General features: G+C 41.3%; 47 protein-coding genes and 1 tRNA gene (1 of these 48 running past the window's edge). 27 read left to right on the plus strand and 21 right to left on the minus strand.

Annotated elements, in window-relative coordinates:
- Positions 1-112 precede the first annotated feature (112 nt).
- On the minus strand, positions 113-493 hold the full coding sequence (locus UYI_RS0105625) for a hypothetical protein (protein ID WP_026085764.1): 381 nt from the start codon (positions 491-493) through the stop codon (positions 113-115).
- 318 nt (positions 494-811) lie between these two features.
- Between UYI_RS0105625 and UYI_RS0105630 the strand changes: the two genes are divergently transcribed.
- The 10 genes from UYI_RS0105630 to tilS all read left to right on the plus strand — a co-directional run bounded on the left by UYI_RS0105630 (position 812) and on the right by tilS (position 10,042).
- Positions 812-1,117, plus strand: coding sequence for a small RNA NsiR4-regulated ssr1528 family protein (locus UYI_RS0105630; protein ID WP_016865696.1), 306 nt, complete (start codon positions 812-814; stop codon positions 1,115-1,117).
- 72 nt (positions 1,118-1,189) lie between these two features.
- Positions 1,190-1,262: transfer RNA gene (locus UYI_RS0105635), tRNA-Arg, on the plus strand.
- 42 nt (positions 1,263-1,304) lie between these two features.
- Positions 1,305-1,982 carry a group I intron-associated PD-(D/E)XK endonuclease gene (locus UYI_RS0105640; RefSeq protein ID WP_016865697.1) on the plus strand — a complete coding sequence of 226 codons (678 nt, stop codon included), beginning with the start codon at positions 1,305-1,307 and terminating at the stop codon, positions 1,980-1,982.
- A gap of 100 nt (positions 1,983-2,082) precedes the next feature.
- Positions 2,083-2,949: a hypothetical protein gene (locus tag UYI_RS0105645; protein WP_016865698.1), complete on the plus strand. Its 867-nt coding sequence runs from the start codon at positions 2,083-2,085 to the stop codon at positions 2,947-2,949.
- A 262-nt stretch (positions 2,950-3,211) separates the two neighbouring features.
- Positions 3,212-3,919, plus strand: coding sequence for a chorismate lyase (locus UYI_RS0105650; RefSeq protein WP_016865699.1), 708 nt, complete (start codon positions 3,212-3,214; stop codon positions 3,917-3,919).
- The gene (locus UYI_RS0105655) at positions 3,909-4,604 is read left to right on the plus strand and encodes a class I SAM-dependent methyltransferase (protein WP_016865700.1); all 696 of its coding nucleotides are present in this window, start codon (positions 3,909-3,911) and stop codon (positions 4,602-4,604) included. Before UYI_RS0105650 ends, UYI_RS0105655 begins: the two co-directional genes overlap by 11 nt.
- 689 nt (positions 4,605-5,293) lie before the next feature.
- Positions 5,294-7,012 carry a DUF3352 domain-containing protein gene (locus tag UYI_RS0105665; RefSeq protein ID WP_016865702.1) on the plus strand — a complete coding sequence of 573 codons (1,719 nt, stop codon included), beginning with the start codon at positions 5,294-5,296 and terminating at the stop codon, positions 7,010-7,012.
- Between the two features lie 235 nt (positions 7,013-7,247).
- On the plus strand, positions 7,248-8,315 hold the full coding sequence (ccsB, locus tag UYI_RS0105670) for a c-type cytochrome biogenesis protein CcsB (protein WP_016865703.1): 1,068 nt from the start codon (positions 7,248-7,250) through the stop codon (positions 8,313-8,315).
- A 197-nt stretch (positions 8,316-8,512) separates the two neighbouring features.
- On the plus strand, positions 8,513-8,851 hold the full coding sequence (locus UYI_RS0105675) for a KGK domain-containing protein (RefSeq protein ID WP_016865704.1): 339 nt from the start codon (positions 8,513-8,515) through the stop codon (positions 8,849-8,851).
- Positions 8,852-9,031: 180 nt separating this feature from the next.
- A complete protein-coding gene (gene tilS, locus UYI_RS0105680) occupies positions 9,032-10,042 on the plus strand; it encodes a tRNA lysidine(34) synthetase TilS (protein ID WP_016865705.1) in 1,011 nt (336 codons plus the stop codon).
- Between the two features lie 221 nt (positions 10,043-10,263).
- Here the strand turns inward: tilS and hmpF are convergent, their stop codons facing one another.
- A complete protein-coding gene (gene hmpF / locus UYI_RS0105685) occupies positions 10,264-12,018 on the minus strand; it encodes a pilus motility taxis protein HmpF (protein WP_016865706.1) in 1,755 nt (584 codons plus the stop codon).
- A gap of 577 nt (positions 12,019-12,595) precedes the next feature.
- Here hmpF and UYI_RS0105690 point away from each other — a divergent pair.
- The 5 genes from UYI_RS0105690 (at position 12,596) to UYI_RS0105710 (ending at position 23,053) form a co-directional block, all read left to right on the plus strand.
- The gene (locus UYI_RS0105690) at positions 12,596-13,810 is read left to right on the plus strand and encodes a response regulator (RefSeq protein ID WP_016865707.1); all 1,215 of its coding nucleotides are present in this window, start codon (positions 12,596-12,598) and stop codon (positions 13,808-13,810) included.
- A 165-nt stretch (positions 13,811-13,975) separates the two neighbouring features.
- Positions 13,976-14,341 (plus strand): response regulator transcription factor, encoded by a 366-nt coding sequence (locus UYI_RS0105695; protein ID WP_016865708.1) that lies wholly within the window; start codon positions 13,976-13,978, stop codon positions 14,339-14,341.
- 13 nt (positions 14,342-14,354) lie between these two features.
- Entirely contained in the window at positions 14,355-14,885 is a 531-nt protein-coding gene (locus UYI_RS0105700; RefSeq protein WP_016865709.1) for a chemotaxis protein CheW, read from the plus strand.
- Positions 14,886-14,901: 16 nt separating this feature from the next.
- Positions 14,902-17,808, plus strand: coding sequence for a methyl-accepting chemotaxis protein (locus tag UYI_RS0105705; RefSeq protein WP_016865710.1), 2,907 nt, complete (start codon positions 14,902-14,904; stop codon positions 17,806-17,808).
- A gap of 115 nt (positions 17,809-17,923) precedes the next feature.
- Positions 17,924-23,053: a response regulator gene (locus UYI_RS0105710; RefSeq protein ID WP_016865711.1), complete on the plus strand. Its 5,130-nt coding sequence runs from the start codon at positions 17,924-17,926 to the stop codon at positions 23,051-23,053.
- A 129-nt stretch (positions 23,054-23,182) separates the two neighbouring features.
- Here the strand turns inward: UYI_RS0105710 and UYI_RS38710 are convergent, their stop codons facing one another.
- From UYI_RS38710 to UYI_RS0105730, 3 genes are all read right to left on the minus strand, one after another.
- Positions 23,183-24,106, minus strand: a complete 924-nt coding sequence (locus tag UYI_RS38710; RefSeq protein WP_016865712.1) for a hypothetical protein — start codon at positions 24,104-24,106, stop codon at positions 23,183-23,185.
- 30 nt (positions 24,107-24,136) lie between these two features.
- A complete protein-coding gene (locus UYI_RS0105725; RefSeq protein WP_016865713.1) occupies positions 24,137-24,712 on the minus strand; it encodes a Uma2 family endonuclease in 576 nt (191 codons plus the stop codon).
- A 162-nt stretch (positions 24,713-24,874) separates the two neighbouring features.
- On the minus strand, positions 24,875-25,858 hold the full coding sequence (locus UYI_RS0105730; RefSeq protein ID WP_016865714.1) for a Rieske 2Fe-2S domain-containing protein: 984 nt from the start codon (positions 25,856-25,858) through the stop codon (positions 24,875-24,877).
- A 157-nt stretch (positions 25,859-26,015) separates the two neighbouring features.
- On the opposite strand from UYI_RS0105730, the gene UYI_RS0105735 reads away from it, so the two are divergent.
- Together UYI_RS0105735 and proB are read left to right on the plus strand one after the other, a co-directional pair.
- Complete coding sequence (locus UYI_RS0105735) at positions 26,016-26,693, plus strand: TetR/AcrR family transcriptional regulator (RefSeq protein WP_026085766.1); 678 nt, start codon at positions 26,016-26,018, stop codon at positions 26,691-26,693.
- Positions 26,694-26,732: 39 nt separating this feature from the next.
- Complete coding sequence (gene proB, locus UYI_RS0105740) at positions 26,733-27,842, plus strand: glutamate 5-kinase (protein WP_016865716.1); 1,110 nt, start codon at positions 26,733-26,735, stop codon at positions 27,840-27,842.
- 210 nt (positions 27,843-28,052) lie between these two features.
- Here proB and UYI_RS0105745 read toward each other — a convergent pair whose 3' ends face one another.
- The 3 genes from UYI_RS0105745 to glyA all read right to left on the minus strand — a co-directional run bounded on the left by UYI_RS0105745 (position 28,053) and on the right by glyA (position 31,088).
- Entirely contained in the window at positions 28,053-28,238 is a 186-nt protein-coding gene (locus tag UYI_RS0105745; protein WP_016865717.1) for a DUF4278 domain-containing protein, read from the minus strand.
- A 176-nt stretch (positions 28,239-28,414) separates the two neighbouring features.
- Complete coding sequence (locus UYI_RS0105750) at positions 28,415-29,665, minus strand: competence/damage-inducible protein A (RefSeq protein WP_016865718.1); 1,251 nt, start codon at positions 29,663-29,665, stop codon at positions 28,415-28,417.
- A 139-nt stretch (positions 29,666-29,804) separates the two neighbouring features.
- Positions 29,805-31,088 carry a serine hydroxymethyltransferase gene (gene glyA, locus UYI_RS0105760; RefSeq protein WP_016865720.1) on the minus strand — a complete coding sequence of 428 codons (1,284 nt, stop codon included), beginning with the start codon at positions 31,086-31,088 and terminating at the stop codon, positions 29,805-29,807.
- 475 nt (positions 31,089-31,563) lie between these two features.
- Between glyA and UYI_RS0105765 the strand changes: the two genes are divergently transcribed.
- A complete protein-coding gene (locus UYI_RS0105765; protein WP_016865721.1) occupies positions 31,564-31,761 on the plus strand; it encodes a hypothetical protein in 198 nt (65 codons plus the stop codon).
- Positions 31,762-31,848: 87 nt separating this feature from the next.
- Complete coding sequence (locus UYI_RS0105770) at positions 31,849-32,328, plus strand: Tic20 family protein (protein ID WP_016865722.1); 480 nt, start codon at positions 31,849-31,851, stop codon at positions 32,326-32,328.
- A gap of 3 nt (positions 32,329-32,331) precedes the next feature.
- On the opposite strand, the gene UYI_RS0105775 is transcribed toward UYI_RS0105770, so the two are convergent.
- Positions 32,332-33,105, minus strand: coding sequence for a fumarylacetoacetate hydrolase family protein (locus tag UYI_RS0105775; RefSeq protein ID WP_016865723.1), 774 nt, complete (start codon positions 33,103-33,105; stop codon positions 32,332-32,334).
- A gap of 537 nt (positions 33,106-33,642) precedes the next feature.
- On the opposite strand from UYI_RS0105775, the gene rpsF reads away from it, so the two are divergent.
- Positions 33,643-33,963, plus strand: a complete 321-nt coding sequence (gene rpsF, locus UYI_RS0105780; protein WP_016865724.1) for a 30S ribosomal protein S6 — start codon at positions 33,643-33,645, stop codon at positions 33,961-33,963.
- A 264-nt stretch (positions 33,964-34,227) separates the two neighbouring features.
- Entirely contained in the window at positions 34,228-34,788 is a 561-nt protein-coding gene (locus UYI_RS0105785) for an Npun_F5560 family protein (protein ID WP_016865725.1), read from the plus strand.
- Positions 34,789-35,039: 251 nt separating this feature from the next.
- Here UYI_RS0105785 and UYI_RS0105795 read toward each other — a convergent pair whose 3' ends face one another.
- The gene (locus UYI_RS0105795) at positions 35,040-35,393 is read right to left on the minus strand and encodes an STAS domain-containing protein (RefSeq protein WP_016865727.1); all 354 of its coding nucleotides are present in this window, start codon (positions 35,391-35,393) and stop codon (positions 35,040-35,042) included.
- Between the two features lie 638 nt (positions 35,394-36,031).
- Between UYI_RS0105795 and UYI_RS0105800 the strand changes: the two genes are divergently transcribed.
- Positions 36,032-36,661 carry a DedA family protein gene (locus UYI_RS0105800; protein ID WP_016865728.1) on the plus strand — a complete coding sequence of 210 codons (630 nt, stop codon included), beginning with the start codon at positions 36,032-36,034 and terminating at the stop codon, positions 36,659-36,661.
- A gap of 449 nt (positions 36,662-37,110) precedes the next feature.
- Here UYI_RS0105800 and UYI_RS0105810 read toward each other — a convergent pair whose 3' ends face one another.
- Complete coding sequence (locus UYI_RS0105810; RefSeq protein WP_016865730.1) at positions 37,111-38,313, minus strand: phosphoglycerate kinase; 1,203 nt, start codon at positions 38,311-38,313, stop codon at positions 37,111-37,113.
- Between the two features lie 218 nt (positions 38,314-38,531).
- Here UYI_RS0105810 and UYI_RS0105815 point away from each other — a divergent pair, with 218 nt between their 5' ends.
- Positions 38,532-38,942: a universal stress protein gene (locus UYI_RS0105815; RefSeq protein ID WP_016865731.1), complete on the plus strand. Its 411-nt coding sequence runs from the start codon at positions 38,532-38,534 to the stop codon at positions 38,940-38,942.
- Positions 38,943-39,084: 142 nt separating this feature from the next.
- On the opposite strand, the gene UYI_RS0105820 is transcribed toward UYI_RS0105815, so the two are convergent.
- The 4 genes from UYI_RS0105820 to UYI_RS0105835 all read right to left on the minus strand — a co-directional run bounded on the left by UYI_RS0105820 (position 39,085) and on the right by UYI_RS0105835 (position 48,066).
- Positions 39,085-41,019, minus strand: coding sequence for an SdrD B-like domain-containing protein (locus UYI_RS0105820; RefSeq protein WP_016865732.1), 1,935 nt, complete (start codon positions 41,017-41,019; stop codon positions 39,085-39,087).
- A gap of 222 nt (positions 41,020-41,241) precedes the next feature.
- Positions 41,242-43,437, minus strand: a complete 2,196-nt coding sequence (locus UYI_RS0105825; protein WP_016865733.1) for an OmpA family protein — start codon at positions 43,435-43,437, stop codon at positions 41,242-41,244.
- A gap of 64 nt (positions 43,438-43,501) precedes the next feature.
- Positions 43,502-47,137: a hypothetical protein gene (locus UYI_RS0105830; protein ID WP_016865734.1), complete on the minus strand. Its 3,636-nt coding sequence runs from the start codon at positions 47,135-47,137 to the stop codon at positions 43,502-43,504.
- Positions 47,134-48,066, minus strand: coding sequence for a DUF11 domain-containing protein (locus UYI_RS0105835; protein ID WP_016865735.1), 933 nt, complete (start codon positions 48,064-48,066; stop codon positions 47,134-47,136). The genes UYI_RS0105830 and UYI_RS0105835 overlap by 4 nt, the downstream gene beginning before the upstream one ends.
- A gap of 179 nt (positions 48,067-48,245) precedes the next feature.
- Here UYI_RS0105835 and UYI_RS0105840 point away from each other — a divergent pair, with 179 nt between their 5' ends.
- Positions 48,246-48,461 carry a hypothetical protein gene (locus UYI_RS0105840; RefSeq protein ID WP_016865736.1) on the plus strand — a complete coding sequence of 72 codons (216 nt, stop codon included), beginning with the start codon at positions 48,246-48,248 and terminating at the stop codon, positions 48,459-48,461.
- A 1,244-nt stretch (positions 48,462-49,705) separates the two neighbouring features.
- Here the strand turns inward: UYI_RS0105840 and UYI_RS0105845 are convergent.
- From UYI_RS0105845 to ndhL, 4 genes are all read right to left on the minus strand, one after another.
- Positions 49,706-50,347, minus strand: coding sequence for a hypothetical protein (locus tag UYI_RS0105845; RefSeq protein ID WP_016865737.1), 642 nt, complete (start codon positions 50,345-50,347; stop codon positions 49,706-49,708).
- 369 nt (positions 50,348-50,716) lie between these two features.
- The gene (gene trpA / locus UYI_RS0105850; protein WP_016865738.1) at positions 50,717-51,517 is read right to left on the minus strand and encodes a tryptophan synthase subunit alpha; all 801 of its coding nucleotides are present in this window, start codon (positions 51,515-51,517) and stop codon (positions 50,717-50,719) included.
- A 106-nt stretch (positions 51,518-51,623) separates the two neighbouring features.
- A complete protein-coding gene (locus UYI_RS0105855) occupies positions 51,624-51,935 on the minus strand; it encodes a DUF3007 family protein (RefSeq protein WP_016865739.1) in 312 nt (103 codons plus the stop codon).
- A gap of 24 nt (positions 51,936-51,959) precedes the next feature.
- Positions 51,960-52,172 carry an NAD(P)H-quinone oxidoreductase subunit L gene (gene ndhL / locus UYI_RS0105860; RefSeq protein ID WP_026085767.1) on the minus strand — a complete coding sequence of 71 codons (213 nt, stop codon included), beginning with the start codon at positions 52,170-52,172 and terminating at the stop codon, positions 51,960-51,962.
- 1,363 nt (positions 52,173-53,535) lie between these two features.
- Between ndhL and UYI_RS0105865 the strand changes: the two genes are divergently transcribed.
- A complete protein-coding gene (locus UYI_RS0105865; protein WP_016865741.1) occupies positions 53,536-54,843 on the plus strand; it encodes a hypothetical protein in 1,308 nt (435 codons plus the stop codon).
- 111 nt (positions 54,844-54,954) lie between these two features.
- Here UYI_RS0105865 and UYI_RS0105870 read toward each other — a convergent pair whose 3' ends face one another.
- Entirely contained in the window at positions 54,955-55,872 is a 918-nt protein-coding gene (locus UYI_RS0105870; RefSeq protein WP_016865742.1) for a lysylphosphatidylglycerol synthase domain-containing protein, read from the minus strand.
- Between the two features lie 366 nt (positions 55,873-56,238).
- On the opposite strand from UYI_RS0105870, the gene UYI_RS0105875 reads away from it, so the two are divergent.
- A complete protein-coding gene (locus UYI_RS0105875; RefSeq protein WP_016865743.1) occupies positions 56,239-56,775 on the plus strand; it encodes a DUF6658 family protein in 537 nt (178 codons plus the stop codon).
- Between the two features lie 75 nt (positions 56,776-56,850).
- A complete protein-coding gene (locus UYI_RS0105880) occupies positions 56,851-57,423 on the plus strand; it encodes a DUF6658 family protein (RefSeq protein ID WP_016865744.1) in 573 nt (190 codons plus the stop codon).
- 174 nt (positions 57,424-57,597) lie between these two features.
- Here the strand turns inward: UYI_RS0105880 and larC are convergent, their stop codons facing one another.
- On the minus strand, positions 57,598-57,671 hold the final stretch of the coding sequence (gene larC / locus UYI_RS0105885; protein WP_035138175.1) for a nickel pincer cofactor biosynthesis protein LarC. Its footprint extends 1,249 nt past the window's final position; the window shows 74 of its 1,323 coding nt (coding positions 1,250-1,323); its start codon lies off the right edge, out of view — the gene reads right to left on this strand; its stop codon occupies positions 57,598-57,600.

Here is a 57,671-nt window from a genome sequence, read left to right on the forward strand (position 1 = left end):
AGACAAGGGAGAAATTAACTATTTCCTATCCCCTATTCCCTGTTCCCTCTTAACAAATGACTTTTGACCAATGACAACTAACAACCAACAACCAACAACCAACGACTAACCACTAACTACTATGTCTCCTACTTTTTGCCTTCTGTAAGTCAGTCCAAGCATTGATGCTGGTATCAAAGCAGCGCCATGTTTCCCCTTTGTCTTCTTGGTAGCAAAACAAGCTGCGATCGCTAGCATTGAAATCATCTGTTAGATAATATACCATCCCTCGAAAAGGGTAGGTTTTCCGACTCAAGCGCTTGGCTACGGCTTGATTAGGACATTCCACCATAAACACAGGTTGTCCATCGAAGTGAGCCAAGGAGAAGATGCACATCCGCAAAATCGCTCTTAGCCAGCTTTCTGAGTTTTCAAAATAATCATCAATAATTTTGTTGGTCAGAGCTTTTTCCAGGGTACGGTCTTTGCTTTGAGGAGTATGAGGGTCAGACATTGCACCACCTATGACCAAAACAATTGTGAACCCGGAATTCGGAATTTGCAAATAATTTCAGCAATTCCGAATAGCCAATTTTAAATTAAATTGACTATACCGTTGGTTAGAGATTAAACCAAAAATTTTATATATACAAGCGTATACGAAAATATACGGCATTTATTTAGATATAATCCTTTAGTAATTGTTTATTCTGCTGCGTCAAATCAGCTTGAGAAAAGGCTTTGGCAGAAATCAGGAGTATGGGAAAAGTATTTACTACTGAGTGTCGTTATACTTGGTAAAATTCAAATGTAAGGATGAAGTGATATTGCCATGACTACTGAAACCAACGAAGCCCAGTCAACTACAAAGGGTGCTGATGCTGTTGATGAAGCGATCGCCCAGGGAATTGATTTTGACGGTACTCCCATTCCCAGCGCCAAGCTGGAACTTTATCATCAAGTCATGGCACTAGAGGCAAATAGACAGCGTAGTGGCGTGAGTAATACTATGCGATCGCGTATAGTCCGGATTGGCGCCAAACACATTCCCCAAGATGAACTGAACCAAAAGCTTATCGATGCTGGTTTTGCACCTCTCAAAGAAAAAGAAATTGCCTTTTTCTACGGTGGCAAATAAATTTAGCTTGCATTATGATCACAAGACATATATAATAGATAAGCTGGCTTTAACTAAAGCCTTTTTTGACATGGGCGCGTAGCTCAGTGGATAGAGCAATTGCCTTCTAAGCAATCGGCCGCAGGTTCGAGTCCTGCCGCGCTCGTTTTAACTAAATATGAACCCTTAAGCACTGTGAAGTGATATAATGATTCCCTTAATTGAGGGTTCGTTCTTGTTACATCACACTAAGAACAAGGGTGATGTTGCTGCTACAAAAGCAATAGCAGACTTAACCTTGAAAGGATACTTGATTCTCACACCTGTTGTTTGTGAGCATTTGCCTTTTGATTTTGTCGCATACAAAGACAATAAATTTTATAGAATACAAGCTAAATATGCAGGAGATAACAGAGTAGTAAACAGAACTATTTGGGTAGACAAAAAAGGTATTCACCAGAAAAAGTACCAAGTAGGTGACTTTGATTTTTATGCTGTTTACTTACCTGATATAGACAAAGTAGTTTATCCTTCAGTTAATTTTAGTGGTTGCTACATAACTACCAAAGTACCTAATTCTGCAACACCTTTTTACTGGTGGGAAGACTTTATAGATTTTACAGAAGATGCATCAAAGCCAACTTACAAAGAATTTGGAGTTGATTTAACAACTAGAAAAGTTAACCTAGACTCAAGAATTCACACCAGAAAAGTAGAAAGACCATCAAAAGCAGAACTGCAAAAATTGGTGTGGGAAAAACCAACAACACAAATAGCCAAAGACTTTGGTGTGTCTGATAAGGCGGTAGAAAAATGGTGTAAGGTTTATGGAGTAGAAAAACCACCTAGAGGTTACTGGGTTAAGAAAATTAACGAAAAAATATAAAAAATGATTAAATAATTTCCTAACTAGTCAACTCCAAGTTAGGGTAGCGAAATTGACTATCAAACATACTTATATTTCCTACCTAACAGGAGTTTAAAATATGCCAATGACCCTGATTAAGGGCAACTATAGAGTTGTGAAAGCTGCTCCTGACGGTGATTCTATCAGGTTTTATCCTGATAACCCCGAAAACTGGAAACAATTACCTACACGAATCCACACTAATCATTCTGGCGGCGCACAGCTACGTCTGGACAGTATCGATGCCCTGGAAACACATTATCATGCCAGAGTTGGTAGTTTGGGTACGCAACACCAACCACTGCAATATGCTCATGCTGCGGCTAGTGAGTTGTTAAAATTTTTGGGATTTAAAAATATTACCCGTAATTCCAATGAAGTGGTTACTAAAGCAGAACCAGAACAAGTGCCTGGTTTTATTCTCACCCGTTTTGCAGATACTTACGGCACAAGTGTAGCTTTTGCCTTTAAAGGAGAATCAGAAGCTGAAGACGGCAGTAGTGTTTTCTTTGATAAATCTTTAGTGAAAAAAAGTGCGAATTATCATCTGATATCGAAAGGGCTAGTTTACCCAACTTTCTATTCTAAGTTGTATCCAGATATCCGCAAACAATTAACTCTTGCCGCAGAAAAATCTCGCCTAGATCAAAAAGGTTTGTGGCAGGTAGATCAAACAAATGCAGGTTTTGTTTTAGAGACACTAGAAACGATTACTGACAAGGTTGTTATGCTACCTAAGCTGTTTCGCCGACTACTTAGTTATCTGGCTATCAACGATGGAAGTGTTTCTCTAGAAGGGTTTTCAGATTACCTAAAATCTATGGATGACAGATTAATTATTCTTACGGAAGGCCATGTCACAGGATTTGATTTTGTGGTTGAAGTAGATGGTCAAAACCTCAAGTTAAATTATCAGCCTGAAGATTTGGTATTTATCGAAAAATAAGTAGAAGGCTGCTATGCTGAAGGCATAAGCAAACTGATTTTTTTTCATGCTGAGAATTGTATTCAGTTGGTCACCACTGAAATAACCATTAAATAAGCACTGTACGGGTGAAGCATTTGTACGAAAATACTTCATTTTGAATTGAGGATACCCATACAAATGCTTCGCCCCTACTAAACTAATCCTTAATTTCCCTATCTTTGTCTTGGGTAGGGAGATTTTTTATGCTTACATATAAATAGGTGAAGTTTTGTAAAGAACATTGACTGCTACTTTTACACCGACAAACAACTTAACATTGCCGACGGGGTGGCATCGTCTCACTCCGATATGGCAAGGTGGGGAGGAAGTGATTCAACAAGGTTTGCCACATGCCCAACTAGCACCGGCTTGGCAATTGTTACTTTTAGGCGACGGCTCCCCAACTAGACACTTACAATTGCTCACAGGTGAACCAACAGAAGTAGATGTCATTGACATGTCATTAGTTGGTATGGATTTAGATGGCGCTCCTGACTTAATCAAGGCTGTACCTGGGCCAAGATTGCGACGGCAGGTATGGCTACGTACTGCTTCTGGACAAAGGTTAGCATATGCCACTTCATGGTGGGAAGCCTCTCACGTAGATGAGTATTTACAAAATCGTTCATTACCCATTTGGGCGAGTTTAGCTCGTCTCCGCACAGAGTTGTATCGAGATGTGCAGGGGATTTACTACGGTTACTCAGATGCACTAAAGTCTGGCTTTGATGAGGAAGGGCCTTTTTGGGGGCGTCATTACTTGTTTTGGCATCACGGACAGCCTTTAACCCTAATTTATGAAGTTTTCTCGCCTTATCTAACAAAATACTTGGGGCCGATGCAGCTATTGCAAGAAGGTGGAGAACAGGAGGGAGAAGGAGAAGCTGATTGTTTAGAACCGCAACAAGCAAGTAAAAATCAAGAGGTCTTTAATTTTAATGAACTCTGATATTCTGAGAGAACAAGTCGAGTACTACCGTCAACGTGCTTCAGAATACGACGAGTGGTTCTTTCGTCAAGGACGCTACTATCGTGGTGAAGAACATCGGCAGCAGTGGTTTTTTGAAGTTGCTGAAGTAGAAACAGCCCTTCGTAGTGCTGCACCATCAGGTGATATTTTAGAGCTAGCTTGTGGCACTGGATTATGGACGCGACACTTGCTACCCTTTGCAACTTACCTAACTGCGGTGGATGCTTCTCCAGAAGCGATCGCGTTGAATCAGCAACGTCTTGGTTGTGCATCTGTAGAGTACATTATTGCCGACTTGTTTGAATGGTGTCCTCCACAACAGTTTGATTTTATATTCTTCAGGTTCTGGCTATCACATGTGCCGATGGAGAAGTTTGTGGCTTTTTGGCAGATGGTTAAGCAGGCGCTAAAGCCTGATGGCCGTGTCTTTTTTGTAGATAGCTTGCTAAATCAACAATCAACAGCACTAAATCACGCAGCTTTACATCAACAAGGATATTCACAGAGAAAGTTGAATGATGGGCGAACTTACCGTGTCGTGAAAATATTTCATGAACCAACTCAATTAGAGAAGTCTTTGCAAAATTTGGGTTGGTCTAGTAGCATTTACCGCACTGCGAACTACTTTGTTTACGGTTTAGTTTATCCAGCGATCGCAGTTTAGTCAAATTGTCACACTGTATAAAAAATCAAATATTCTTTTATTCTCAGTATCACAATAAATCTGCAAGAGGGGCTATTTTTGATGCAACTGCCTTTGTAACCGCCCCATAATTTTTAAATAAAATAATCAAAAAAATTAATATTTTATAAGTACACAAGTTTTGATATTTAAGCAATTACAGTTGCGGTAGTTAGTGACCAGGTTGTCAATTTTGCTACTTATTAATAGAAGATTAATTCAATTTAAAATTAATAAATTAAAAAAAATCATAAATTATTCATGAGAGACAACATCCCCGGCTTCTTAAACAGTAGGACTTATGCATACTCTACGAATCCTTGGCGTTCTACCGTTCCGGAAGCCGCTTGCGCGTCTATGGCGTCTTGGTGGTTGAGAGATTAAGCTTTTTGGCGATTTTTGCGTAATTCTTTAAGAAGTCAGGACTCTGGATATTGCGATTCTCACAAATCAGATTGCTATACAATGCACAAACAAAACTATCTGCAAAATAATAGTTTATGCAATAATGGCAATTTTGGAAAAAAATGGTAACTTATTACCGAAGTATATTTCAAACTCTAGATCCAAAAAATAAATGCTATTTACATCTTCAATGCTGAGGAAACCTTTTGGTTTACTTTGCCAACAAAGCAAGTAAAGAGTTCCCTAATAATGAGGTATTTGTTTCAATGGCGCTGCCTGTTGTGTCTGTTTCGATGAAAAAAAAGAAACCATCTCTGGTACTAACACTCTCGTCTGCTGGGATATTAATTGCTGGTGGTATGACGGCATACTGGCTGTTAACCCAAGGACAATTATTGTCCCGAGATTTACCAGTAGGTGCAAATATAATTCCCCAAGATGCACTGTTTGCAGTTTCTCTGACTACAGATCGCGCTCAATGGCAGAAATTACGAGAATTTGGGACAAAAGAAACTCAAATCGAACTAGATAAGAATTTAGTGCAGTTGCGCGATCGCTTCCTCACCAATAACGGTTACGATTTTCAAAAAGATATTAGTCCTTGGGTTGGTGAACAAGTAACAATTGCAATTCTATCCCCAGAAGCAATTAAACCTGCATCTAAGCCTGTAGCAACCGATGGTAATACTCCTGTCAATCAAAGGTCTACAGTGGTAGTACTACCTATTAAAAATCCCGAGCAAGCAAAAAATATTTTAGCGCAACCTAAAACTCCAAAAGCAGGTAAATGGATTGAGCGTACCTACGAAGGCATCCCCATCAAAGAAATTAACTCAGCATCGGGAGAAAATTTATCAGCAGCAATCATAGATCAGCATTTATTGGTAATTACCGATAACCCTAAAACCACAGAACGTACGATTCAAGCATATAAAAATAAAACATCACTAGCAACAACTGCGGGTTTTACTGATAATTTTCCTAAAATTGCTACTTCTCAAGCCTTTGCTCAGTTCTATGTAAATATACCTGCCTCTGCTAAAATTGCTGCTGCATCTGGTAATCGTCATTTGCCTGCTCAAGTTCTAGCACAATTGCAAAATAACCAAGGTTTAGCTGGAAGCATTTCCTTAGAGTCACAAGGAATACGTGTGAAAGGTATTTCCTGGCTAAATCCCAACAGTCAACGCACACTCAGGGTAGAAAACAAAGCCGGAAAGATGCCAAACCTTGTCCCACCAGAAACTTTGATGATGCTTTCTGGCGGTAATTTAAGGCAATTGTGGTCAGACTATGTTTCTACATCCCAGGGAAACCCACTCTCACCTATTCCACCAGAACAGCTAAAAGCAGGTTTCAAATCTTTCACTAATCTTGATTTCGAGCAAGATTTATTGAGTTGGATGGGTAATGAATTTTCAGTCTCAGTCATTCCCAGTAGTCCCCGGGACACTTTATCAGATAATTTCCGTGCCTCTTTAGTATTCATGGTACAGGCAAGCGATCGCACCCGTGCGGAAACATCTCTCAAAAAACTTGATGAAGTGATGAAAACTCAATACCAATTCCAGATTCAACAGACATCAGTAGCAGGTAAACCTGTTGTCAATTGGTTTGGGCCTTTGGGAACTTTAACCGCTACCCACGGTTGGTTAGACGGAGATGTTGCCTTCTTTGCACTTGGCGCTCCTGTTAGCGATAAGATAATTCCTAAACTCAACAATACCCTAGCAAATACTCCACTATTTCAACAAACAGTCCCTTCAGAACCCAATCCTACCAATGGTCAGTTTTTCTTAGATGTAGAACGTACAGCTAAAAACTTTCCTCTACCGACTTTACTACCCAACCAACAAACATTCTTAGCTGCCACACGCTCAATCGGCATCACATCTGCTGTTAATGATAGCCGTAGTAATCGCTATGACATTTTTCTAGCACTCAAAAAAATTGGAGATATGGCCAGTCAGGAGAGTGGGAGATAGGGAGGTGGGGAACTCACCGGCCCCTGGTGGGGTGTGATAAGTAGGGGGAGATGGTTGATAGCAATTAACCACTAACTACCAACCATCAACCACCAACCACTAACTACTAACCACTAACTACCAACCATCAACCATCAACAATCAACAACCAACTAACTACTAACTACCCCGAAACAGATAGGATCAATACTGTGAGAATCCACACCTCTAAAAAATTCACAGGGGAAAACGCTTTATGAATTTGCTTCAACTCCAAAATTGGCTAGACAATACTTCCTTTGCCGTCCTTTTTACCACAATGCTGATTTATTGGAGTGGGGCGGCTTTTCCCAAGTTGCCCTACTTGCCAGCATTAGGAACCGCAGGAATGGCGATCGCAAATTTGTGCATTGCCACAATGTTAGGGGCGCGATGGCTAGAGGCTGGTTATTTCCCTCTCAGCAATTTGTATGAATCTCTGTTTTTCCTCGCTTGGGGGATCACTACTATCCATCTGATTGCAGAAAACAACAGCCGCAGTCGTTTGGTGGGAGTTGTTACAGCCCCTGTTGCCATGAGTATTACTGCTTTTGCTACTCTCACACTACCATCCCAAATGCAAGTAGCAGAACCTTTAGTACCTGCATTGAAATCAAATTGGCTAATGATGCACGTTAGCGTCATGATGCTAAGTTACGCTGCTTTGATGGTAGGTTCATTGTTGGCGATCGCTTTTTTAGTTGTCACTCGTGGGCAGGAGATTCGACTCCAGGGTAGTTCTGTCGGGACTGGTGGCTATCGCAGCAACGGCTACCGCTTGCAAAAAGCAGGTGAATTAATTTCTCAATCATCAGCAATGATTGCAGACAATAATGGTAATGGTGTTGCCCGTTATGAATCCACCAACAATGGTAAAACCGCCGTTTTGGATACCGTATTAGCGCCTACAATCCAAAGTCCAAAATCCGACACCCAAGATTCTCAACCTCTTTCTCCCCAACGTCTTAGCCTGGCTGAAACCCTAGATAACATAAGCTATCGGATCATTGGACTCGGATTTCCTCTGCTGACAATTGGTATTATTGCTGGTGCAGTTTGGGCTAACGAAGCTTGGGGTTCTTACTGGAGTTGGGACCCCAAGGAAACCTGGGCGCTAATTACCTGGTTAGTATTTGCAGCATACCTCCACGCCCGTATTACTCGTGGTTGGCAAGGACGTCGCCCAGCTATTTTAGCTGCTAGTGGTTTTGTCGTTGTCTGGGTTTGCTATTTGGGTGTGAATTTATTGGGTAAGGGTTTACACTCTTACGGCTGGTTCTTTTAGAAATCTCGCTCTATTTATTTAGCAAAGGGGCTAGCTATAGCAATTCTATTAAGGTTGACGTTAAATTTTTTCACTAACTGCAAAAGACGCACAGGTAGAAAATTAAAGAGTTCATAAATCATCTTTGATCAGGATAGTAAATTTGAAATTAACTGCAATCTCCTGGGAACTATAAATTTAGTTCTAGGAGATTGATTATGAATGATAAGTGGGAAGCGTTAAATCCTGAGGATGATGTTGTGTATTTTCGTCAACCTTTGTTTGAAGATTCAAATCACACCCAATTGTTATTTGAACTAATAAATAAAATTAAGGCTGCTTCTTGTGAAGGTGTTTCATTAAGAGCATTTTTTGAAGAGGGATTAGATTGTCACGTTCTAATCCCTGGTAAAAAGTGGCGAGAAGGTAAAATTAGATTACGTGTAGAATTTTGTTCTGATGATTCGGAGGAATCAGATAATAGTCAGCAAGAATCAGAAATAGACTACTATCGTCAATTTAAAGACTTTACGAATTACAAAGAGTTTAATAACTAATGTTTTATATTTTTGATTAAACGCAGAGGGGCGCAGAGTTAGTAAGAGAGGGACACAGAGTTTTTTAAGGATAATTCGTACTGCAAAATTCAAAATATGATAAATTTTTTTATGGTACAAGCTCTGAAATAAATCTTGTAGAACTAATCCAAAATCCAAAATTTTAAATCATATTAGCGGATGACATGGACTCCCCTACATGCAAAAATCCATCGCACTATCCGATCGCGTCACCTGTTTGAACTTAACCAGCACTTACTAGTTGCAGTTTCCGGTGGACAAGATTCTCTTTGTTTAATCAAATTATTGTTAGATTTACAACCAAAATGGGGATGGAAGTTAGGTATTGCCCACTGTGATCATCGCTGGCGGACTGACTCACAGGCTAATGCCCAACACATAGAAAATTTGGCTAAAAATTGGGGTATATCTTTTTACTTAGAAACTGTAGAAACGCAAGAACTACAGTTAGTACAAAGTGAGGCTGCTGCACGGGAATGGCGGTATCAAGTTTTGAGTGCGATCGCCCAAGAGCATAATTATAAATGTGTAGTTACAGGTCACACAGCAAGCGATCGGGCAGAAACACTACTTTATAACTTAATTCGTGGTACTGGTGCTGATGGTCTGCAAGCTTTGACTTGGCAACGCTCACTTGTTGATGGCATTATGCTGGTGCGTCCACTTTTAGAAATTACCCGCACAGAAACTGGGCAATTTTGCCAAGATTTGCAACTGCCGATCTGGGAAGATTCTACAAATCAGGATTTAAAATACGCCCGTAACCGCATTCGCCAAGAACTGATACCATATTTGTCAGAAAATTTCAACCCAAAAGTAGAAGCAGCTTTAGCTCAAACAGCAGAACTACTGCAAGCGGAAGTGGAGTATTTAGAAAAAGCTGCTCAGGCGTTGCGAGAAGAGGCGATGGGAGGAGGAACAATTATCCCATCAGATACTCCCAACCACCCTCTCAAACTCAATCGTCGCGTGTTACAGAAAGTCCCACTCGCTTTGCAAAGACGTGTAATGCGGCAAGTGTTACAACAAATACTTCCTGTAGCTCCCACATTTGAGCAAATAGAAAAACTTACAGCTTTAATTACAGCACCAAATAAATCGCAAACTGATCCATTTCCCGGTGGTGCGACAGCGATAGTAGAAGGTGATTGGATCTGGATTAAATCTTAAATCAATTGTGAATTTATAAAAGTCGGTAATGCATAACGGTGCGAGTGTTAAGTTATCAGTTGCAAACAGCTAACTGTTAACTGTAAACGGATTACCAATTACGGCCGCTAACGGATAATCTATCTGTGTCTATCTGTGTGCATCTGTGTGTATCGGTGGTCGATTTCCAAAAAATGATTTTGGTCAAGGCTTAACTCACATTAGCCATAATTCATAATTTTTCATATTGCTGACAATTCTGGTTGAGAAATTAAACTCAGGATAACCTGACGCATCTGGGTAATAGCCTGGAGTTGAGAATCACCAATTTGTTGAACTTCCGCTAAAGAATCAGAAACGCCTTGTAGTTTTTGTCGCAACCCATCCAAGGAATCTTGAATTGGTTGTAAAGCTTGTTGATATAAATTTAGCTGACCTTGGGATTGGGCAGTTGTTGTTCGCAAAGACAGCAAATTTTGCTCCATTGTTTGCAGTTCCTCACGTTTCATTGCCTGTGCTTGAGTTTGCTGCTCAATATCTGCTTGTATCTGATTAATGCTAGCTTGTACCTGCTCAATCTCTGTTTCTAGATTTTGTAGGGTTTCTGACAGTTGTTGTCGTTGTTTTTGGATTTGTTCGAGTACTGGACTTAAATCCAATTTTTCATCTTCATCCGCGACGGTTTGTCCTTGTCGCCGCAGTAGTACTATTTTGTGCTGCTTGAGCAGTGCTTGACGCTCAAGTAAATGGCGACGTTGTCCTACCAAAGTTTCATTTAGCATCTGGTAGTGGTCTTTTTCATCAGCTAGTTCCGTTTCTAATTGACTCCGTTCACTTGCCGATGCTTGATTTATTTTTTGTTGGATTTCTTCTATAGCTTCTTGTTTATATTTCAGTTCTTGTTCTTGATCGTTGACAAAGCTAGAGTCTATGTTTAGTTTGTCCTGCAAGTCTTGTACTATTTTTTGCAGTTCTTCTAGAGGCATTTTTTCCAAAGTTTCAATATCAAACTCTGGAGAGGGAACAACATCACTAGAATTTGCAGCTAAAGAGTAAATTTGTCGGTATAACTGTTCCTGATATTGCAGTTGCTCTTTCAGTATCCGAACATACTCTTGTTTGCTATGGAGAGTAGTTGTGTTCGCCTGCAACTGAGCTGTTTGTTGTTCTAGAGAATTTTGAGTTTGCTGCCATTCATTTTGGCGTTCCGAGAAAAGTTGCGACAAACGTTCAATTTCAGCCTGTTGTTCCTCAGTTAATATTCTTTGTTGTTCTAGTTGTTGCCAGTGGGGATTGAGCAAAGTTTGCTGTTTTTCAACCATTTCAAATGCTAGATGCAGATTTTCCCGCACTATTTCTGTCGGAGCAACACTACTAGAAAGCTGATGTAGCAACTCTTGTAATACTCGACTTTGTTCTTCATCCATCACAGTTCCTGGCTGCAACTGTGCTTGATGTTCTTCTAGGCGACGCTGCTCACCTCGTAAATGCTCCCAAGCTCCTTCCAGTTCTTGGCGGTTACGCTCAATTTCTTGTTGCAACCTTTCGATATCAGCACGGGAAGTTTCAACTTCTTGTTTTTCTGCATCTAAGCGTTGAAACTCATCCTCCATTTGTTGCAGTTGTTCTAAGCGCGTTTCCATTTCTATTTCGCGGCGGTTAAGTTCCTGCGCTTGAAATGTCAATGACTCTTTCCACTGGTCAATTTCTTCTTCCTTCAGTTTAAATTTTTCTAGTTGGCGAGAAAAATTCTGCAAAATGTTCACTAGCGGTCGTCCCGCTTCTTGAATTCGCTGTACTTGACGCTGAGGATTCAATTCTACGAGTACGAGCGCCCCATCATTTAATTTACTGGCTTCGTCAACTGCAATAACTTCTTCTGATCCAGTACTCCAACTCTGATCAGTCCGTTGACAAGCCAGAAGTTTCAGTTCCGTTTTGCCACCACCACCAAGTAAACCGCCTTTTTGTTTTTGTACTTCTGCTAAATACAGCACACCTTTAATCCTTTTGATGCACTTAATAAATTTGTTTTTGGTTATACATTAGATAATTAGGTTAACCTGCCTTGTTTAACCCCAATCAGAGGTAAACAAGACAGGCAAAATTTATGTATAGACAGGAAATATCACGTCTGGATATTCATACAACCAAATTGTTGTTTCTCCAATATTTTGTACTGTTGTGAGTTATGATGACTACCGTGTTATCACTCAGTTAATCTAGGTATATTAAAAAATATTAAATTTTATTGATTGGTTGGTGGTTGGTGGTTGTTGGTGAGACCAGCCCCCAAAAAGGCGGTCTCCGTCACGTAGACGCGTAGACGCGAAGCGGCTTCCGCAGGTAGCGGCTTAAGGTAAGGGTAGGGGGACTGGCGAACCCGTAGACACGAAGTGGCTTAAGGTAAGGGTAGGGTTGTTAGTGGTTGTAGAGACGTGCCATGGCACGTCTGTACATTAGTTAGTGGTTAGTAGTTATTTTTCTTCCTTGTCCCCCTTGTCTTCCTTTTCTCCCATGTCTCCCTTGTCTCCCCCTTCCCAGTTCCCCAAAAAAGGAGTGCCTTTTCACTAAATGCAGGGAAATTTATATGAAATAGATATCCGCAGTATCCTGCAATTAATAGAGTTGGGGCAGCGTACTGGACAACTGTTTGTAGAAGCCCATAGCTTTCACAAAAGTCCCCAACTTGGGAGAAATCACAATGGCAAGAATTTATCTTGGTTCGTATTTTTTCTGAACGGTGAGATTGTTTATGCAACCGATAGTGATAATAGTTTGTTGCGCTTGAGTGATTATTTACGTCATTATCAAATCAAGGTACAGCTGGATGAAGAACAACGAGCCTGCTTAGAAGCGTTGAATGCACCGGAATACGCCTATTTATGGACACTATTAGAGCAGAACATCATTGATCCAATCCAAGCTCGCAGTATTATTCATAACTTAGTGCATGAGACTCTCTTTGACCTGCTGAATTTACAGCAGGGTAGCTTCGTTTTTGCAGTGGGTTCTGCACTGACACCACAATTAACGACTCTAGAGATTACACCTTTACTGAGCAAAATCGTGAAGCAGGTGCAACAGTGGAAGCAACTGTACCCTTACATTCTGTCTCCAGAACAATTTCCTATACTCACTGATATAGTAAATCTACGCTCTTCACTACCAGCAGTGACAGTTAATAAACTACAGCATTGGGCTGGTGGTCAAACATCCCTACGCCAATTAGCTCGTTATCTCAACCGTAATATTGTAACTGTCGCTAAGGCCATGTACCCGTATGTTCAACAGGGCTGGGTGCATTTAGTAGACTCAGACACAACTGAATTATTAACAAATCAACAAGACAAAACACTTACCTTACAAGAAAAACACAAGCAACGCATATTGTGTATTGATGATACACTCAGCATCTGTACGCACATAGAGACGATTTTGCAAACCCAAGGTTATGAAGCGATCGCCATAACTAATCCCCTAGAAGCACTCAGTGTGGTTTTTCAATTCCAACCAGATTTAATTTTTTGTGATATTGCCATGCCAGAGTTGACTGGATACGAGATTTGTGCAATGCTGCGACACTCCCAAGCGTTTCGGAATCTACCTATTATTATGCTTACCGCCAAAGAAGGATTTTTTGATCGAGTCAAAGCCACAATGGTGGGAGCTACCGATTATTTAACCAAGCCATTTGGGCATACTGAATTAGTAATCCTGGTGGAGAAATATTTAAACTACAGTGGATGTGAAGTAACAAAAAAAACACAGCACTTGTTGATCCGGTAAAAGATAGAGTAAAAAATAATATCTACAGAACCAGCCAGCCTAAGAAAAACCTCATTACCTAGTAAAAGTGAAAAATAGATTTATTTTATACAGTAAATGCTTACGGGGAAATCAGGGCATGTTCCCAGTAGGGACGTCTATATCAGGAGGTAGATAGGGGCATTTATGAGTACAGTTCTGATCGTGGAAGACAGTATCGCCCAAAGGGAGATGATTACAGACCTCCTGAAAGCGAGTGGCTTAACAGTAACCCATGCCAGTGATGGAGTAGAAGCGTTGGAAGCAATTCAAACAGCTCCTCCTGATTTAGTGGTATTAGATATTGTCATGCCCCGAATGAATGGCTACGAAGTTTGCCGCCGTTTAAAGTCCGACCCCAAAACCCAAAATGTCCCCGTAGTTATGTGTTCTTCCAAAGGAGAAGAATTTGATCGTTATTGGGGGATGAAACAAGGTGCAGACGCCTACATAGCCAAACCATTCCAACCGACTGAGTTGGTGGGAACAGTCAAACAACTACTGCGAGGATAAGGATGAGCAGAACATGGTCAACAAACCGGACTTTTTAGGAGGCAGTGGACAAGATCACTTTCGTCCGGAATTACAAGTAGAAAGTCCTGAAGGTGAGTTACATTTGCGGTTTTTTATTCCTTCGCGTCAGGAGTTTGCACTACCAGCAACTGGTATTCGCGAAGTCATCGAACTGAGTCCTGATCGAATCACCCCCATCCCTAATGCTTCTCCTTTACTTTTGGGTACTCTAAATTTACGAGGTCGAGTCATCTGGGTGGCTGATTTGGGTCAATTTCTGGGAGAAGCAACAGCATTAAACACAGACCGCGCCGAAATTTCGGTGATCGCCATAGAAGAACAAGACACAATTGTGGGCTTAGCAGTAGAAGAAATTGGCGGTATGCATTGGCTAGACGCACAGCATCTTATGGCACCAACAAATGTAGCGGATACTATGGCTCCTTTTTTGCGGGGAGAGTGGTTACTAGATGCTCAAAACAAACAGTATTTGCGACTACTAGATCAAACAGCAATTTTACGTAGTGCGCGTTGGGCAGGATGAAATAGGGAGGCAATACATGGCAGCGAGTATAGACGATTACGTGCAGACATACCAACAGGCTTTAACAGCCTACGCGCAACAAGACTACCAAGGAGCAGCCACTCTGATTGACGAGGTGGTGCAAAATCTACCAAATGACCCAAACACTCATTTGTTGCGGGGTCATGTCTACTATGTTTTACAGCAGTATGATGTGGCGAAAGTAGAATATCAAAAAGTATTGGAATTAACTCAAGACCCAGAAATTACTGTTTTTGCTGAAAGTGGTCTGGATAATATCAATCAATATCAACAGGAATTAAATGCTTTTATTGATGAGGATGATAACTCTCAGCAATCTTCACAAGAGTCTTCTATTTTTGCGGCAGCACAACCAGCAGAACAAGAATTAGAAAAGTTAGAAATTTTAGAAGACTTAGATAGTAATAGCTTTGACTTCAATGCGATCGCAACTCACGAAGAATCACCAGAAGATATAGACAATCCATTTGGACTATCTACAGATAGTAGTGAGTTTGATCCAGGTGTAGACTCCTGTGAAACTTTCAACGATAATCCTTTTGCCTCATCTCAAACAGAAGCAGAACCAACTTCACAAGCCAATATCTGGGAAGGAGCAGAATTAGAATTACCTGCTTTTTTACAGGATGATCTTTCATCTTCTACGGAAAAAACAGAAATAAATAGCAATTTAGCAAGAAGTGATACAAGTACTACTCACCAGAATTTAGGGAAAAATCAGCCAAATATTCGTGATCCAGATTTTGCCAAAATTACTTTAACACCTAGTCATAGCTTTAATAGTCAGGAAAATGATTCTGCTGAGCTAATCTCACAAAAACATGGTGATGATAGTTTGCACAACATCAACACAAGGAATTTTGACCAAGAAACTTTACTGGTAGAAGAAACAGGAACAGATGTTGAAATCACAGAAATTAATAGTGTGGAATACAGCAGTAAAGAAAAATTTTCCTCAACAGCTTCTTTCAACAGCACTTTTACTATAGAAGACAAACAACTAAACTCCAATTTCCCAACAGAGCAAAACCAGAACTTTGATGATGACAGTTTTGATCTAGAGGCATTTGAATCAGCTTTTGGTTCCCAGTCATTCTCGGAAAACGAACATGAAGGTATTAACAGTAAATTAAATGGCCAGGTTCCTCAAGGTAGCAACATTGAGTTTTTAGATGACTTTGATGAATTTGACGATCTGGGAAATATTCAAGCAGAATTTGATTTTGTGACTAATTCTGGTTTCGGTGACTCGCAACTAAATTCTGGATCACTGACATCGAACAGCAGGAGTTTTAGTCAAGCCTTTGAAAATTCTGGGATTGCTGAAAAAAGGAAGGAAACTGCGGATAACTCCACACAAAGCGATCGCGATGATGAATTGTTTAGCATCACTGGTTCCCAAGAAGCAGTCCCAGTCTTTACCCAAACAGACGTTACTAACATCGAACCCCAAGTCAGCGTTGAACAAGGGATTCTCGCACCCCTAGAAAATGCCCCACTAGCCAAAAAGCAATGGATCGTTGCTGGCTGTGTGGGTGTAGTTTCCGCTGTGGTTGTAGCTGTAGTTAGTTTCACTGCGACGACAGTTTCTCCACCCCAGCAACGGGAGTCTGTACGCAATACTGGCTGGGCGATGGCATTAGCAGCAGGGCTTGTCAGTTTTGCAACTACGGGTATCATGGGCAATCTCACTCTCAAGCAAATCCGTCGCACAACCAAAGATTTGCAAAACCAATTTGATGCTGTACGCAAAGGTAATCTCAGCGTCCAAGCTACTGTCTACTCAGAAGATGAGTTAGGACAGTTAGCTGCCGGCTTCAATGAAATGACACGGGTTATTTTTACAACCACAAACGAAGCCACACGTAAAGCCCAGGAACAGGAAGAAGCCAAAGAGAATTTGCAACGGCAGGTGATTCGTCTCTTAGACGACGTGGAAGGAGCCGCCAGGGGAGATTTGACTGTCCAAGCTGAGGTGACAGCCGACGTCTTAGGAGCAGTTGCTGATGCTTTTAACTTAACAATTCAAAATCTGCGGGATATCGTCCAACAGGTAAAAGTCGCAGCGCGGGAAGTTACCAAAGGTGCAACTAACTCAGAAACCTTTGCCAGAGCATTATCCAGCGATGCTTTACGCCAAGCCGAAGAGTTAGCAGTCACCCTCAATTCGGTACAAGTAATGACCGATTCTATCCAAAGGGTAGCAGAAGCAGCACGAGAAGCAGAAACAGTTGCCCGAGAAGCCAGCGCGATCGCTCTCAAAGGAGGGGAAGCGGTAGAAAATACCGTAGCGGGGATTTTGGAAATTCGGGAAACCGTCGCTGAAACCACTCGCAAAGTGAAGCGACTAGCAGAATCATCCCAAGAAATTTCTAAAATTGTGGCGTTGATTTCGCAAATTGCTTCTAGAACCAACTTGCTAGCTCTCAACGCCAGTATTGAAGCAGCCAGAGCCGGAGAAGCGGGACGGGGTTTTGCGATCGTTGCGGATGAGGTACGCCAGCTAGCTGATAAATCTGCCAAGTCTCTGAAAGAAATTGAACAAATAGTTATGCAAATTCAGAGCGAAACAGGCTCAGTGATGACAGCGATGGAAGAAGGTACCCAGCAGGTAATTCAAGGTACAAAACTGGCAGAAGAAGCCAAGCGATCGCTAGAAAATATTATTCAAGTAGCAAATCGCATTGATATTCTCGTACGTTCCATCACTTCCGATACCGTCGAACAAACAGAAACTTCTCGCGCTGTCGCTCAAGTTATGCAATCTGTAGAACTCACAGCCCAAGAAACATCCCAGGAAGCACAACGGGTTTCCGGCGCACTGCAAAACTTGGTAGGCGTTTCCCGTGATTTAATCGCCTCCGTAGAAAGATTCCGAGTAGAAACAACTGAAACTAGATAAAAAGGATGAAGTATGAAGTATGAAGTATGAAGTATGAAGTGTTAATCATCCTTCATCATCCATCCTTAATATTCTATGTTTTTCATTCTTTATCCTTTATCCTTCATCCTTGACTATGCTGCCAGAACAACAACAGCGCATTCTCGGTTACTTTATTGAAGAAGCAAAAGAACATCTGACCACAATCGAGCAGGGGTTGCTGAATCTGCAAAGTACGATTAAAGACCCAGAAATGCTCAATGAAGTCTTCCGGGCGGCTCACTCCATTAAAGGAGGAGCGGCGATGCTTGGTCTGAGTAGCATTCAGCGTACTGCCCACCGCTTAGAAGACTGTTTTAAAGTCTTAAAAGAGTGTCCGGTGCAGGTTGATCAAAAGCTAGAGTCTTTGTTTCTAGGTGTATCTGATACCCTGAAAGCGCTGTTAGAAAATTTAACCGGGCCATTTGGTCTGACAGAGGAGACTGCCAGTCATATCATGTCAGAAGCAGAACCCGTGTTTGGGTGGCTAAACGAACATCTGGAATTGCTGGTCAAACAAGGAACTACAGGAGTAGCAGCCGCAGATAGTGATCGCTGGCAACAGTGCCAAAACCTCGTATTGCAAAAACTCCGGGAAATGTTGCAGCTATTTAAGCAACCAGCAACACCTGAAACGCGGCAGAGTTTGCAAGACTGCTGTAGGCAATTAGTCGAACTTGGTGAACAATTAAATTGTGCGTCTTGGTGTAATTTGTGCCAAGCCACAGGTCAAGCGATCGCTAATCAAGAAAATAGCTATTTGACATTAGCAAAAATCGTTATTACAGATATCAAGCAAGCTCTAGAATTAGTCCTGACAGGTAGAGAAGCTGAAATTATTATTAGTCAGCAACTAGAAGCATTAATTCCACCTCAAATAGAACTATTAGATATCACAACTGATTTGCAGCAAGAGGCTGACATAGAAGCAGTTCCATCAACAGTAGCAGAGGAAACTGTATTCGCCACACCTGTTGAAAATGCCAATGCTGAAGACAGTGCCGCATCAACTACAGATAATTTTACTGAGTTAACAAATTCATCAGACGCAATAGAAGTTAAACAAGAAGATAGCATCAAAAGTCTATCAGAAGTTTCTGAACAATTGGGTATTAATATAGATAATTTAGTTGAATCTACAGCACAATCAGAATCCTTAGAATTTGCCCAAGATAGTATCAGTAATCTATCATATTTATCTGAGCAAATTCAGGAAAACACAGATGATTTTGATGAATTTATTATCCAATCTTCAGCACAAGATTTAGAATTAGAAAATACCATTACTAGTCTATCTGAATTATCGAATCCTTTTGAGATAGAGGATGAAGAAAACGAAAATTTAGATATTGAAAGTTTAGAAATTAACGGGCCAGAAGTAGGAATAGCAGAGTTGAATACTCTTGCCCAGTTATTTGAAAGCGAAACTCCTGACTTTAATGAAACTTGGGATATTGAAGAAGAAGTTATCGAACCAGATGCCACAAATGATGAAATTGCAGCCCAGAGCAATGATAGCCAAACCAAAGATACTAGCAACGACTTTGCAGAATTATTATCTTTAGAAGGTAACACAAATATTTATGAAAACCAAACAATTAATGTCAAAGAAGAATTAACTCTTGTACAACTATTTGGTGATGACTTTTTAGAAGAAGAAAATTTAGAATCAAATCTGGATGATTCAGTCACGCCTATCAATGAAAAACACTATCAACAAATACAATCTAGAAATCAAGCAAATGAGATAGAAATATCTCAGACTTTAGACAATAAACCTGAAGATTTATTGGCAGAATCTGAAAATCAGAATGCACTTGAAGAAGTTAGTTTAGAAAGTACCCAACCAACAGAAGAAAAGTGGAATTTAGATAGTCTATTTACTGAGACACAAGAAGAGCATAGCCCGACTATTAGCATCGAGGCACCAGGATTTGATGATTTATTTGATCACCTCAGCACTACAAAAGCAGAGTTTTCTCCTGCCACAGAGGATGTAGGTTTATGGACACAGACAGAAGAAGCAGGGCTAGGTTTAGAATTTTCTGGGGAACAAGACGCAGCCAAAGCTTTAGAAGAAATTTTGTTTGCTGCCGCAGCTGCTGATGATATTTTTAGCGATCGCCAACAGCCAACACCAGAGTCTGTGACAGATTTTGAACTGCAAGATTTAGATTTAGGTTTACCACAGGAATTAATTCTCTCAACAGATGCTAGCGATGATGATTTCTTTGCAGAATTAATAGCAAATGAATCTCACAATTCATATCCTGTCGATGAGAAATTATCTCCTCAGGAAATTCGCAATCTCTCGCAATTGCCAGAAGCTCTAGAATTCAGTCCAGAATTTACTAATTTTCCTACAGAAATCCAAGATTTCGATTTACCTCAACTAAATACTGATCAAGAAATTAACTGGTTCGATGCAATCAAAATAGAAGAGGATAGCAACGAAAATCTGGAATTTTTATTTAATGATTTGTCAACACCAGATACTCATGAATTGCAAGTTGATAGTATAGATAATTCTTTTGCTTTCCCACAGCCAAATATAGCTGATGATACATCCTCTACAACAGATTCAGAAGTGAATTTGCTGGATGACAATCAAGCTGACTTTTCACAGGATCTGGAAAACCTCTCTCCAAACCTCTCCCCTACAAGGAGAGAGGCTTTAAAAATTCCCCCTTCCATACCAGGAAAGGAGGCTAGTGGTTTAGGTCAAGCGATGATTGTTCCATATGAGGTGAAAACTCAGGAAAATCAAGAGACTATAACAGAATCTAGTGAATCACTATTAAATTTCCACCCAGAAGAAATCAACCAGGAAGATGACCAAAATCATTCGCAACTGGAAATTACAGATTCTGAATTACCAGTACAACAGTCAAGCTTTGATCATGAGGAAATAATTGCCGACTCTGGATACACAGAGCAACCTCAAGAGGCATTTTCTGCTGCAAATTCAATTGAGGAAACAGAATTAGAAGTTGATGCTTTTGCAGAAGATGCATTTGCTGATTTGGATGATTTACTTAAACAAGAAATATCATCAGAGGCTCATACTTCCAAAATTCCAGATATCGAATTTGCTGCCTTAGAAGAAATGCTAGCTTGGGGGGAGCAAGATGAAGAGGTGGTAGTAGCTGAACAATCTACTCCAATTTATTCTACAAAAGATAGCAGAAACCAAACTTTATCCCCAGAGATTGAGAATGAATTTAAAGAATTAGAAGGGATGGTAGGGGGAGCAGTCACACCCAGTACAGTCAATTTATCGGGTGGACGCAACTCTGGTTGGAATGCTTCCAGATTTGAGCAGTTAATGAAAGTACCTGTCAAACATCTGGATGATCTGAGTAATTTGGTTGGGGAGTTGGTAGTTAACCGCAATACCCTAGAGCAGGATCACGAACGTTTGCGCCAGTCATTAGATAATCTACTGCATCAGGTACAACAACTCTCGGATGTGGGAGCAAGAATGCAGGAATTGTATGAGCGATCGCTACTAGAAGCATCTTTGTTAGCTAGTCGCAAAAACAGCAATTTTGGTCATTCAGATACAGATAGGGGTTTTAGTGAACTGGAAATGGATCGCTTCACACCTTTCCACACCCTGTCTCAAGAAATGATTGAACTGATCGTGCGGGTGCGGGAGTCTGCGAGTGATATTGATTTTGTCACCGAAGAAACCGAACGTGTCGCGCGACAATTTCGACAGGTAACAGGACAACTGCAAGAGGGGCTGACAAGAGCGCGAATGGAGCCTTTTTCCCAGGCTACCGATTTATTACCGCGAGGTGTGCGCGACAACTCAATCAAGTATGGTAAGCAAGTAGAGTTAATCATTCAAGGTCGAGACACCTTGATTGACAAGATGATTTTAGAACACCTCAAAACACCCTTAACGCATTTACTGAACAATGCGATCGCTCACGGGATTGAAACGCCTGAGGAACGCCAAGCTAAAGGTAAATCCCCTGTGGGAACCATTACTGTTTGTGCTTTTCATCAAGGGAATCAAACCGTCATTTCCGTTAGTGATGACGGTGCTGGGATTAATTCAGATGGGGTGAAAGCAAAGGCAATCAGAGTCGGGTTCATCACTCCCATCGAAGCCCAAACAATGTCCCGCGCTGATGTTTATGACCTACTGTTCCAACCAGGTTTTAGCACCAAAGATCAGGCAGATGACTTAGCTGGTCGTGGTGTCGGTTTAGACGTAGTCAGGACAAAAATCAATGAAATCCGAGGGGTGATTTCTGTTGATTCTGCGATTGACAAAGGTACTACCTTCACTATTCGTCTACCATTAACCCTCAGTATTTGCAAGGCTCTGTGCTGTGTTTCTGATAAAGCCAGAATCGCCTTCCCAATGGATGGCGTAGAAGATACCCTAGATATACCTGTAAAAAATATTCAAGAGGGTGACGCAGGTGAAAAACTCATTCCTTGGCGCGATCGGATGCTGCCATTCAAACCTCTAAAAGAACTTTTAACCTTCAATCGCCAACTCAGCCGGGGTAACGTTTATGGCGGTAATCGAGACGATGATATGATTTCCGTAGTTGTAGTGCGATCAACAAATACGCTAGTCGCCTTACAAGTTGACCAAGTGCTGAGCGAACAAGAAATTGTGATTAAACAATTTGAAGGCCCCGCCCCCAAACCAATTGGTGTAGCTGGTGCTACCGTCTTGGGTGATGGTCGAATTATGCCAATTGCTGATGTCCTAGAAATTATCGATATCTTCCAAGGAAGAACCTCTAAACAAAATACAGTCAGTATCTTAAATCAAAAAGCAGCTCCAACTCAGCCAGATACAACTGCAACTACGATTGATCCAACAGTCCTAATTGTCGATGACTCAATTACAGTTAGAGAGTTGCTTTCTTTAACCTTTAATAAAGCGGGTTATCGGGTAGAACAGGCACGTGATGGACAAGAAGCTTGGGATAAACTTCGTTCTGGTTTACCCTGTGACCTCGTATTCTGTGACATTGAAATGCCTCGTTGCGATGGTCTAGAATTACTTTCTCGCATTCAAAAAGACCCAAGCCTCAATCATTTACCTATTGCTATGCTCACCTCCCGAGGTGCAGACAAGCATCGACAAATGGCTATCAGCTTGGGAGCAAGTGGTTACTTCACCAAACCCTATCTGGAAGAAGCGCTATTAGAAGCAGCATCGCGGATGCTTAAAGGTGAGAAACTAGTGGCTAGTTAGTTTGAAAAATGCACAAAAAAGAGCCAGATCCATCTGTGTGCATCGGTGTGCATCTGTGTTCGATTTTTCATCCCCAAATTTATTTGAGGGCGAAATGTTGAACTAATGAAATTTATCAAATTCATTCCTTTAACTTGCTAATTTTCGTTGCCTTCTCGGAGCAATTACACGCAGTACCATTGCTAAAACTAACAAAATTACTAGTGGCAAATATATGAGTACAGAGTGGAAAATTTTCATACTAAATTCAACTGTAAAAGCCAGCCAGAAATAATACATTCCCGCAGTGTGCAAAACCTTCCAACCACGTTGACTTAACACAGCAGCAGGACGCTGGAATGAGGTTACAGTCATGGCAAAGATGAAAAGATAACCTAAAATTCCTAAAGGATCAAATTTGGGGTAAGCACCAGAACTGACGTACCATAAACCAGTCCAAGCGATCGCATATTCTGTTAAAGTTAAATTCTGGTCTAAATGGTCATGAATATAACTGACTACTTCCCTTAGCTTATACTTAGGCAATCCACCTGTATAACTTTTTATATCCTGTTGGCGTGAAGAGTATCGTCTCAGTAAATGTGCGGAAAGTGCTGTTGTCATTGACTCTACATACAGCCGACTGTCTGCACCTCCTGTTTCGAGTTCTGCTTTTAGCGCCAAGCCTAGATGCTGAATTAACGGATCACGTAAATGCCACTGTGGTAAAAGCTCAAACTGTTCTACATCAATGGATTCATCTACTACACGCGCTAACTTTGCAGGTTCCAAAAACAACTCTAGTAATGGCACTTCGCGATCGACTTTTGCTTGGGGAAAGAGTTGAGTTGCTGGGATAATAGCAATCTCACCTTGAGTGTAATCAATATGCTGCCAACGTCCATTCAGCATATAGCTAGCACGAAAATCATCCAGAGCAATAATAATAAAATGCTGACCCAGGTAAACTTCAGGCATGGGATCGTTAGCGGGTTCTATTTCATAGAGAAGGTGTAAACCATCCCATCCCCCTTCAAACAAATGTAAATGCTGGGGAGGCTCGTTATCAGACACGGTTTTAAATTACTCTACAGGCTTCAATTCTTAGCTTAGAATACCTTTTAGATCCAACACAAATCCAGGTAACACATCCTCTCCTGACAAACTGAGAGGAGATTCTAAAACTTCCACCTTTTGCCCTATTCGGTAAATTTCTACTTGTTGATTTTGGGGGTCAATCAACCAACCCAGACGCACACCACAATCGATATATTCCTGCATTTTTTGTTGTAGAGTCTCTAAGCTGTCAGTTGCAGAACGTAATTCCACTACAAAATCAGGAGCCATAGGTAAAAACTTAGCAGGATCTGGGTTTAAAGCTTCTATACGTTCTTTTCTTACCCAAGATGCATCAGGAGAACGATTTGCACCATTGGGAAGTTTAAAACCTGTGGATGAATCAAAAGCTAAGCCTGTACCATCCGCTTCTGTCCAAAGTTCCAAGCGTGCTGTCAACTTTGCATTCCGGTTTCCGCTTTCCCACCCCGTCGGCGGCATAATAATTAATTCTCCCTTAGCCGTACGCTCAAGGCGTAAATCTCGATTATTCTGACAGAGTTGGAAAAATTGTTCATCTGTTAGCTCAATCGCAGGGCGTAAATTGAGGATAAGAGCAGTCATTTTTGCTTCTCATTCTTGTTAATCTTAGCCTAGCAGTAGTTACTAATTTTTGACTTTATAATCCTTGGTGTCTTTGTGCCTTGGTGGTTCAAGATATTTAACCACAAACTCACCAAGACAAAAAGCTTTGTCGGACTTGAGTGTATATTCATTTTATAAAAATTACTTAGAAAAATTAGGTTCTTTAATTTCAGGCCAACTCTCAAAATTTCGTCTTACCCAATCCATGCCAACTTCGTTATTAAGCTTGATTTTTTGAGGAGTATTTGGATAAATTTTCTGCAAAATATCTGTGTCTTGTTTCACAACAACTTTGGCAAAGTTAAGAATGTTTTTACTAAATATTTTAAATACTGGATGTTTAGGTTTCCCAAACATTAATATATATGTGCGCGTTTGTATTTCTGATTCTGGGATAAACAAATGGCATTGGGCGACTTTACCAATCGCTGTTTCCCCGTGAAAAATGACTAAAGATGGAAAGTGATTTTCTAAATGCGCTTTCAGTTCTTTTGGTATCAACAGTAAATCTGGCTTTTTAATTTTTGCACCTAAGGTTGTCGGTGCTGTTGGCATGTTATAAAAGGCGTGAGATTCATGCCCGTTATCGATAAATTTATTAAAGTTTACTTCTGTGATCCGAAAAAGAGGGCGATGAGTACCATTTTGATGGTTATAGTCATGCATATTTAGCAGCATAGACAGTAAATCCGTCTTCACGCTAGTGTCTGCTGTGTAACCGATAAAGTCATACTCAGCAGCAATTTTATTCAAAATATTAGGAATTTGTGCTTTTGGTTCTTGTCCACCGTAAGACCAAATAAAATCCCCTTGAATAATTAACTCTAATGGTTGCAGTTGTGGTAGGGTTTTCTTTTTTGAACCTGGTAAAATGGTGCAACCTTCACTGTCAAATTCTAAGGCGTGAAACGGGCACACAACTACACTACTTTTATCGTTTTTTTGCTCACACCAACCTTCTGATAACATTGCTCCCATATGGGGACAGGCGTTTGGTAAGGCATTAATTTTACCTGTTGCATCTTTCCACAGCACATAATCTGAGCCGTAGAGGGAGAATTTTTTTGGCTTATTAATCTCCAACATTGATTTATGTGCTAGTAACCAGGGAGCGCCAGTCAGCATAGATTTCATTTGATTATCCTTTTATTAATTAATTTTTTAATTAGTATGTATCAGTATAGTTTATGCTGTCAAGTATTAATTAATTTTTTAATTAAAATAGAATACCAATGTATCAGGATAGGCTATAAAAGCATGTTCGTGGAGAGTTTTGATAGTAGTGGTTCGTTCAGCTAAAATAAGACGCTCGTCTAACAACAGTCGTTCAGTCCGAGATCCGGAGGCGACACAAAAGCAGATTTTGGATGCAGCTGAAGCAGAGTTTGCCAAGCATGGGTTGAGTGGCGCGCGCATAGAGGCGATCGCTAAAGGTGCTGGCGTAACTACAGCGATGATCCACTATTATTTTGAGAACAAAGAAGGGTTATATAAAACAGTGTTGCAACGTCCGGCAACGGAAATGCATGATATGCTTGAGCAACTTGATCTTGAAAAATTACCACCTCAAGAAGCGCTGAAAACTCTAGTGAGGGTAGCGATCGCTTACGAAGCATCTCATCCTTTCCGAGGAATGCTTTGGTTTCAAGAAGCAAATCAAAATCAAGGCAAATATTTTAAATTAGGTAACTGGCAAAAAACCTTTGGCTACATTACCAAAGTATTAGAACGGGGTATGGCGGAGGGGATTTTTCGTCAATTCGATCCGTTTCTCATTTGTTTACAAATTGCTGGTATCTGCACTTTTTACTTTAATGCTCATGAGAATATTAAACATCTCACCCCAGATGTTGATAGGCTGAGTTCAGAAATGGTTGAAAAATATACTCAAGAAGCAATTAATTTAATTTTGGCAGGAGTGGGAGTTGAGATTGAAGATGGGGGAGTGCGGGGAGAATAACTTAATGACAATTGACTCTTGACCCTTGACTATTGACCAATGAGCAAAACCATCGTTGTTAAAATCGGCACTTCTAGTCTGACTCAACCAGAAACTGGACAATTAGCAATTTCCACCATTGCAACCTTAGCGGAAACTCTGTCGCACCTGCGGCGACAGGGACATCAGGTAATTTTGGTTTCTTCTGGTGCTGTGGGAGTGGGTTGTGCGCGCTTGGGTTTAACAGAAAGACCGAAAGCGATCGCCCTCAAACAAGCAGTTGCAGCAGTTGGACAAGGGCGGTTAATCCGCGTCTATGATGATTTATTTACCACCCTGCAACAGCCAATTGCTCAAGTATTGCTGACTCGTAGCGACTTGGTACAGCGCAGTCGCTATCTCAATGTTTACAACACCTTTAAGGAATTGCTGGAATTAGGTGTAATTCCTGTGGTAAACGAAAATGACACCGTAGCAGTGGAGGAACTCAAATTTGGTGACAATGACACTCTTTCAGCTTTAGTTGCTAGCTTAGTGCATGCAGATTGGCTATTTTTGCTCACTGATGTAGATCGACTTTATTCTGCCGATCCTCGTTTTGTGCCTGATGCCCAGCCAATCGCCTTAGTAAGTAGTATCAAAGAATTAGAAGAACTACAAGTGCAAACAGGTACTCAAGGTTCCCCATGGGGTACAGGTGGCATGGTAACGAAAATTTCCGCAGCGCGAATTGCCACTGCTGCTGGTGTTCGTACCGTAATTACTGAAGGTAAGTGCCCCCAAAATATTGAAAAAATTTTACAAGGAGAACCTATTGGGACTCATTTTGAACCCCATTTAGAACCAACATCTGCCCGTAAACGCTGGATCGCCTATGGTCTAGTTCCTTCTGGAAAATTGTATTTAGACGAAGGTGCTGTAGTTGCAATTTCCCAAGCTGGCAAATCTCTATTAGCTGCTGGTATTACTGCTTTAGCAGGTGAATTTGATGCTCAAGATGCTGTGCTTTTGTGTGACTCTAAAGGTAATGAAATTGCAAGAGGAATTGTCAATTACAGCAAAGCAGAACTACAACAGATTTGCGGGCGGCACTCCCGCGAAATTCCGGTAATTTTAGGGTATGAAGGTGCAGAAACTGTAGTCCACCGGGATAATTTGGTTTTGACTTAGTACTAAATTGGAACTCTGCTATCTGGTGCGCCAAACTTTGCGTACTTTTGCGTTTCAATAGTTTTATATAGTTTCAAGTCAATCATACTTAAAAAACATCATAGCTTTTTTCAACGCAGAGGAACGCAGAGTTAGCGCTAAGGTACGCAGAGTGTAACCTGATTTTTTCGCTACGAATTTATGATTTTTTACTTAGATATTTAGATATGCTTAACCTATGCAACTTTTATAATTAACACCACGATATTTAAGTTGAAAACATTGTTGATTCGTGGTATTTTTAACCTGATGAATCTCGTAAGCAACTCCTCGGTAATTACCTTTTTGACTATTATCTGATGCTGGTAATTGAGTAGCCTGAGATTGATAACGAATGCCACGATAAGATAGATGCATATTTCCTCTAGAAATTAGCGAATTTTTGATTAGTTGCTATATAACTAATCAAGCTCTTCTGAGGCTTTTACGAAAAAATATTATGAATTTATGTAAACTAACAGAGGACGAAAGTCAGTTATCAGTTGATAACTGTACAGACGCGATGTTCCTCGCGTCTCTAACTGATAACTGTCTTACCTTGTCAGCAACTTCCGTCGCAGTTGATCCAAAGCGCTACAAGCGCTAAGATGACGAACTAAAGACCGACTCCGTCCTGTACCCCAACGATATTCAAAACTCTCTACTTCGCCGTTTGGTTTTGCCAAACCAATGTAAACCAAACCAACTGGCTTAGTCTCAGTCCCACCAGTCGGCCCAGCAATACCAGTAATACTCAGTCCCCAACTAGTGCCAAGACGCGATCGCACACCCAATGCCATTTGTTCTGCTACAGTAGCACTAACCGCCCCAAATTTTGCTAAATCTTCGGCACTGACACCTAAGAGATTGATTTTGACAGAGTTATCGTAGGAAATTACTCCACCCCAAAAGTAATCAGAACTACCAGAAATTTCTGTTAACATCTGTCCTAGTCCGCCACCAGTGCAGGATTCTGCTACAGAAAGGGTTTCTTTATCTCTACGCAATAACTCACCAACAACAGAAGCAAGGGTGTCATCATCAGCACCGTAATAATCTAGTCCAGCAATATCTTGGAGTTGCTTGTGTACAGGTGCAATCAATTCCTGTGCTGCGGCTTCAGTAGCAGCTTTTGCTGAAATCCGTAATTTGACTTCTCCCTTGCTAGCGTAAGGGGCTACGGTGGGATTGGTTAAATTAAGATAAGCAGCGACTTTTTCTGCTAAAGCAGATTCAGGAATGCCCCAAAACTTTAACATGCGACTGTAAATAATTTCCTTACCCCAACCAAGGTTTCGTAAATAGGGTACTGCGGTTTCTTCCCACATCCGTTGCATTTCGCTTGGTACACCAGGGAAGGTAAATATTGTTAATCCTGGTTGGGGTTGCCAGATGATACCTGGTGCTGTACCAGTAGGATTAGGTAATATTTCTGCTCCTTTAGGTATCAAAGCTTGCTTGCGATTGCTGGGTGTCATTTGTCGACCGCGCTGAGCGTATTTACGGGCAATATCTTCGATAATTTCAGGGCGTTCTACTAAAGGAGTGTTAAAAAAATCGGCAATAGTTTCGCAAGTAAGGTCATCTGGTGTCGGGCCAAGACCGCCTGTAAAAATTAATATTTCTGCTCTTTGACTAGCTATTTCAATAACATGCTTGAGTCTTTCGGGGTTATCTCCTACGACTGTTTGATAGTAGTGAGGAATCCCTAATTTTGCTAATTGAATTGCCAAATATTGAGCATTGCTGTTAAGGATATTTCCCAACAGCATTTCAGTACCAACACAAATAATTTCTGCACTCATGGGAGGGATTAGGGACAAGGAAGACAAGGGAAGGAGGAAAAGGGGACAAGGAGGACAAGGGAAGGAGGACAAGGGAGAATTATTTAACAAGTCTCTTCCCGATCCTTGATCCGTGATCCCTAATCCCCGATCCCGTATTTTAGGCTAACGCTGGTACAGGAATTACCAAGTGTGGGTACAAGGGGAAGCGATCGCACAGTGCTGCTACCCGTCGCCGACAATCAACAGCAACACTTTCGGAATCTGGGTTTAATAGGCGATCAGCAATAATATTACCAATCTCTGTAAAGTCTGCCACTTCCAGACCCCGTGTGGTCATAGCCGGAGAACCCAATCTCAAGCCACTAGTAACAAAGGGTGATTCTGGATCGAAAGGAACTGTATTTTTATTGGTAGTAACATTTACCACACTTAAATACTGTTCTGCTTGTTTTCCAGTCATGCCTATACTACGTAAATCTACGAGCATCACATGATTATCTGTTCCATTAGATACTAGCTTCAAGCCAAGATTTTGGAGTTGTGTAGCTAAGGCGCGGGCATTGTCAATAACTTGAGCAGAATAAGTTTTAAATTCTGGTTTTAGTGCTTCTCCAAAAGCGACCGCTTTAGCTGCGATGACGTGTTCTAATGGTCCACCTTGAGTACCAGGGAAAACAGCTTTATCTAGTTTTTTACCCAATTCTGGGTCACGGGTCATAATTAAACCACCTCTGGGTCCCCGTAGGGTTTTGTGGGTAGTTGTTGTCACCACATCACAATAAGGGATGGGATTGGGGTGTAAGCCAGTAGCAACCAAACCAGCGATATGGGCAATATCTGCTAGTAAGTATGCACCAACTTCATCAGCAATGCTGCGGAACTTTTCAAAATCGATGACACGGGGATAGGCAGAATAACCACAAATTAAGAGCTTAGGACGCTCCCTTAGCGCCAGCTCTCGAACTTGGTTATAGTCTAGTTGTTCTGTTTCCTGATTGACACCGTAATGAACAACCTTAAACCATTTGCCCGACACATTCACAGGTGAACCGTGAGTAAGGTGTCCACCGTGAGACAAGTCCATCCCCATGATCGTGTCTCCTGGTTCTAGGAGACTCAGAAATACAGCAAAATTTGCCTGTGCGCCAGAGTGGGGTTGTACGTTTGCATGAGCTGCACCAAACAGTTGTTTAGCACGATCAATCGCGATTTGCTCTATTTGGTCTATAAATTCACAACCGCCATAGTAACGTTTACCAGGCAAACCCTCAGCATACTTATTTGTCAGCACTGAACCCTGTGCAGCCAGTACAGCCGCAGAGGTGAAGTTTTCGCTTGCAATCAACTCCAAATGGTCACGTTGACGCTGTAGTTCTTTGTTGATCAAATCCGCAACAACAGGATCACAGGAGGTCAAAAAATCTGAATTGGTCAGAGTCACTTTTAGCTATCCTTAATGGCAATTTGTATTCAAGTAGGTTGTTGGTTGTTGGTTGTTGGTTGTTGGTTGTTGGTTGTTAGTAGTTAACCACTATCTACTAACCACTAACCACTAACCATTAACCACGAGCAACATGTTTATTCACACCAACCTATTTATCAAGTATGAACCATTGCTGGTATTTATTGGTTCTCATGAATTTATGTATTAGTTTTTACTACAAAAAAGATTATCCAACATACAATAAACTTAAATCCTACTAAAACTAATTTTCTTGGATTGTTATCAACTGCATATTTTCAAATTGGTTTGGAAACTGAGCAATAGATATCTGATGGATTTAACAGATAAGTGGTCTCGCAAGTATAGGAGATAGATTGTTAAATACAACTGCTACTAAATTAGAATCTACAATCCAAAATACCAATCTTAGAGGAAAGATACAGAACTATTGAGGAGTTACAGGAGGGATTGGATGCTAGTAATTTTAATGGAAGATCAGATCCTTGCCCCTCAGCAAGTTTGTCAGTCTTGTTTGCTCGCTGATAGTAGTGGTCAACCTCGTTGGCGTCAAGGTCAACTACGTTGTGGTCATACGGTTAGTAAAATGACTGAGCGTCAACCAGTTCAATATGAGTGTATGATGGGTTTTCGCATTGTTAACATAGAATGAAGCTAATTTACTGGAAATAATCAACAACTTAACTGCGTTATTCTAGGTTCATGTGACTATTGAATTTTAACCATAGGAGAGCGCAGTATGACTTGGCGTGGGTCTACAACAGTTAAAGACAGGATTTTTGCTTGCTTGCCTTATTTACTTCCTGTTGTTGAAGTTTTTGCATTTGGTCAATTTTTTCTCACCCAGTTTCCACCCGTGCAATATTTATTTTTGCCCTTGCTGCCATTATTGAGAATTTACTATGGCGTTCGCTATGCTGGATTGATTATTTTCTTTGCTTTATTTATCTTTGTGGTGCGAAACGAAAAAATCAGTCATTTTATTCGTTTCAACACTATGCAGGCAATTTTGCTGGACATTATAGTTTTCTTGTTTGGTGTCCTCACTGATGTTGTTGGACTGCTTCCAGCTGGGGGTTTTGCCGTCCAGACCTTATACACTACAGTTTTTCTGGGCGTAGTGGCAGCATGTGTATATTCTATGATCCAATCGCTGTTAGGGCGTTACGCAGAAATTCCCGCCATTTCTGATGCGGTATATATGCAACTGCCACGCTAGCTATCAACTACCTGCTACTGTGTTTTCCAGGCGACCAATGCCTTCGATTTCTATACGGACGCGATCGCCTATATTCAGAGGCCCAACTCCCACAGGCGTACCTGTCAGCACAACATCCCCCGGTAATAGTGTCATGATCTGACTGATGTAAGACACAAGGTAGTCTGGGGGAAAGACCATTTGGTCTATAGTGGCAGATTGTACAGGAGTAGACTCTTCATTTAAGAAAGTCTGTAATCTGGCTCCTGGGCTTAATTCACGGACAATCCATGGGCCAAGGGGACAGAATGTATCAAAACTTTTTGCTCGTGTCCATTGACCATCTTTTTTTTGTAAGTCCCGCGCCGTTACATCATTAGCGATTGTATAACCCCAAATCTTCATTTGGGCTTCTTTAGGTGTGCAATTAAAAGCGCGATCGCCAATAACTAATGCTAATTCTCCTTCATAGTCTACTCGTTGTGACTGTGGTGGATACTGAATTTTTGCTAACGAAGCAATTACAGATGTGGGCGGTTTGAGAAAAATCAGTGGTTCAGCAGGCACCTCAGTTTCCATTTCCGCCGCATGTTCCGCATAATTTTTGCCGACAGCTATGATTTTTGAAGGCGCACAAGGAGCTAAAATTTCATAATCATCTGGTTCTAAAATCAAATCTGTAGGTTGACCTTGTAACCAGGGTGGAGCATCCAGCACCTGAACTTTCATGGAAAGTTGTAGCAAACCATAGTAAATCTGCCCTTCTGGATTTTGAACTCGCACAAAGCGCTGCGCCATAACCTTGATGAATACCTCTATTTGTAATCAAATCGCTTCTCGAGTCAATTGTCTACAATCCAAAGTCTATAAACTCATGACTAACTTTTACCAGTATCAGAAGTGGTGTGTCGAATTACCTAATTACCTAATTAGCAAGGGCAAACACAAGATGAGTTGAAACTGTATGCAGTTCCAGCTTGCTCGTTTTGCCAATGGACGTCAACTGAACACCAACTAGGGATAAGTAGGTGAACCCAACAGACGCGTAGAACACGAGGTAGTTTCTCCCAGAGTAGGGCTTCTCGCACGCAAAATCCAAAATTGTTATTACTCACCTCCTTGTTGAATCATATTTTAATTTCAGTCTTAAAAAACGCTACACTCAGAAATTGTGTAAAACTCCTAAATAATTACAAATGGGATTTCACACTCTACAAATTTCCTGTATGATCGTAGTTCCTTGTTGCTGTATATATAGATAGGTAATTGTATAAAATTTTACAATTAATCCCTATTGACATCAGCAGCCACATAGTCCAAAAGGAGATTGAAACCATGCAAACAGTTTATGAAACAATGTACATCCTGCGTCCTGATTTAGGGGATGAACAGGTAGAGCAAATTATTTCTAAGTATGAGAACTTGCTGCGGGAACAAGGAGCTGACAATATCCAAAGTCAGAACCGAGGCAAGCGTCGTTTAGCTTATGAAATTAAAAAGCAAAGAGATGGCATCTATATCCAACTGAACTATACTGGTCCAGGCAAAATGATTGCGGTGTTAGAACGGGCTATGCGTCTGAGTGAAGAAGTGATTCGCTATCTAACAATCAATCAACAGGTACAAGAGCCAAAAGCTTCTACAGAAGCAGCATAGGTGGTTAGTGTTTAGTAGTTAGTGGTTATTAGTTAGTGGTCAAAAACTAACAACTAACAACTAACCAATGTAGAGACGCGCCATGGCGCGTCTCTACAACAACTAACAATTTATATTTCAAAAAAGTAAAAAAATTCGTTTTTCCACTTGCCGATTTCTCCGGGAATGCTAAATTAACTAGTACTTGGAAGTACTAGCCAAAAGCAGTACAACCGCGTTTATACCTAAAAGGGGAAAGATTATTCACCGGAGCTAGTTGCCACTGTGAGCCAAACTGATAACTCCAATATTCAAGCTCTCTCTACAGAAGTATCGAAGTTGCGTCAAGAATTGCAACTTCGCGATCAATTAGTGCAACAGCTGTCTCAAGAACTGTTCCGACTGGTGAAGGGTAACACTAACTTTATGCCCCAGCCAGAAATGTCTGAGCGTTATCAAAGTCAGCTTCAAACTTTGCGAGAACAACTACAAGTAGTTGAACAACAAGTAACTTTTTATCAAGAACAAATTGCAACTCGAGATGTCGAAATCTATCAGTTGCGTCAGTCAGTGCAAGAACTAACTGATCGCAGCCGGATGTTAGAGCAAGTAGTACAGGAGTTACCACAAATTTATCGTCGTAAGTTTGAAGAGCGTATGGCTCCTGTTAGAGAAAAAGTAGCAATGCTACAACGAGAAAATCGCCAGTTACAAGCAGAACTGCAAAGCGTGAGTTATCGTTTGGCACTGAAAACTCGTACAACTTCTCACAGTGGTATAGATTTACCAAATTTTCCGCCGATGGCATCCGACGCAAGTAATGTTTCTACTGTGCAAAATGCCTAAACTTTCATTTTGGCTACGTCAGCATGTGGCATGGCAGTTTTAAGAATGTTAGATCATGGTTGTTTTTGGTTATTTAGTAGCACTTACAGCCAAAACACCAATTATTTGAGAATCAACAGCTCTAACAAAAAAGTTTATAGGAAAATCTGTTCCCACGCTAGCTAATTCGGGTAGTTTATGAAGTGCAAAAGTCAGTACTGCAAAGCCACTGCTTGACCTAACCATTAGTTTTCATTTGTGGAGTGGCACTTTTAACGTACCAGTTGCAAATTACTTTTGTTCACAAAATCTGAGATTTCTTCTTGATGATCAACAATTTCAAATACTAAATCCAATTTAGTGATTTCTAAAACTAACCTAACAGGTGCTTGTACATTGCACAGCATCAAACGGCAACCTTGTTGTCGTGCAGCTTTCAAACCATTAACCAAAGCTACTAAGCCGGAACTATCCATAAAATCCACCTCAGCCAAATCAATTACCCAGAGTTGATCACGTTCGGGTAATAATTCAGCCATCTTTTTGCTTAAAGCCACACCGCCCTCTAAGTCCATACGTCCTTGAGGCTGAAACAAGATAATTTGGCGTTCTGATATGAGAGTCATAAATGTTCTTTGGGTAATTGAATCAATAAAAAACAAAAAATAGGCATAAAAACTGCTTCATTTGCTACCGTAAAAACACTGAGTTAACCAAAAAGCTGGTAACTTACAGCAGTGCGGTAGAGACGAATGTTTTCAGTATTCATGCCGTATAATTTGTCTTAACTTTCCCCAATATAGGCATAAGCATCTGAGAATTTCAGTAGTATCCGTATCTTTTACAAAATTTTTATATTTATCCTGCATGTTTATAAATTTTTAATAAAAAATTTTTGCTTGATATCAGTAGGTGTACTGATGTGGTATATAGTTAATCTACAGAAATCATGTCATTACGCGTCAAAACTGATACTAATGTATTTTTAGGTGAAAGGTAAATTTTCCCAAAACTCTCACCTATTCATGAGTTTAAGCAGACTTTTTCAGAAAAACTCGTAGTTATTTTGTAGCATTTATACCCTGTGATTTTGTTAGTATTTAGATATTATCTGTGTCCAAACTGATGAGTTTGATAAAGTTTTGTAAAGTTTTACAGATACTTGACTAATTATCCCTTGATGGTGCATGACTCGATTGACACACCATTAGAAAAAAAGCCAAGATATAGTAAAAGTAAACATTTGTAAAGGCTGCGGTGCTGAATGTCTTTGGAATTTATCTCGCTAGAAAATATCCAAAGGATTGCCCATGAATATGGATACTGGGCAATTTTTTTCGGAATATTGTTAGAGAACTTGGGCATTCCCATTCCTGGTGAAACCGTAACCCTAGTCGGTGGGTTCCTAGCTGGTAGTCATGAATTAAATTACTGGCTAGTTCTAGGCGATGCTGTTACGGGAGCAGTGATTGGTGGTATTTGCGGTTATTGGATTGGTAGAACTGGCGGCTGGCCAATGCTAGTGCGACTTGGCAGCTTGTTTAGATTCTCTGAAGCCCGACTGTTGAGTATAAAGGAGCAGTTTAGTGAAAATGCGGCAAAAGCAGTATTTTTTGGGCGTTTCTTTGCCTTGTTGAGAATTTTTGCCGCACCTATGGCTGGTATAGCTGAAATGCCTTTTGGAAAATTCTGTTTTTATAACATACTAGGGGCAACTGTATGGGCTAGTGTGATGGTGACACTGTCATTTTTTGCTGGCACAGTCGTCTCTTTGGAACAGTTAGTTGCTTGGGTAAGTAAATTCGCGATCGCTGCCTTACTAATTCTTGCAGCTTTTATAATTATTCCCTTGTGGTTAGAGGCTAGACAAGCTAATAACCCAGCAGGAGAGTGATGGGGAGTGTAGGGAGTGTGGGGAGTGAAGATGTTATCCCTTGTCACTTTTTCAGAGGACTTTCCAGCACCTCGAGGTGGTAACGCTCCTGTTAATAACTTTTTGATCACGAGCGCTCGATTTGTTGGTTATCGGACTATCCCTACTGCACAAGGCACTCTCTGCAATCAACTTTATAAGATTTTTTCTCTCCTTGTATGAAACCACCCTGCCCTGAATCTTCCCGAAGCGGGGAAAAAATCTTACTCCCTCCCCGTTTCGCTTAGGGTTGGGGAGGGGTTCTTTTTATTTCTGCAAGAGGTCTACTCTCTCAGTGCAGGACAAACCGCCCAGGAATATGAACCAGAAGCGCATTCATGAGGCGGCTGTGTCGGAACCTACGTCCGACACTTCAGCCTTTCCACCCCTAAAAGGGGATGAGCTTTCTGCTCTCAACGCTGTAATTTGCCTTACGCTTCATCTAAAGCGGCAATTCCAGGTAATACTTTACCTTCTAGTAACTCCAAGCTAGCGCCGCCACCGGTGGAAATGTGGCTCATTTGATCAGCTAAACCGACTTTTTCGACAGCTGCAACGGAGTCACCACCACCAATGATAGTGGTAGCACCTTTTTTACTGAGATCGGCTAAGGTGCGGGCGATCGCTTCTGTACCAACGGCGAATTTGTCAAACTCAAACACACCCATCGGCCCATTCCAAACGACTGTCTTACAGTCAGCCAAAGCGTCTTGGAACAATTTCACAGAGTCAGGGCCAATATCCAAGCCCATCCAACCATCAGGAATGTTCTCAATACTAACGGTTTGAGAATTGGCATCAGCAGCAAAGTTATCAGCTACTACTACATCTGTAGGTAACAAAAAGGTGACGCCTTTTTCTTTGGCTTTAGCTTCCAAAGACTTAGCTAACTCTAGCTTGTCTTCTTCTACCAAAGATTTACCTACACTCAAACCACGGGCTTTGTAGAAAGTGAAAATCATTCCACCGCCGATGATCAGTTTGTCGCATTTTTCCAGCAGTGTTTCAATTACACCAATTTTGCTGGAAACTTTGGAACCACCGATAATTGCGGCTAAAGGACGCTGTGGATTTTCAATCGCGCTTTGGAGGTACTGTAATTCTTTTTCAACCAAATATCCAGCTACAGAAGGACTCAAGAATTGAGTTACGCCTTCAGTGGAAGCATGGGCGCGGTGGGCTGTACCAAAAGCGTCATTTACATATAAATCAGCGTTAGCTGCTAATTTCTTCGCAAATTCGGGATCATTTTTTTCTTCTTCTTTGTAAAAACGAACGTTTTCTAGTAACAGTACTTGCCCGTTTTGTAAAGCCCCGACTTTGGCAGCAACTTCATCACCGATACAGTCATCAGTTTTAACAACTTCTTGCCCCAATAACTCAGAAAGACGTTTAGCAACCGGAGTCAGACGCAATTTTTCATCTACACCCTTGGGACGCCCGAAATGGCTTGCTAGAATCACCTTAGCTCCCTTCTGCACCAAATCCTGGATAGTTGGTAGGGCAGCGCGGATGCGAGTATCATCTGTGATGTTACCTGCATCATCCGTAGGTACGTTAAAATCAACCCGTACAAACGCACGTTTTCCAGACAAGTCAGTTGCAGATAAATTTGCTAAAGTTTTCTTTGACACGTCACAAACCTCCTGATTGCCTTTTTGTTATGTTTTACATTTAGTAGGCCCTTTCTGTGATTGTACAGGAGTACGCGGTGCAAAGAATTGTTAAGTGATTAGTTTGTTGTCAATTATCTGCGGTGACAATACCAAAATGTATGGAGAAATAGCCATTTCCATGCTCTACCAGAAGCAGGAAGCAGAAAATAAATTCTATCAAGCAACGGGTGAATGCAATGTTTAAAAAAGTTCTGTTTCCAATTGATCAAAGTCGGGAAACTCAGGAAGCATTTGATGTAGTGATTGATGTTGTCCAAAAGTATGGCAGCCGCTTGGTGCTTTTGAGTGTGGTGGAAGAACCAAACACAGATGCGCCAAAGGAGGATGTTGTCATGTCTTCACCTGAGACTGTTGCCAAACTGCTAGAAACTGCTAAAACCGCGTTTTCCCAGCAAGGAATTCAAACTGAAACAATTGAAAGACAGGGCAAACCCGCGTTTGTAATTTGTGATGTGGCTGATGAAATAGAAGCAGATTTAATCGTCATGGGATGTCGGGGACTCGGATTAACTGACGAAGGTGCTCATGATAGCGTTACCAACCGTGTGATTAATCTGTCTCCTTGTCCAGTGTTGATTGTTCCGTAATTGGGTATAGGGGAGAAGGGAAGAAGGACAGGGAGGACAAGGAGGATAGGGGAGACAAGAAGGACAAGGAAGAAATTTTTCTCCCCATCACCCCATCCCCCCATCTCCCCATCACCCCACCTCCCCACCTCCCCATCACCCGTTAATCAACCGTGACCCGGAAGCGAATCAAACCAGTCTGTCCACCAAGAATATTAGCTGGCCCAACAACCACTGCACCTTGATTGTTGCTACCACCACAAATATCAGCAAAGTCCTGTAATGGTGCTAAAGGTGATAGAAATTGTCCTTGGTTGTTAATTCCATCCACGGAAAGGCTATTAGAGAGATAGCTTGTCCCTGCTGGAATCAGATCACAGAACCTAGTATTTTGCAGTTGCTGAGTGCCATCAGCAAGAAAATAAACTGTGTACTCGACTTGATCGCCACTGTTTAAGGGTGGCTGAAGACTAATTTGACCAACAGGCGATCGCCCAGCTTGCTGTAATCTGTCGTCATCATTACTATTGGGGTCATTGATAAAAGTGTTGAAGTTGACACCACTAATGGGCTGACCGTTTCTCAAAGCATTGGTAATGCGCTTAACTATCCGCAAATTGGTTTCTCCAGACGATCCAGCCTGACCGGGACGGAAACCAAAATCAATACTGAGATTTTCTGAGTTGGGGTCAGTGATATTAGCCGTTAAAGTCGTGTTGGTTGTAGCTGTGAAGTCACTTGGTTGTGTCACCTCTACAGTATAGTTACCTGGTTGTAAACCAGTAAATAAATAATTACCGTTGTTATCAGTACGAGTTGTGCCAACAACCTCTCCAGTATTATTGCGGAGAGTTAAAGTCACATTAGCTATTCCCGTTTCACCAGTATCAGGAGTGCCGTTGTTATTTCTATCTATGAAAACAAAATCACCAATTGCACCACCAGGCGGTCGGCGTAAGCCAAAATCGACGTTATCTAAGGATTGACCAGAAGTGAGATTGACGTCGATTTGCCTATTCCCGGTAGTCACTTCTGGCAAGTTAAAGGGAGGGTTGACAGTAACTCTATAAGAACCTGCTGGTAAATCGCTGAAGGAATAATTCCCGTTATTATTGGTGGTTGTCGTCTGGGTGATATCATCAGGAGTACCGAACTGTCCATCAGGGCCAGGCTGAGTGAGGGTGACGATGACATTGTCAACTCCTGGTTCGCCTGGGTCTTGTTGACCGTTACCATTGCGATCATTAAAGACAGTATCACCTATAGAACCTCTTGCCGAAGGCGCACAGATAGTTATATCAGCAACACCAATAGTTTCATCTTGTTGAGGTTGTTGGTTTTCGGCGTACGGCAAAGGTCCACTCTCGTAGACAATGCGAATTTGGGTGACAGGTTGAGCAAATGTCGCAAAAACATTACCTAAATTCCGATCATTAGGTGAATTTCCTGGTCCCACACGCGGATCGGCTCCCCGCGCCACATTACTGCTAACTATTTGGTTAACAGAACCAGGTCCGATATTGGTAAGGGTAACTGGTACATTTTGACCTTGATTTGATGCAGTGACAGTAATTTGATCCTGAAAAGGGACTTCATCTGAGCGATCGCGATCCACGTCCAATAATGTCAGGGGAACAGGCAAAGTTACTGGTTGGGCAAAAGTGATAGTGAGCGTTGAAGTGCCTTGCCGATAGTTTACGGTTGAACTTTGTTGTGAAGCATCTATTCCCCAGCGCAAATATGGACTATTAATACCACCGTAGGGTCCAGGAGCAACCCCATAGGGAACATCACCAAGATTTCCGGGGGAATTCTGCGGTGATTGATCTCGGATAAATCCTGCTGGGTTCTCCGTCATCTGAAAATTAGTGCTGACACCCCCAATATCGAAAGTTTGATTAAAATTTGCCGTTTGGAAATTGGTTGTTCCCCAATTGAGAGTTGCTTGTGTTGTACCAGCTGGACAACTTGTTTGTTGTGCTACAACTTTTTGACTGGAAATAATTCCTTGTAGGGGAATTTGGGGAATAGCCAATAGCACTGTTAGCAGCGTACTTCCACAAGGATGAAAGTTTAAATGTTTAAATAGAGCTTTCATTTTCTAGTTCAGTTCCTAAATATTTCATTTGAAAATAGGGGTTAGTTAGTGGTTAGTTGTTGGTGGGTAGAGACGCGAGGAACATCGCGTGTGTACAATAGTTATTAGTGGTTAGTGGTCAAAAGTTATTGGTAAGAGGGAACAGGGAATAGGTAATTTCTCCCTTCCCTAGTCCTCCTTGTCTCCCCACACTTCCCACACTCCCCCTACTTTCCACACTCCTCACCTGGGAGACTCTATTTGCAGGTCTTGTTCTTGTGGTTCCACGATGAGTTCGATGCCTCGCACGTCTTTGTAGATGATTTCTGTACGGCGATCGCGTGCATAATCTACGCGGGTGTTACCTTCTGTTTTGCGTTGGGTTTCACCAAAAGAACGAATCGTCATCCGTTCTGGACTAATACCCTTACGCAGTAGGTAATTTCTCACAGCTAAGGCTCGACGTTTACCCAGTGCCAAGTTATATTCATTGCTGGCGCGGGGGTCGGTGTGTCCCTGTAATTCAACTACGATGAAAGGATATTTTTGCAATACTGCTGCTACCCGATCTAGAACAGCAGCACTTTCTGAACTAATAAAGGATTTATCTAAGGCAAAGTGGACATTATTTGGTGCTTGGATGCGGATGGGTTCTGCTGGTGGCGGTGGTGGCGGTGACGCTGGTGGTTCTGGTGGTGGTGGCGGTACTGGTCGAGAAGTACACTGTGGAGGCTGGGTTGGTTGAGAACTGGGCTTTAGATTCGGTTTTGTGCCAGCAGTGCCAATAATCGCCGCTAGGGCTGGTTCAGAAGTACCATATTGCGGATCGGTAGCGATCGCACTCACCGCATCTCCGGTTTGCAAGTTTTCCACTATAGTGCTAAAATTACCACCTTCATCTACAGATACGGTTGCCAATGGTTCACTTAATGCCCCGTAACCCCGTTGATAATCGCCTAAACGATAAATTGTCACTTGCGAACCGCGATCGGCTTTTCCCTGCAAAGTGACGCTGTTTCCTGTAGGCAGAAACGCCCTTTGTTTAAATTCTGGAGCATTAATAGCTGCATTCCCAGTTTCCAGGCGACGGTTAGGAGAATCCCGGCGTGGATTGGGGCCATCTCCCACCTGAAAGTCGCTCACATCCAGATTTTGCTGGGTATTCAGGTCAATACTCAAACCTTCTAACGCCGCAAATTTATTATTCTGGATAATATTCTTGACGCCTGGTTTTCTTTGACCAACATCATTCCTGGGAAAAGCCGATACCACTACCCCCGGCCCAGTTTGATAGTCAATTTCATTACCAACTACCTGATGATTACTACCCATCAAGTAAACTGCTGCCCGTCGTAATCGTCTGCCATTATAAGTGATTTTGTTATTCTGAATTGCTACGTTGCCTTGAGGTTTAAATAAATACACTCCAGCTCCGTCATTGCCACAAATCAAGTTACCTATAATTTGAGACTGGTTGACCAAACCTTCAAATCTTAAAGCATCAGGCATTCCAGCAATACCGTTAGCAACGAGGATATTTTCTTGTACTACCGTATTTTCACCACGTACTGATGTAATAATTGCACTACCATCATGGTAATAAATCCGGTTACGCCGAATTGTTGCTCCTTGGGAGTTAAAAACGTAAACCCCAAATGCCGAAGTTTGTTCTGGCATTTGTTCATTAGCTGTTAATCCCAGCCAGTTGTTTTCAATCACAACATTCTTGGGCGGCACGTCAGAGGCGCGGAAGGGAAAATCATCGTTGGGCGGTTGCTGACGGCTGGTATCGGGAGGTGGGAAACGGTGAGCAATGACAATATCTCCTGGCGGTGTAGTCAGAGTTACCGGTTTAGGATCAGTGTCAAAAGCCAAATTTCCCAAAATCTGTTTGATCGGTTTACCTGTAAAACCATAAATATTCAAGCCGCGAATTGTCACACCATCAGCAACCACAGTCAACCCGCGCAAAATCTCTTGATTTGCTGCGGGAGTGATTGTCACCACTGGTATTGGAATGGCAATTTCTGCCGTTGCTGAATTGTTCGGATCGTATCCTGGTTGAGTTGAACCATCGATAACTAATCCGGGAGTGGCTAAATCTGGTAGTTGTGTTTGTAACTGGATCGTAGTTGCACCAGCAGGTAAATTAAACTCTATTCGAGATGCGCCTGTAGTTGGTGTAACCTGGGTTTTTTCGGCTTCACTGAGTTTTGCTGTGGGTAAAGTGCCATTGACGATTGCGATCGCTTCGCGCAAAGTCACAGCATTATCAGGGTTAGGATTTCCATCACGATTGCTATTTACCACCACCCGCAATGTAGGAGAGGAAGTAGGGGTTTGAGCAAAGGCAATTTCTGGAGGTAAAAGGTAAACGGTAAAAGGTAAAAGATAAATTATTCCTTTTGCCTTCTTTCTTTTAAATTTCAACTTGGACATTAATCACTCCTATGACACCACGTTTGAAAACAATGAATGATGAATTATGAAGAATGACAAAATTTCATCCTTCATCCTTCTGCCTTCTGCCTTCTGCCTTTTGTTTCAAACGCTGAATTAATTTACTTTGGGATGTCTCTTTGGCAGGTTCTGTTTGTGCCGTTGGGATTTCCGATTCTTGTTGTTGTTTGGGTACTGGTTCTTGTAAACCAAAGCCACCCAAAAGTTCGTTCAACTTCAAGCTGATATTGACATAGAAACCACCTTCAGAACGATAACCAGTAAAGTCGCGGTCATCCACACTGCCAAAGCTGTAACCGAGACCTAAACGTAAATCAGGAGTGACGTAATATCCGGTTTCAACAGCAACACCGAATTCATCGTAGTCAGTGCCGCTATTGGAGTTTTGTCCAATCCATCGTCCCTCAACAGCTAAATCGCTGCGATAACCTAAGCGATAAGATGCCCGTAATTGTGCCAGGTTAACACTACCGTCGTATCTGTCATCGTCGTAGTAGGTGACGCCATTGCGGAAAGCGTATTTACCGTAGAACTCCCAGCGCCAATTGGGGGCGTAGATACCCTCTGCGGAAAAGATATGACCTGTGGCTGTACTACCTGTGAGTTGAGTTTCGGGAATCGAATCAAAGTTTTGTCGCCACTCGTATTTCAGCAACCCGTTGAATTTATCGTTGGTGGGGTCGCGGTATGCTAAACCGATTTTGAGATTGGCTGTATCTCCCAGTTCTTGGAATCTGATGCCGCCGGTGTCGATGCTGTTGACGACGGTGGGAAGGTAGACGTTAGCTTCGCCTGCTTGTTGGAAGCGGACTAAGGCTGTTAAAGCCGGAGAGATTTTTCCGGCGGCGGCGGCGGAAATTACTAGGTTATTGCTTTGATCTCCATCACGATATTCAAACTGGGCGCGGGCTTTGAAATTAGGATTATCGGTGTATTCAAACCCCAAGCTATAGACGGAACCAGAAAACAGTCCTAAACTCGCAGCAGTTTGCCCCACTGCGTAGTATTGCGGATATCTATCTCCGGCTGCTGTAGCATTGAATATATTTTTGAATACGTATTGATAACCCAGGTTGACTTTGAATCCTGGTGCTACTTTCCAGCCGTGAGACACACCAAGAGCGCCTTGTCCCTGCAAGCCACCAAAACCAGAAAGTACGGAATAGCGACCCAGTAGGGAAGTATCATCTGATAGTTTTTGATCAACAATCGTGTCTAAGGTAGTAAGGGAGTTCCCTGGCAGTAATTCACTGTCATCATAAAATTGATGTGCCAGTCGCAATGTCACTCCCTCGGCTGCTTTCCAGTCTAAACCCAAGGTAGTCCGGTTGGGATACAAGGGGTCAGACTCACCTAAATTCAGTTCATTTTGGGCTTGAAAAGTCAAGCTATCTGTTAATGGAAACTTCAAACGAGATACAATCTGACTCGCGTCACCATCTAAGTCATCACCAATACGATCATTGCGAGAACGGTTGACGTATTCCAAGCTGAGATCGCTATTACCCAGTTTTTGCAGAATTCCCGCCCGGAAGGTTCGCAGTTCGTTACTGACTCGTTCTCCAGGACGGTTTTGTGGCTGTGGATCGAATAAGTCAAAGAAGCTAGTAATGGAAGTTGGTGCAGTGCCGTAGTTCTCTTCGACGTCGTAAGCGACTCTAAAGCTAGTCAGGTCACTCAGTCTGGTTAGTAAAGATGCTCCGTAGCGGGTTTGTCCAGGTGTAAAGCTAAAGGTGGCGTTGTTAGAGAAATTCGGCTCGACGGCGCGATAGTAAGCTTGACCGAAAAGATTTTCTGTGATATTACCAAAAGCTTCCAAGCGGTAAGCATTACCACTTGCTTCTTCACCAGTGATCAGGTTGTTGTTGGAGTGGGCAAATTCCCCGACAATCTTTCCTACATTTCCTAAAGAAATTAAGAAGTCTCCACCGAACAGTTCAAAATCTTGGTCGCCTTGGTCTTCCCGGAGATAGCTAACAGCACCGAAAGTTTTGTTTGTGAAATCGTTGGAGAAGTTATATTGCAGTCTTCCACCCAGGAGGCTGGAGTCTTCGCCACCTTCATTTTGGTAGGTGACGACAATGCGGCGAACGAGAGTTGAGCCAAAGGGGTTGAGTTCTGTGGCAAAGACTGGACGGCGAAACAGCAGTGTACCACGGTCATAGTCAATTTCGTAGTCTGCACCACGCAGCATTTGTTTGCGTTCTACTACTGTGCCAGGACGGTTAATTTCTTCGGCTTCGACATAAACGATTTCACTGCCAGGAACTAACAGGCGTTTGGAAAGGAAGTAGTAGCCACCTGTGCCATCAGGAACGATGGTATCTCGCTGGAAGCCTTCGATATTGTTGGCATACAAGCCTGTGATTTGCAGGTTGCCCAGGTTGTAGTTAGCTTTAAAGCCGTGCAGTTGACGGGAGGTAGCTGTATACAGTTGGGAGGCGCGAGCAAATTCGTTGGTGCTGTAGTCGCCCCACATGAAGTAATCTGGTTCTGCTCCCACAATCGAGGGAGTACGTTCTAAACGAGCGTAGAAACTGTCAATCGAAGGGGTGGTGGGGGTAGCGGTGGAACTGTCGCCATAAACGGGATAGGGTTGTTCACAGAACTGCACACCACCAAATAGGCGATTGTTGCCTTCACAGTCTTGATTGATGGCGCGATCGCTATTGAATGCCCCTGTAAATAACCAATCTCCAATTTTTCCTGTGGCAAAGGCAGCACCATAAAAATCTACGGTTGTGCCTTTGTCTATCTCGTCAGGATTGAGAAACTCTTGCAGGCTTCCCCAGTAATTCGTCCCTCCTGGGCCAATCCGCAAGTTCAGTACCCCTGTCACTAAGGAAGGGCGAAGATAGGTGGTGAATTCAACTTGAGTGTAGGCTTCTAGAGGTACTGTTGTGATTTTCTCTATCCAGGAATTATCTGTTTGTTGGGGGAAGGTGGGATTTTTGATGTCATCCAGTTCTGTTGGAACATTGAGTGATTGTTTTTGAATCTTGTCGATCGCAGCCCGGATGCGGACTTGTTGGGGTTTGATATCTGATTGTAAGGTGGCGGTGAATTCCCCATCAATGACACGTACCTGAAACCCCCCTTGGTCTTTGTCTTGGTCTGCGCCAATGAATTTCCCGGCGCTGGTGGTTAAGGTCGCGATCGCATCTTTACGAAGGACTTCACCTTTTTCATCAATAATTCTTCCTTGTAGTTTTATTGTGGAACGTCCATCAGCTTGTACACGTGGATCGCCTACAGGTGTAATTTCCAGCGTGACTTTTGATTGTCCTGGAGTTGCTGGAGTGGGAGTATTGATTGATGAATTATCCGTAGAAGTGGGTTGTTGTTGGAGTGGCGAGTTGGGATTCTGTTGAAATTCAGTTGTCGGATCTTGTTGAAATACCGAGTTAGGATCACCAGAAGATGGGGAATTCTGGGAGATCAACAAAGGGGAAAACGTGGTGACGCGGTCAATAAAAGACACTTCCAATAAAGGTGCGGAGATTTCTTTCCCCGCCTCAGAGGCTCCTCCTGTCTCCCTTGTCTGGTTTGTCTGTTTGTCTCCCTGTCTTCCATCTAACACACTGGCAAAAACTGCGTTGGGAGAAACAAATATTAAGGAAAGACCTAAAAGGTAAAAGAAAAAATTTTGATTTTGGTAAAGCTTTTTTATTTTTTTCATCGTTTCCCCCCTGAGAACGCAGGCGTAACCCCAAAATTGACTCGTGCTAAGCCACTGGGTGCTAATTTGACCAAGCGAGACTGGCTGTTGCTTTCGATAAAGTATTTATTCGGTGCCAGTGCATATCCTGGTAGGCTGGTCAAGTCTAGGGCCGCTGTCCGATAACCAGCAATGACATTAGCTAAGGAAAATAAACCGTTGGCATCGGTAACGATGCGGTTGCCATCATCCATGTAAATCACCGCATTCGGTACGCCTGGTTCGTTCGGTTGTTGTTCACCATCAAAATTTTTATCGACAAATACACGTCCAATTAAGGTGCCACAGTCAGACACAATACCTGGTCGAATTCGTAAGACATAGCTGGCTTGATTACTGGTAAGATTACCTGCTCTAGCTTGGGCTGTGTTTCTACCATCGCCGCGAATTGCATCTGGCGTGACCTCAACGGCATAGTTAACCGTCAAACTTTGATTGGGTTGTAGTCCTTCATTGGAGGAGATGGTTACTGTCCGACTAGAACCAGTTGTTGCACTCAAGGATACCGATCTATCTCCTATGGAACCTTTGAGTGACTTGGAGATAAAGCGCACTCCCAAGGGTAGCCTGTCTGTAATTGCTAGCTGGTTAGTTGGGGAGTTACCAGTATTACGAATAGTGAGAGTGTAGATGACTGTGTCACCCGGTTCTGCAGCTGCTCTATCTGCTGTTTTGATGATTTCCAATGCTGCTTGACTGGCACTGAAAGTCACTTCGTTGGAGTTAACAACCCTGCCGCCATTAGGAAGATTATCCGCGCTACCACGGGCAGTATTTGTGATAACGTTCGCTTGAGAAAAGGCTGGTAAAATACCGTAAGTAAAAATACTGAAAATGTAAAATGGACAAAAGAGGCTCCAATGCCTCAACCATGAAATTTTAGAAGTCATTGGAAGGCATTAATTAATAACAGCAGTTTTTCCTTGATTTAAGGTTTTTAATAAAAAACCTGTGATTGTGGTGATTTTCAAATAATCTCAACTAAATTTATTAAACAATGCAGGTATAACACCCTTGTGGGATTATTCAGTGAAAACCACAAATATTCTCAAGCTAAAGAAGCTTGCCAATGGCTAGTAGTCTGCTAGAGCAACCAAGCCTGAGTCTGAATATTCTTCGTGTCAGCGCGTCACCCCGTCAACCTAGACCCGTCAATTTTGGCTTGGTTGAGTACTGGAATTTCTTCTGTTGTTGGTTTGCCCCACAAATCCTGCGAGTAGGACAAAAATACAACAGACTGAATTTTTATTTGATTATGAAGCAATTGCAATTTCACCGCCCTTGAGTAAGATTATTTTTTTGTGATGGGAGTCTAATTATCCCAGATTTGTGACTGTAAATGACGCACATGTTTTCATGACATGACAAATACTGCCTGCAAACTTGTATTGTCATGAGATAGCACCACTGATAACCTTACTCTGCTTAAAGAACACAGAAAATTACCATCGTTGCGGCGAATATATTTCAACAACGAAGGAAAGACAACCGTTAGCTCTATCCGATGAAGCACAGAGCTATTTAATATTCGTCTTTACAGCACTGAACTCTTGCAAAGTCACAACTAGGGAAAACATTCTTTGAATAACTTGCAAGTAGGGAGAACATGAATTAGATGATTGAGGAATTCCGCTATCAACCTAATTGATGTTCACACAAAATAATAAATCGCTAACTCGGTTCTGAAGTTAATACGTTCTGATGCAGAATCTAAGAAACCACAGCCCCATGTACCAAGTCGAATCTCATTTTTGAGATAACGCTTCAGTAATATTACCCATAAATTAACTATAAGCAATCAGGGTTATAAAAATTTATTCAGTATTTTTTCTTATCTTTACAAAAGGAGTCTTATACGTATCCGAATATTCCCTGAATAAATATAATAACAGTCAAATAACATACTGATATTTTCTATGAGTTTGATATGAAATACAGACTATAAATATCTGCTAAAAACTTGATATATGTTCATTTATGGAAAAAGATAAAATTGGTACTATAGCTTTTTAAATACTAAAGTAATCAAATTAGTAGTGTATTAGTTTACAATTATTATATTGAGCAAGAAAATATATATTACCTGCTTTTTATTTTAAGTAAAGTAAAAAAATATAATAATAAAGTATTAAGGTACTGAATTAGCCCTAATTAATTAGGGCAGACAATTACAAAACTGTCCACTCATATATACAAACACTTTTCTGTATTTCTCTAATCAGAGAAATAATTTTTGCAAAAAATCATGCTTCTTGACGAGCAAAAATAATTAATAATCAGTTAGATGTTCTTGCAAAATAATTGCAAGAAAAAATATCCATATCAGTTATTTTATGATAAAGCATAATTCACGATCACAGGCTTGCTCTATAGATTTCAAAGCCTATCTATCATGAACTTAACTAAGAGTTATGATTATGCCATCAAAGATACTATTAGCACAACAAGAATACGTGTGCCTAATCAAGCGGCTTGTAGGAAGCTTTTCTCCAAGCGGATATTTTTTGTCCTTCTAGACGATTGATTCATTTAATAGGTATCGTCGTATTCTGGCATATCAACTCGTCTAGCTTCAGTACGGGGTGGTAGGAACTCAGTTCGACGTACAGGAGCTAAGGGTGGTGTGGGGCCATTGTAGGGATGAATCACCTGAACGGTACGAGGACGTTGTTTCGGAGAGAATAAAGACAATACTCCAGCTACAACAATACCACCACCAATGGTGAGAGACATGCCTCCCACAGCCCACACTATGGGTGAAGACCACCAGCGATTTTGAGATTGTTGTTGCTGCTGCAACTGTGCTGCATTTTGGCTTTGTAATTGCTGTTGGTAAGAAAAAGCAGCTTGTTGAGCATTTTGGGCTTGAGCCTGAATTTGCTGTATTTGGACTTTAAGTTGTTCGTTTTCCCGCTTGAGTATGTCATTTTCCATCTTTACTCGCTCGATAGCGACACGCTCATCAGTATTGGGGCTTACGGGTGGGGGTTGGGGGACTGGTGGGTAACTAGTAGGAGGATAGTATTGTGGTTGTGGTTGCGGCACTAAATTTGATATCTGAGGAATAGCAATATTTGGTTGTTGCAGAGATGTTCCTGTCCCCTTGAGTAAAAGGATCGCCGCTAGCCCAGCAACGGCAACTCCGCCAATAAATGCCATACTTTCACTCATCGCTTTTACCCCTATACAGCGACCTAACTACAGTTTTTTGCAATTTCGACACTCTCACACTCATAAATTTACATTAATGAACTTGACTTTACACCCGATACTAAACTACTGAATGATACTCTATTTTTTCACGCTGCATATCTGCTTTATATATTCAAGACTATATTTGTTAAATTGTCTACCAAGCTTAGGTAAAAAACTTGGTAAGTAGAGGACAGGATAAACAAGCAGAATTAAGAAGGAAGAAAGGAAAATTTGCTCTCGGATAGAGTTTTCATGGTTTATGCTCAAGGTTTAAGTATGCCTATATACTTATTACATTTTTTAACTCATTTCTCAGTAATAATTCTATTCTGTCTTGAGGCTGATTTATGAACTAGCGATCGCTTGCTTGAGGCTTTGACAAAAGGAGGCTATTTTCTCTAATCCCTCTTGGGGTGTACCTTCAGCGAGTCGCTTCACAAACGCACTGCCAACAATAGCCGCATCTGCACCCCAGTCTTTAACTTGTCGGGCTTGTTCTGGTTGGGAAATACCAAAACCTACACCAATGGGTTTGTCAGTCACACTACGAATTTGCTTGAGCAAATCTGACACTCGCGATTCCATTTGCTCACGCATTCCCGTTACACCTGTGACACTAACCAAATAAATAAATCCTTGGGAAGCGCGGGCAATTGCTTCTATGCGCTCAGCAGAACTGGTGGGAGCGACCAATAAAATTACATCAATGCCGATTTTTGCCGCTGGTTCGAGTAAATTTGCAGCTTCTTCTAGGGGTAAATCTGGCACAACTAAACCAGCGACACCAGCAGCAGCTATTTCTTGGAGAAACTTTTCTATGCCCCGGTTGAGAATAGGGTTGTAGTAGTTGAAGAGAATTATAGGCGATCGTAAACTGGGAGTAGTTGCTTTGAGCATTTCTAGGACTTGCTCTAAGGTTGTTCCCCTTTCTAAGGCACGGGTAGCAGCAGCTTGAATCACTGGGCCATCCGCCAGAGGGTCGGAGTAGGGAACACCCAACTCAATTATGTCAGCACCACTGCGATCCAGAGTTTGTAAAGCTGTGGCAGTTGTTTCGATATCTGGATCGCCAGCAGTGATAAATGGAATTAAAGCACACTCACGATTACGTTTGAGGTTTTCAAAGCAGAGGGAAATAGCAGTCATTGGTCATTTAGTAATTGTTGTTTGTTGTTTGTTGTTGGTTGTTTGTTGTCCGGAGCAACCAACAAACAACTATCAACCACCAACACACAATAGACAAATGACAATTTTACACCTGTGAACCCTTTTGTTGTTCGATATCGGCTTGAATTTTTGCTAGTTCTTCGGGAGAAAGTTCTTCTAACCGCTTTTGAAAATAAGCCTCTTCGTACTGCTCCCGCTGTTGATGGTAGGTCATTTTGTGGTTAACTGCCCGAAAAAGATAAGTCAGTAACCAGCCAATTAACCCACCGACTAGCAAGACTTGGCTCCAGATACCTGCTTCTAAATTATCTAGACCAGCCAGTCGCAGAACTAGATATGCCAAGCCACCTGTAAGAAAAACGCCAAAACCAATTCCGAGAGCGTCCAGACGTCGCATGAGTATTATGACCTACCAACTTATTTACGCTTCAATTTGCCGCCGTTTTGGTCGTAAATTTACGAACGGCGATAGAACCAACAAACCCGGAAAGAAGAAGAACACTAGAAAATACATAAATGCGCGTTCCAGGGAACTAGCTACATACCAACGCTTATTCAGGTAAAACAGCACAGCCACTGGTATGACTAACAAATAAGCTCCCGCCAAAACTAGATATAGCAGCGGTACGATAATTCCTTCTTCAATCATAGGTTTCCTCTTTCAGCAGAAATGACCAAAGGGTGTATCTGCTTTCCATCATAGTACCCCCTTACACCCCTTCTTCTTAGGTCAGTTTCACTTTTCCAAGAAATTTTTTATGGTTACTAGTTGGCAAATTACAAATTTGATGCTCAAATAGATCGAGAAACAATTGAATACTCTATAATCAACAAAAGCAAATCCCAAATTTACTTGGGGGTGTGGCGGAATGGTAGACGCTACGGACTTAAGTAATTGAGCCTTAAAGAAGAAACTCTTTAAGTGAATGCTCTCAAATTCAGGGAAACCTAAATCTGGCAACAGACATGGCAATCCTGAGCCAAGCCAAATTTGTCATTTGTCATTAGTCATTGGTCAATTGTTAAGTAACAAAGAACAAATGATGAATAACAAAAGACTTGTTCGGAAGGTGCAGAGACCCGACGGGAGCTACCCTAACGTTAAGTCGAGGGTAAAGGGAGAGTCCAATTCTCAAAGCCTAAAATTAAGTTAGTCTTATGGGCAGTGGCGAAAGCTACGGGAGAATGAAAATCCGTTGACCGTAAAAGGTCGTGAGGGTTCAAGTCCCTCCACCCCCACTAATTAAAAGTTAAAGTTGTGATGGTGTGTAGCTAACTATTAGCTACTGGCATCATCTATTAAGCATGGCTAGTGGTCTGTCCCAAATTACTACTTGCTACGCCTTTGCATAATATCGTAGTGTTTTTAAACGCAGAGGAACGCTGAGTAAACGCACAGAGAAGTTTGTAGACGCGCCTTCTTCGGCTTCAAGGTAAGAGTAGCGTCCTGGAGGGAACCTCAAAGCTTCAGTGGGGGCGCAGAGTCTTTTTACAGAGGTTCGTTATTAAGTAAATTTATCAATTTTATATAAAGAAAACTTTGAATTATTAAAGAGTAGATTGATACTCTTGTGTAGCAGAATGAAGCGCATAAAAATATAAGTAATATCAAGTTCGGCTAATTGCTTACAATATTATGCTTCGCTGTTGGGCATTGGGCATTGGGCATCGGGCATGGGAAAATCATCAGTATCTTAATTACCAATTACCAATTACCAGCCCACGCGACAGTAAGTAGGTCGGTGTTGAAAATTATCGTTATGACAAGGCAGGAGGCAGAGGGCACAAGGGGTTCCCCACAAATTCGCTCTCCGAATCGCGAATTTGTGGGGGCCCCGCAGAAGGCAGAAGGGAAGAGCTTTTTGGACAACTTTACTTTCCGTTACATACTTCTCTTCGAGAAGCCGCTGCGCGTCTACGGTTTTTTTGCGCCGTTCTACTTATAAGTATTCAAGCGAACATGATATAAGCTATATCTTTATTTTTGAGAATAATAAATGACTGCTCATAGTTTACGAAATATTCATGTTAATCCACATATTTTTAAATCTGATGTAAAACAACTAGATGTACAGACTGTGCAAGAAAAAATTTATAGTTTTTTTGTAGAGGTTGTTAATAAATATGCTCCAGAAGATGTTTTACTAGAATTTAAAAGTATATTTTTGGATTGCCTGGGTTTGAAAAGATTAGATTTAACACCAGGAATGTATGATGTGTTTATTAATAATGAACAGGATTTCCGCAATACTCTGAAGCGTTGTTGTTATATTCTAGTTAATAATTGGGAAAGTAATAGAAAACATAAATATACTCAAGCGTTAATTGAGTTAATTGCTAATTACAAACCAACTGCAATTTATCACAAAGATACGAAATTAACGATTTTCCAAACTTGGTTGGATAACTTTATTCATAGTCAAGACTTTCAAGAACTCAATTTATTTGCATATAAAAATGAAAATAAAACCGATGGTCATTGGGTGAATCGCTATACTTCCTATCTTTTGGCTGCCCAAGTTGTAGATAAAAATAACCCAGAAGAACAAAAAGAAGCAGCTAAAAAAGTTTCTAAGCAGCTAAAGGATAAGTTTAAGTTTGAACTTGCAATGTATGTTGCTCGTTCTCAGTCAAATGCTTCTAGCCAGACACGTTATAGAAATCCTAGTGTGTTAGGAGATGATATTTTACGTTTAATCAAGGCGATTATTGTTAAGAAAGGTGTATTTAGCTATGACAATATTGCTAATATTTTTATCAAGCAAACTCAAAATCAAATTTTTAAAGACTTTAAAGAAAGTCTGTTAAAGTATCTAATTTTCTCTGTACAGCAACCAAAGTTTGTAGACACTTTGCAGCAACAGCTATCAGAAAAGCTTGTTACTTGGAAACCAGAATATGATGATGTAATTATCAACAAATATTTGTTGTTGAGAATTTGTAATCGGATGATTGATTTTTTAACAACAGAGAGTACCGTTAAACCTTCACCTTTATTTGTTTTATTGCTTTCTCAGGGACACCCTCTGACGTTAGTAATTGTCTTATTGAAAATAATTTTAATTTGCAAACATTCCCGTAGTCATTTGGAATCTCGCATTGCTCATTTGATTCGTTATTACGATCAATATTCAGAAGCAGAATGCCAATGGTTCATTAACTTTATTGAAATTTTCAATATCACATTTGCAATTTATGCTGAGAATGTTGAATATAACTTAATTAAGGTCGAAGAAGCTGAGAAAGCCCACGAAGTCGAATTTGATCCGAATGCTTATCGTGTGTTTTCTCAATTGAAACGTTGATTGTTGATTATTGATTGTTGGTTGTTAGTGGTTAGTAGTTGGTTGTTGGTTGGTGGTTGTTTTCTGGTTTATCGCTTGTCTTCCTTGTCTTCCCGATCCCCGATCCCCAATTTATCTAAACAGGCGTTCGTCAAGCCAAGCTAAGCCTGCACCGAGGGTTTCAGCGAGAATACTGACTAGGCGATACACACCTGTTGCACTAATGACTACTGCGGCAGGAAAATAGTTTTGTAAAAGTGCGATCGCAGTTGCTTCAAACACACCTAAGCCACCAGGCGCACCAGGAACGACAAGCCCAAGTAACCAAGCAAAACTAAAAGCAGTAAATAATAATGGAATTTGAGTTGAATTCACAGGACTCAATGCATAAAAAATCAAAATAAACCCTATACCGCGCAGTCCCAAAAACCCTATTTCTCCTAATAAAGGTTGGAGAGGGTAGTGTTCCATAGTGAAACTCACGTCTGACGTTGTTGTGCAATCAGACTTTTTAGTTTTTAAGCGGTGTAGCAAGCGAATTAATAGATTTAAAAACCGGGGATGAAGCACACAAAGTACTACAAACAAACCCAGTATTTGCCCTATATGCACAGCTAAATTAGTATTTGTTTTAACAAATAGACTGCCTAATAAGGCAACAATTAAAGCTGCTGCTGCCATCAATAAAGGTTCTAGCAATACGCTAAGAGTGGCTGCACTAGTAGAAACATTCGCATTTTTTGCTGCCATAATTCGCCCATAGTAATGCCAAACATTACCAGGCAAATACTTACCAATGTTGGTTTGCAGGTAAATCTGGATAAATTGCACAGATGGTACAGGTTGATTTAAATTTCGGAGAATCCAAGTCCAAATCCAGCCAGCCCAAGTGTGTCCTAGTAAAGTTACACCAGTTGCGATCGCTATAATTGCCCATCCTGCTGCATCAATGCGAATAGCAGCAATTCCTTGCCAGTTATCCTTTAGGGCTTTTGCTAAAAAAAACAGCGTTCCACCCAAAATTAACCAGCGTAAAATTTTTTTGATCATTAGCGGAGATTTAACTTTTCGGCTAGCCTTTGGTTAAACAACTCAAATAATACAGTAGGGACAGAGTATTTGGGTAACAATTGTTTAACTTGATGGAAATAATTAAATATAATATCGTACCTCCTTGCCTTCTTATTTATTCCTTCTTTTTGATTTCTTCTACTTATATCCGTCTTAAGTTAGATAAAAAAAACGCAAAATTAATAACAATAATGTGACTTACGCTAGAGGAAAAACCTCCTTTTAAATACGTATTCTTAGAAATCGATTGTTGTACTAAACAAAAATCAACTCCAACAATAAAAGGAACTGAGCCTAACATTTTCTCAGAGTATATTAATTGTTTGACGTTGAAAGGAGGAATTGGTGAACAGATTAATTACATTTGTAAAAAAACTACGTCTGCGCCAAGTTTTAACTGTATTTTTGGCAGGATTATTGTTAATAGTTAATACTGCTTGTAGTAGTAAGTATGCTCAAGGCGCCCAGCCATATAATCCACCTGTACAAGCTGGCGGAGCAAACAATCCTTACAAGGCTGGTGGGGACAATTACACAAATTTAAAAATGTCCAAAACTGGACGCGATCAAGCTAGTGTACAGCTAAATTCCCAACTGTTGCTGGCTGATGCAGATAAAGAATCTGAACTGCTTTATCCTGGTGCTGAAACTCCTGTGGGTCGAGCCTATAAAGAGGGAGAATTACCAATTAAATCTGAAAAAGATTTTCGACCCGATGCTGGTAATTTAATTCAGAACGAACCAAGTGTAACTCAAAGAGCTAAAGACAGAATTGAAACTGTAAAAGAGGCTGTTGAAGAAGCTTCTGGCTTTTTGAAAGAAAAAGCAAGTGAAGCTGCTAGCAGACCAGAATTGCAAAAAAATCCAGCAGTGGGCAAATAGGATTCATTTGTACATTGTAAGCAACCAGATTATTAGCGACTGAAAAATTCAAGATTACAAAAGAGGAGTTTCACCATGAATCAAGTAATTTCTTTTTTCAAACGAATTCGTTTGTCTCAGGTTTTAACAGCTTTTGTAGCAAGCGTTTTGCTATTTTTTACACAAGCTTGTAATGCTGCATCAGCTACAGCACCTAAGTCTCTTTCGCAACCATCTGTAGGGCCTAATTCTGAAACCTACGTTCCTAAAGGTGATAACATTCTTAACCCTGTTGAAGGTGGGATGAATAACTTTAGTGATAGAGATCCCAGAGCAACAAGTGATGCAAAAGCCAGAGCTCAATTCCTAAAAGAAAACGCTGCTCAAGAAAAAGCTGAAAAATCAACCAATAACCCAGCAGAAGCTATTCGTCGTGTAGGTTCAGACATTGGAGATGTTAGTAAGAATGTGCAGCAAAAAGCTGAAGATGTAGGCAATAAAGCTCAAGGTACTGCTGAAGACTTTGCCAAGGGAACCAAGCAAGGACTCAAAAACATCAAAGGTAATGTTGAGAATGCTGGCGATTACGCCAAAGATACTGCTCAGCGCACAGCTGGTGCTAGCAATCCCATCGATGCGGCAAACAAAGCTTTTAGAGACGCTGATTAATTAGTGTAAGTCTCGTACTTTTTACCTGTTAGCCTGCTGACGCAGGCTAAGTTTTTTATAGATATAGCGAACACAGATGCACACAGATGTACACAGATGGATCATCGGTTTGCTGTTAAGTTGATCTCTGATCAAGGATCGCTATTTTCAAGACAAATGTTAAGATAGCCAAAGCTATTTATTGATTTCACCTTTCTGCTCCTTGTATACAACTTCTGCAATCAGTCTATGATTTTGTACATACCAAT

The organism is Fischerella muscicola PCC 7414 (genome assembly GCF_000317205.1).
Lineage (GTDB): Bacteria > Cyanobacteriota > Cyanobacteriia > Cyanobacteriales > Nostocaceae > Fischerella > Fischerella muscicola.

Coding starts and splice junctions, on each gene's coding strand:
- UYI_RS0105625 (WP_026085764.1), bottom strand. CDS start 493: ATGTCTGACCCTCATACTCCTCAAAGCAAAGACCGTACCCTGGAAAAA.
- UYI_RS0105630 (WP_016865696.1), top strand. CDS start 812: ATGACTACTGAAACCAACGAAGCCCAGTCAACTACAAAGGGTGCTGAT.
- UYI_RS0105640 (WP_016865697.1), top strand. CDS start 1,305: ATGATTCCCTTAATTGAGGGTTCGTTCTTGTTACATCACACTAAGAAC.
- UYI_RS0105645 (WP_016865698.1), top strand. CDS start 2,083: ATGCCAATGACCCTGATTAAGGGCAACTATAGAGTTGTGAAAGCTGCT.
- UYI_RS0105655 (WP_016865700.1), top strand. CDS start 3,909: ATGAACTCTGATATTCTGAGAGAACAAGTCGAGTACTACCGTCAACGT.
- UYI_RS0105665 (WP_016865702.1), top strand. CDS start 5,294: ATGGCGCTGCCTGTTGTGTCTGTTTCGATGAAAAAAAAGAAACCATCT.
- ccsB (WP_016865703.1), top strand. CDS start 7,248: ATGAATTTGCTTCAACTCCAAAATTGGCTAGACAATACTTCCTTTGCC.
- UYI_RS0105675 (WP_016865704.1), top strand. CDS start 8,513: ATGAATGATAAGTGGGAAGCGTTAAATCCTGAGGATGATGTTGTGTAT.
- tilS (WP_016865705.1), top strand. CDS start 9,032: ATGACATGGACTCCCCTACATGCAAAAATCCATCGCACTATCCGATCG.
- UYI_RS0105690 (WP_016865707.1), top strand. CDS start 12,596: ATGCAGGGAAATTTATATGAAATAGATATCCGCAGTATCCTGCAATTA.
- UYI_RS0105695 (WP_016865708.1), top strand. CDS start 13,976: ATGAGTACAGTTCTGATCGTGGAAGACAGTATCGCCCAAAGGGAGATG.
- UYI_RS0105700 (WP_016865709.1), top strand. CDS start 14,355: ATGGTCAACAAACCGGACTTTTTAGGAGGCAGTGGACAAGATCACTTT.
- UYI_RS0105705 (WP_016865710.1), top strand. CDS start 14,902: ATGGCAGCGAGTATAGACGATTACGTGCAGACATACCAACAGGCTTTA.
- UYI_RS0105710 (WP_016865711.1), top strand. CDS start 17,924: ATGCTGCCAGAACAACAACAGCGCATTCTCGGTTACTTTATTGAAGAA.
- UYI_RS0105725 (WP_016865713.1), bottom strand. CDS start 24,712: ATGACTGCTCTTATCCTCAATTTACGCCCTGCGATTGAGCTAACAGAT.
- UYI_RS0105730 (WP_016865714.1), bottom strand. CDS start 25,858: ATGCTGACTGGCGCTCCCTGGTTACTAGCACATAAATCAATGTTGGAG.
- proB (WP_016865716.1), top strand. CDS start 26,733: ATGAGCAAAACCATCGTTGTTAAAATCGGCACTTCTAGTCTGACTCAA.
- UYI_RS0105745 (WP_016865717.1), bottom strand. CDS start 28,238: ATGCATCTATCTTATCGTGGCATTCGTTATCAATCTCAGGCTACTCAA.
- UYI_RS0105750 (WP_016865718.1), bottom strand. CDS start 29,665: ATGAGTGCAGAAATTATTTGTGTTGGTACTGAAATGCTGTTGGGAAAT.
- UYI_RS0105765 (WP_016865721.1), top strand. CDS start 31,564: ATGCTAGTAATTTTAATGGAAGATCAGATCCTTGCCCCTCAGCAAGTT.
- UYI_RS0105770 (WP_016865722.1), top strand. CDS start 31,849: ATGACTTGGCGTGGGTCTACAACAGTTAAAGACAGGATTTTTGCTTGC.
- UYI_RS0105775 (WP_016865723.1), bottom strand. CDS start 33,105: ATGGCGCAGCGCTTTGTGCGAGTTCAAAATCCAGAAGGGCAGATTTAC.
- rpsF (WP_016865724.1), top strand. CDS start 33,643: ATGCAAACAGTTTATGAAACAATGTACATCCTGCGTCCTGATTTAGGG.
- UYI_RS0105795 (WP_016865727.1), bottom strand. CDS start 35,393: ATGACTCTCATATCAGAACGCCAAATTATCTTGTTTCAGCCTCAAGGA.
- UYI_RS0105800 (WP_016865728.1), top strand. CDS start 36,032: ATGTCTTTGGAATTTATCTCGCTAGAAAATATCCAAAGGATTGCCCAT.
- UYI_RS0105815 (WP_016865731.1), top strand. CDS start 38,532: ATGTTTAAAAAAGTTCTGTTTCCAATTGATCAAAGTCGGGAAACTCAG.
- UYI_RS0105820 (WP_016865732.1), bottom strand. CDS start 41,019: ATGAAAGCTCTATTTAAACATTTAAACTTTCATCCTTGTGGAAGTACG.
- UYI_RS0105825 (WP_016865733.1), bottom strand. CDS start 43,437: ATGTCCAAGTTGAAATTTAAAAGAAAGAAGGCAAAAGGAATAATTTAT.
- UYI_RS0105830 (WP_016865734.1), bottom strand. CDS start 47,137: ATGAAAAAAATAAAAAAGCTTTACCAAAATCAAAATTTTTTCTTTTAC.
- UYI_RS0105835 (WP_016865735.1), bottom strand. CDS start 48,066: ATGACTTCTAAAATTTCATGGTTGAGGCATTGGAGCCTCTTTTGTCCA.
- UYI_RS0105840 (WP_016865736.1), top strand. CDS start 48,246: ATGGCTAGTAGTCTGCTAGAGCAACCAAGCCTGAGTCTGAATATTCTT.
- UYI_RS0105845 (WP_016865737.1), bottom strand. CDS start 50,347: ATGAGTGAAAGTATGGCATTTATTGGCGGAGTTGCCGTTGCTGGGCTA.
- trpA (WP_016865738.1), bottom strand. CDS start 51,517: ATGACTGCTATTTCCCTCTGCTTTGAAAACCTCAAACGTAATCGTGAG.
- UYI_RS0105855 (WP_016865739.1), bottom strand. CDS start 51,935: ATGCGACGTCTGGACGCTCTCGGAATTGGTTTTGGCGTTTTTCTTACA.
- UYI_RS0105865 (WP_016865741.1), top strand. CDS start 53,536: ATGACTGCTCATAGTTTACGAAATATTCATGTTAATCCACATATTTTT.
- UYI_RS0105870 (WP_016865742.1), bottom strand. CDS start 55,872: ATGATCAAAAAAATTTTACGCTGGTTAATTTTGGGTGGAACGCTGTTT.
- UYI_RS0105880 (WP_016865744.1), top strand. CDS start 56,851: ATGAATCAAGTAATTTCTTTTTTCAAACGAATTCGTTTGTCTCAGGTT.